The sequence below is a fragment of the Anditalea andensis genome (assembly GCF_000714815.1).
Lineage (GTDB): Bacteria > Bacteroidota > Bacteroidia > Cytophagales > Cyclobacteriaceae > Anditalea > Anditalea andensis.
The window spans coordinates 1-57,671 of the sequence record NZ_JMIH01000004.1 but is presented as its reverse complement, the minus strand read 5'-3'; the positions used below and the strand labels follow the sequence as shown (position 1 = coordinate 57,671).

46 protein-coding genes (1 of these 46 running past the window's edge) are annotated in these 57,671 nt (G+C 41.6%); 18 read left to right on the top strand and 28 right to left on the bottom strand.

The genetic code is table 11. The features are described 5' to 3' along the window. From EL17_RS00455 to EL17_RS00410, 10 genes are all read right to left on the bottom strand, one after another. A protein-coding gene (locus tag EL17_RS00455; protein ID WP_035068574.1) for a galactokinase crosses the window boundary here: on the bottom strand, window positions 1–1,073 show its 5' portion. The gene continues 88 nt to the left of window position 1, outside the view; 1,073 of the gene's 1,161 nt are visible here — the first part of the coding sequence; its start codon is at window positions 1,071–1,073; the stop codon falls past the left edge of the window. A 63-nt stretch (window positions 1,074–1,136) separates the two neighbouring features. After that, window positions 1,137–2,168, bottom strand: a complete 1,032-nt coding sequence (locus tag EL17_RS00450) for a LacI family DNA-binding transcriptional regulator (RefSeq protein ID WP_035068571.1) — start codon at window positions 2,166–2,168, stop codon at window positions 1,137–1,139. A gap of 606 nt (window positions 2,169–2,774) precedes the next feature. Further along, window positions 2,775–3,338 carry a LutC/YkgG family protein gene (locus EL17_RS00445; protein ID WP_035068569.1) on the bottom strand — a complete coding sequence of 188 codons (564 nt, stop codon included), beginning with the start codon at window positions 3,336–3,338 and terminating at the stop codon, window positions 2,775–2,777. Continuing rightward, window positions 3,335–4,696, bottom strand: coding sequence for a lactate utilization protein B (locus tag EL17_RS00440; RefSeq protein ID WP_035068566.1), 1,362 nt, complete (start codon window positions 4,694–4,696; stop codon window positions 3,335–3,337). The genes EL17_RS00445 and EL17_RS00440 overlap by 4 nt, the downstream gene beginning before the upstream one ends. Next, window positions 4,693–5,448 carry a (Fe-S)-binding protein gene (locus EL17_RS00435; protein ID WP_035068563.1) on the bottom strand — a complete coding sequence of 252 codons (756 nt, stop codon included), beginning with the start codon at window positions 5,446–5,448 and terminating at the stop codon, window positions 4,693–4,695. Before EL17_RS00435 ends, EL17_RS00440 begins: the two co-directional genes overlap by 4 nt. A 464-nt stretch (window positions 5,449–5,912) precedes the next feature. Continuing rightward, complete coding sequence (locus EL17_RS00430) at window positions 5,913–7,046, bottom strand: ATP-binding protein (protein ID WP_035068561.1); 1,134 nt, start codon at window positions 7,044–7,046, stop codon at window positions 5,913–5,915. A 188-nt stretch (window positions 7,047–7,234) separates the two neighbouring features. Then, complete coding sequence (locus EL17_RS00425; protein ID WP_035068559.1) at window positions 7,235–8,587, bottom strand: FGGY-family carbohydrate kinase; 1,353 nt, start codon at window positions 8,585–8,587, stop codon at window positions 7,235–7,237. Between the two features lies 1 nt (window position 8,588). Next, window positions 8,589–9,866 carry a TIM barrel protein gene (locus EL17_RS00420; protein WP_035068557.1) on the bottom strand — a complete coding sequence of 426 codons (1,278 nt, stop codon included), beginning with the start codon at window positions 9,864–9,866 and terminating at the stop codon, window positions 8,589–8,591. Window positions 9,867–10,123: 257 nt separating this feature from the next. Continuing rightward, a complete protein-coding gene (locus EL17_RS00415) occupies window positions 10,124–12,232 on the bottom strand; it encodes a bifunctional rhamnulose-1-phosphate aldolase/short-chain dehydrogenase (RefSeq protein ID WP_035068555.1) in 2,109 nt (702 codons plus the stop codon). 88 nt (window positions 12,233–12,320) lie between these two features. Beyond that, on the bottom strand, window positions 12,321–14,750 hold the full coding sequence (locus tag EL17_RS00410) for a glycoside hydrolase family 31 protein (protein ID WP_035068552.1): 2,430 nt from the start codon (window positions 14,748–14,750) through the stop codon (window positions 12,321–12,323). 313 nt (window positions 14,751–15,063) lie between these two features. Between EL17_RS00410 and EL17_RS00405 the strand changes: the two genes are divergently transcribed. From EL17_RS00405 to EL17_RS24300, 7 genes are all read left to right on the top strand, one after another. After that, entirely contained in the window at window positions 15,064–15,972 is a 909-nt protein-coding gene (locus EL17_RS00405) for an alpha/beta hydrolase (protein WP_240485908.1), read from the top strand. Between the two features lie 209 nt (window positions 15,973–16,181). After that, complete coding sequence (locus tag EL17_RS00400; RefSeq protein WP_035068547.1) at window positions 16,182–18,716, top strand: cellulase N-terminal Ig-like domain-containing protein; 2,535 nt, start codon at window positions 16,182–16,184, stop codon at window positions 18,714–18,716. Window positions 18,717–18,948: 232 nt separating this feature from the next. Continuing rightward, window positions 18,949–20,511 carry a carboxylesterase/lipase family protein gene (locus EL17_RS00395; RefSeq protein WP_035068544.1) on the top strand — a complete coding sequence of 521 codons (1,563 nt, stop codon included), beginning with the start codon at window positions 18,949–18,951 and terminating at the stop codon, window positions 20,509–20,511. Window positions 20,512–20,794: 283 nt separating this feature from the next. Next, window positions 20,795–21,013: a type II toxin-antitoxin system HicB family antitoxin gene (locus tag EL17_RS24305; protein ID WP_035068542.1), complete on the top strand. Its 219-nt coding sequence runs from the start codon at window positions 20,795–20,797 to the stop codon at window positions 21,011–21,013. Between the two features lie 106 nt (window positions 21,014–21,119). Next, window positions 21,120–21,347 (top strand): hypothetical protein, encoded by a 228-nt coding sequence (locus EL17_RS00385; protein ID WP_035068540.1) that lies wholly within the window; start codon window positions 21,120–21,122, stop codon window positions 21,345–21,347. Next, entirely contained in the window at window positions 21,340–21,567 is a 228-nt protein-coding gene (locus EL17_RS00380) for a type II toxin-antitoxin system PemK/MazF family toxin (RefSeq protein ID WP_262482631.1), read from the top strand. The genes EL17_RS00385 and EL17_RS00380 overlap by 8 nt, the downstream gene beginning before the upstream one ends. Further along, entirely contained in the window at window positions 21,564–21,671 is a 108-nt protein-coding gene (locus tag EL17_RS24300) for a hypothetical protein (RefSeq protein ID WP_394332152.1), read from the top strand. Before EL17_RS00380 ends, EL17_RS24300 begins: the two co-directional genes overlap by 4 nt. Before the next feature lie 87 nt (window positions 21,672–21,758). On the opposite strand, the gene EL17_RS00375 is transcribed toward EL17_RS24300, so the two are convergent. The 7 genes from EL17_RS00375 to EL17_RS00345 form a co-directional block, all read right to left on the bottom strand. After that, window positions 21,759–22,652 carry an alpha/beta hydrolase gene (locus EL17_RS00375; RefSeq protein ID WP_240485902.1) on the bottom strand — a complete coding sequence of 298 codons (894 nt, stop codon included), beginning with the start codon at window positions 22,650–22,652 and terminating at the stop codon, window positions 21,759–21,761. 1 nt (window position 22,653) lies between these two features. After that, entirely contained in the window at window positions 22,654–22,842 is a 189-nt protein-coding gene (locus tag EL17_RS00370) for a hypothetical protein (RefSeq protein WP_035068535.1), read from the bottom strand. Window positions 22,843–22,850: 8 nt separating this feature from the next. Further along, the gene (locus tag EL17_RS00365) at window positions 22,851–24,293 is read right to left on the bottom strand and encodes a purine-cytosine permease family protein (RefSeq protein ID WP_035068533.1); all 1,443 of its coding nucleotides are present in this window, start codon (window positions 24,291–24,293) and stop codon (window positions 22,851–22,853) included. Window positions 24,294–24,517: 224 nt separating this feature from the next. Further along, a complete protein-coding gene (locus EL17_RS00360) occupies window positions 24,518–25,567 on the bottom strand; it encodes a GntR family transcriptional regulator (protein WP_035068530.1) in 1,050 nt (349 codons plus the stop codon). Window positions 25,568–25,854: 287 nt separating this feature from the next. Beyond that, window positions 25,855–28,644, bottom strand: a complete 2,790-nt coding sequence (locus tag EL17_RS00355; RefSeq protein ID WP_035068528.1) for a glycosyl hydrolase — start codon at window positions 28,642–28,644, stop codon at window positions 25,855–25,857. A 38-nt stretch (window positions 28,645–28,682) separates the two neighbouring features. Continuing rightward, window positions 28,683–29,000 carry an L-rhamnose mutarotase gene (gene rhaM, locus EL17_RS00350; protein WP_035068525.1) on the bottom strand — a complete coding sequence of 106 codons (318 nt, stop codon included), beginning with the start codon at window positions 28,998–29,000 and terminating at the stop codon, window positions 28,683–28,685. A 284-nt stretch (window positions 29,001–29,284) separates the two neighbouring features. Further along, window positions 29,285–30,226, bottom strand: a complete 942-nt coding sequence (locus EL17_RS00345; RefSeq protein WP_035068522.1) for a glycoside hydrolase family 43 protein — start codon at window positions 30,224–30,226, stop codon at window positions 29,285–29,287. Between the two features lie 272 nt (window positions 30,227–30,498). On the opposite strand from EL17_RS00345, the gene EL17_RS00340 reads away from it, so the two are divergent. The 6 genes from EL17_RS00340 to EL17_RS00310 all read left to right on the top strand — a co-directional run bounded on the left by EL17_RS00340 (window position 30,499) and on the right by EL17_RS00310 (window position 39,484). Continuing rightward, window positions 30,499–31,746 carry a glycoside hydrolase family 88/105 protein gene (locus tag EL17_RS00340; protein ID WP_035068518.1) on the top strand — a complete coding sequence of 416 codons (1,248 nt, stop codon included), beginning with the start codon at window positions 30,499–30,501 and terminating at the stop codon, window positions 31,744–31,746. 332 nt (window positions 31,747–32,078) lie between these two features. Next, on the top strand, window positions 32,079–33,374 hold the full coding sequence (locus tag EL17_RS00335) for a DUF4861 domain-containing protein (RefSeq protein WP_035068515.1): 1,296 nt from the start codon (window positions 32,079–32,081) through the stop codon (window positions 33,372–33,374). Beyond that, window positions 33,374–35,536 (top strand): hypothetical protein, encoded by a 2,163-nt coding sequence (locus EL17_RS00330; protein WP_035068513.1) that lies wholly within the window; start codon window positions 33,374–33,376, stop codon window positions 35,534–35,536. Before EL17_RS00335 ends, EL17_RS00330 begins: the two co-directional genes overlap by 1 nt. Window positions 35,537–35,846: 310 nt before the next feature. Then, complete coding sequence (locus EL17_RS00325) at window positions 35,847–37,253, top strand: glycoside hydrolase family 28 protein (protein ID WP_035068511.1); 1,407 nt, start codon at window positions 35,847–35,849, stop codon at window positions 37,251–37,253. A gap of 24 nt (window positions 37,254–37,277) precedes the next feature. Then, the gene (locus EL17_RS00320; RefSeq protein ID WP_035068508.1) at window positions 37,278–38,600 is read left to right on the top strand and encodes a TolB-like translocation protein; all 1,323 of its coding nucleotides are present in this window, start codon (window positions 37,278–37,280) and stop codon (window positions 38,598–38,600) included. A 680-nt stretch (window positions 38,601–39,280) separates the two neighbouring features. Continuing rightward, a complete protein-coding gene (locus EL17_RS00310) occupies window positions 39,281–39,484 on the top strand; it encodes a hypothetical protein (RefSeq protein WP_051719676.1) in 204 nt (67 codons plus the stop codon). 156 nt (window positions 39,485–39,640) lie between these two features. On the opposite strand, the gene EL17_RS00305 is transcribed toward EL17_RS00310, so the two are convergent. Both EL17_RS00305 and EL17_RS00300 read right to left on the bottom strand, forming a co-directional pair. After that, window positions 39,641–42,061 carry an ABC transporter permease gene (locus EL17_RS00305; protein WP_035068500.1) on the bottom strand — a complete coding sequence of 807 codons (2,421 nt, stop codon included), beginning with the start codon at window positions 42,059–42,061 and terminating at the stop codon, window positions 39,641–39,643. Between the two features lie 355 nt (window positions 42,062–42,416). Continuing rightward, window positions 42,417–43,364, bottom strand: a complete 948-nt coding sequence (locus tag EL17_RS00300; protein WP_205623504.1) for an alpha/beta hydrolase family protein — start codon at window positions 43,362–43,364, stop codon at window positions 42,417–42,419. Window positions 43,365–43,455: 91 nt separating this feature from the next. On the opposite strand from EL17_RS00300, the gene EL17_RS00295 reads away from it, so the two are divergent. From EL17_RS00295 to EL17_RS00280, 4 genes are read left to right on the top strand one after another with little or no spacing between them, the layout of a single operon-like run. Continuing rightward, window positions 43,456–43,779 carry an ArsR/SmtB family transcription factor gene (locus EL17_RS00295; protein ID WP_035068498.1) on the top strand — a complete coding sequence of 108 codons (324 nt, stop codon included), beginning with the start codon at window positions 43,456–43,458 and terminating at the stop codon, window positions 43,777–43,779. Between the two features lie 4 nt (window positions 43,780–43,783). After that, window positions 43,784–44,251: an SRPBCC domain-containing protein gene (locus tag EL17_RS00290; RefSeq protein ID WP_035068496.1), complete on the top strand. Its 468-nt coding sequence runs from the start codon at window positions 43,784–43,786 to the stop codon at window positions 44,249–44,251. Between the two features lie 10 nt (window positions 44,252–44,261). Further along, window positions 44,262–44,651 carry a DoxX family protein gene (locus EL17_RS00285; protein ID WP_035068494.1) on the top strand — a complete coding sequence of 130 codons (390 nt, stop codon included), beginning with the start codon at window positions 44,262–44,264 and terminating at the stop codon, window positions 44,649–44,651. Then, entirely contained in the window at window positions 44,638–45,282 is a 645-nt protein-coding gene (locus EL17_RS00280) for a YdeI/OmpD-associated family protein (RefSeq protein WP_035068492.1), read from the top strand. Before EL17_RS00285 ends, EL17_RS00280 begins: the two co-directional genes overlap by 14 nt. A 148-nt stretch (window positions 45,283–45,430) precedes the next feature. Here the strand turns inward: EL17_RS00280 and EL17_RS00275 are convergent, their stop codons facing one another. The 8 genes from EL17_RS00275 to EL17_RS00240 all read right to left on the bottom strand — a co-directional run bounded on the left by EL17_RS00275 (window position 45,431) and on the right by EL17_RS00240 (window position 55,753). Beyond that, entirely contained in the window at window positions 45,431–46,357 is a 927-nt protein-coding gene (locus tag EL17_RS00275; RefSeq protein ID WP_164674881.1) for an alpha/beta hydrolase family protein, read from the bottom strand. A gap of 797 nt (window positions 46,358–47,154) precedes the next feature. Continuing rightward, entirely contained in the window at window positions 47,155–49,548 is a 2,394-nt protein-coding gene (locus tag EL17_RS00270) for an ABC transporter permease (protein ID WP_035068487.1), read from the bottom strand. A 367-nt stretch (window positions 49,549–49,915) separates the two neighbouring features. Then, entirely contained in the window at window positions 49,916–50,506 is a 591-nt protein-coding gene (locus EL17_RS00265) for a class I SAM-dependent methyltransferase (protein ID WP_051719699.1), read from the bottom strand. A 438-nt stretch (window positions 50,507–50,944) separates the two neighbouring features. Next, on the bottom strand, window positions 50,945–51,484 hold the full coding sequence (locus EL17_RS23775) for a hypothetical protein (RefSeq protein ID WP_035068485.1): 540 nt from the start codon (window positions 51,482–51,484) through the stop codon (window positions 50,945–50,947). Between the two features lie 210 nt (window positions 51,485–51,694). After that, window positions 51,695–52,402, bottom strand: coding sequence for a DNA alkylation repair protein (locus EL17_RS00255; protein WP_035068482.1), 708 nt, complete (start codon window positions 52,400–52,402; stop codon window positions 51,695–51,697). 223 nt (window positions 52,403–52,625) lie between these two features. Then, complete coding sequence (locus EL17_RS00250; protein WP_035068480.1) at window positions 52,626–53,183, bottom strand: AAA family ATPase; 558 nt, start codon at window positions 53,181–53,183, stop codon at window positions 52,626–52,628. A 160-nt stretch (window positions 53,184–53,343) separates the two neighbouring features. Beyond that, window positions 53,344–54,204, bottom strand: a complete 861-nt coding sequence (locus EL17_RS00245) for a penicillin-binding transpeptidase domain-containing protein (RefSeq protein WP_035068477.1) — start codon at window positions 54,202–54,204, stop codon at window positions 53,344–53,346. Window positions 54,205–55,396: 1,192 nt separating this feature from the next. Further along, complete coding sequence (locus tag EL17_RS00240) at window positions 55,397–55,753, bottom strand: winged helix-turn-helix transcriptional regulator (protein WP_051719675.1); 357 nt, start codon at window positions 55,751–55,753, stop codon at window positions 55,397–55,399. Window positions 55,754–55,880: 127 nt separating this feature from the next. Between EL17_RS00240 and EL17_RS00235 the strand changes: the two genes are divergently transcribed. Then, on the top strand, window positions 55,881–56,633 hold the full coding sequence (locus tag EL17_RS00235) for an SDR family NAD(P)-dependent oxidoreductase (protein ID WP_035068475.1): 753 nt from the start codon (window positions 55,881–55,883) through the stop codon (window positions 56,631–56,633). A gap of 112 nt (window positions 56,634–56,745) precedes the next feature. Here the strand turns inward: EL17_RS00235 and EL17_RS00230 are convergent, their stop codons facing one another. After that, the gene (locus EL17_RS00230) at window positions 56,746–57,072 is read right to left on the bottom strand and encodes a hypothetical protein (protein ID WP_035068472.1); all 327 of its coding nucleotides are present in this window, start codon (window positions 57,070–57,072) and stop codon (window positions 56,746–56,748) included. Between the last annotated feature and the right edge of the window lie 599 nt (window positions 57,073–57,671).

Below are 57,671 nucleotides of genomic sequence, written 5' to 3'. Positions count from 1 at the left end.
ATGATACTTTCAAATTTGTCCAGAAATGAATTTTCCACCAGGTTTATCGTACAGCCTCCAAAGCCGCCGCCCATCATTCTGCTACCAAGTACCTCTGGTATATCTCTGGTGGTTTCCACCAAAAAGTCAAGTTCCTCACAGCTTACCTCATAAAGTTTTGATAGTCCTTCATGTGATTGATACAATTTTTTCCCTACCGAAGGGAGGTCATGGTGATGCAGGTCATTTCCTGACTGTAGCACACGTTCGTTTTCTTCCAGTATGTACCTGCATCTATTGTACACGATCGGATCAACCTCAGGTTTAATTTTTTCCAATTGCGCTAATGAAGCATCCCTTAGACTCATTATGGATGGCCAGTGGCCCTGTAGCACCTTAACACCACTTTCGCATTCTTCTCTTCTCTTATTATATTCCGAATCCACCAGGGCATGTTTCACCATGGAGTTACATAGGACTATACTAAACTGGCTGTTCTTGAAAGGAAAGTATTCAAACTCGAGTGATTTACAGTCCAGTCTGATAAAATGGTCTTTTTTACCCTGAACTACGGCAAACTGATCCATTATTCCACACTGAACTCCCGCAAAATTATGCTCTGCTTTCTGTGCCATTTTGATCAGGTCCCATTGCTCTAGGTCCAGGCTGTAAAGCTGATCCAACGCAAAACCTATCCCGCACTCTAAGGCTGCAGAAGAGGAAAGGCCTGAACCAATGGGGATATCCCCACCAAAGGCACAGTCAAAACCTGAAAGTTTCTTACCTGCCTTCTGAAATTCATTCACTACACCCATTATATAATTGGCCCAGGGCTGTTCCTTGCTGGGTTCCATGGATTGCAGAGAAAAGCTAAAGGTTTCGCTGTAATCAGTAGAAAAGATATTACATGTTGAGCTTTGGTTAGGTGCAATCGCTAAAGAAATGCCTAAATTAATGGCAGCAGGCAATACAAAACCGTTATTATAGTCTGTATGTTCGCCTATCAGATTGATCCTTCCGGGAGATTGAATGATAAAAGAAGGTTTTTTTTCAAAGTGATGGAAGAAACTGATACTGACACTATCATTTACCATAATGTAAAAATTTTTTGAATGGCTTTAGCCATGTTGAAACATGATGAATTGATTAATTAGAAACTACGCCGGAATCTTAGATTTGGCTGTGCTATCTCTCAATATTAGATTGGTATGCAATGTGAAAGCTTCATTTGACGGCACATTCAGATCAAGTATCTTGTCTAAAAGATGGTTGGCCGCAATAAATCCCATATCATAGGAAGGCTGGTCCACTGTAGTCAGTGAAGGCTCCACTATTTTTGAAATAGGTGAATTCGAAAAACCGACAATCCCCATTTCTTCTGGAATATTCACAAGTTTTTTGAGGGTGACGATGGCATCTATTGCCACCACATCATTTACTGCCAAAATCGCATCAGGGCGTGGATTCATAGCCAGAATATTCTGAGCACATAAGATATTGGATGCTTCTGATAGATCACTTTGGTGGATGTTTGCTGGATTTACAGCTATACCGTTTGCTTTCAATGCCTGCTCATAGCCGATTCTTCTGTGTCGGCAGATGAATAGGTTTTCCGGTCCATTTATAAATGCTATGTTTTTATATCCCTGGTTTAGAAGGTGCTGTGTGGCTTCAAATGAACTTTTTTCATCATCTATGACTACCTTGGAGACGGAGATATCTTCTGAGACGCGGTCAAAAAGTACGAACGGAATCTTATTAGACTTCAGATATTCCAGATGTTCAAATGAGTTAGTTTCAGTAGACAGTGATATCAATAGACCATCTACCCGGCTAGATGCTAAAGTATTCACATTGATCTTTTCTTGTTCAAAAGATTCATTTGACTGACAGATGATAATGTTAAAACCTCTTTCAGAACAGGCATTTTGCATTCCACTGATGCAGGAGGAGAAGAAATGTAAAACCAATTCGGGCACGATAACACCTATGGTATTGGTTCTGTTCATTCTCAGGCTTTTAGCGATCAGATTGGGCTGATAGTTAAGTTCAGCAGCCATGTCTGCCACTTTTTTTCTTGTATTTATATTGATATCAGGATTCCCTGCTAGGGCCCTTGAAACAGTTGAAGGTGAAACCTTTAACTTGTCGGCTATATCTTTGATGGTAACGGCTGATTCTCTTTTCATTTCAGATGCTTTAGGTAAAAACGAAATCCTTTTTAATTCTGTGTAAGTAATGCGTATTAATTTCCAGAGATAGGGATTATAGGCTTTTACATGTTCTCATTTTTTTTGACGACAAATTAAGAACGGATGCTAAAGTTGCAAATATAGGTAATAGTTGAAGAATAAAATATATGATTGAATGGCTGTTGATGATTTAATAATGGTGCTTTAGAAAATAAATTTTCATTTTTTCCATATTTTCCGCTTCAAATACAAGGGAAGAACCCTTTAAAAATAAATATGTTTTGTAAAACAAAGCCAAAAATAAAACCTCGTAAAAATGATCCAGGATTTATGTATTGGATATATCATTGTAAATATTTAGACGCACACCTACACAACCCTATCTCCAAAACATGAGTATATCTGCACTATATCAATAGGCTACCAACCTAAATGTTTTAAACCGCTTAAAATTATATCAAAAAAGTACTGCTAATGGGTGTTTTTCCCAGCCATAGCCAGCCTTTATGATGTAATGTTAAAAAAATTGGACAAATGGGTTAACAATAGTCCCTGTTGACATTCATTAAATAATTAGTCTATATTTTACCTTCCATAAGACTACTATATCATTACTATTTTCAGGCTCTTGGCTCCGTGGGCGCCTATCACCAGTGACTGTTCTATGTCCGCCGTTTTTGATGGACCGGCAGTAAACAATCCGAATCCTGATTTAGTATTGCCGATTTTCGCATAGGCTTGATGCATGTTGCCCACCAATTTCTTTTTATCGAGCAAGATCACTAAGTGCTCTGTGATGAATGGCAAAATCCTAAATTCCAGGTTTTCTTCATCCAGCCAAATAGCCCCATTTTCGGCTACTCCAAACTGACCTTCCACCACAGCAAGGCTTAAATCTGAAAACTCATGGGGATCTTGGGGGACGGTGATGTTGGTATACGATTCAAAACCCTTTGCTGTTGAATAGATACGGGGGTATTGCCCGGATTCTAAAAGCGCCACAAAAGCTTCTCTGTCTATTACTTCACCTTTATTGGCAGCGCTTGAGATCTTAAAGGTGGATACCAGATCTTCAGCTACTTCAAATTCAGGAATGATAGGTGCCTCTACTACTTCTTGTCGGAGGGCGCGTATTTTATTGAGGATGTATTCTCTGGAAGGATTCATAATTTGTTCTTTTTATACCAGTCCTTGAAGGATTCTTTGGGCACTTCAGGTAGATCACGTTCTTTTCCCCAAGTATTGAGATTGCTATAAGTGATGCTGTGGGGCAATAGTTTTAAAGCACCCCGCATCATACTACCGCCCAACTTATAGGCAAAGGGAACAGAGAATATGCCATTGGCAAATTTCATGGCCAGGCTTTTGGCATTGATGGATGTCTGTGCTTTAGTGATTTCCTGTCTCCACTCATAGAGCTGTTCGTGGATATTGATCTTGACTGGGCATACATCAGAGCAGCTGCCACATAGGGTAGAGGCAAAGGGCAGGGAACTGTGTTTCTTCAGGTCAATCCCCGGAGAGAGAATTGAGCCTATCGGACCAGGCACTACGCTGCCATAACTGTAACCACCACTTCGGCGGTAGATAGGGCAGGTATTCATACAGGCACCACATCGGATGCATTTGAGGGAGTTTTTGAATTTTTCTCTTCCCAGCTGTTCGGTTCTGCCATTGTCCAACAATACGATATGGATTTCTTTGCCCTTGGCAGGACTTCTGAAATGGGAATTATAATTGGTTACACTCTGCCCCGTAGCGGATCTTGCCAGCAGTCTTAGAAATACACCAAGATGCTCCCGCTTAGGAATGATCTTCTCTATACCCATACAGGCTACATGAACGTCTGCAAGGTGAACGCCCATATCGGCATTGCCTTCATTGGTACAAACCACAAATTCACCTGTCTCTGCCACTCCGAAATTTACGCCGGTAAGGGCTACCTTTGCTGCCAAAAACTTTTCACGCAGGTGAAGTCTGGCTGCATTAGTGAGGTAAGAAGGATCATGATTCCCTTTTTCAGTATTTAATTTATCGTGAAAGATATCGGATACCTGGGCTTTCTTTAAATGTATGGCAGGGAGTACGATGTGGCTGGGGGGCTGGTTGAGGAACTGGACGATCCTTTCACCCAGATCTGTATCCACTACATCTACGCCGTTTTTTTCCAGGTATTGGTTGAGGTGGCACTCTTCGGTCAGGATGGATTTACTCTTGACGATAGCCTTGCAGTCATTTTGCTGCAGGATATTAAGCACTATTTTATTGTGCTCTTCGGCATCTTTGGCCCAGTGGACCTTAATACCGTTGGCCAAAGCATTCCTTTCAAATTCGACGAGATACTCATCCAGATTAGATAGCACATTGTCTTTGATCTGGGAGGCTGTTTCTCGTAGTTCTTCCCACTCCGGGATGGATTTGGAGACTACATCCCTTTTATCCCGGACGAACCATAGGGTCTCGTCATGCCATTTGGCATTTTCTTTATCTTCTAAAAATACGGCTGCTTTTTCGGGATGGTTCATCGGATCACTTCATTTAATATTTCTGCAATGTGTTTAAACTTGACACCATTATTATTTCGGGAGGAGATTCCCTGCATATGCATCAGGCAAGACATATCACCACCGGCCAGTATTTCTACATTGTTCTTCTGATGGTCAGCCAATCGGTCTTTTCCCATCTGGATAGATAGCGCTTCCTCGGTGACAGCAAATGTTCCCCCAAATCCACAGCACTCATCCTTACGGTCCAGCTCTACCCATTCCAGGCCTTCCAGACCTTCCAGCAGTTGTTTCGCTTTGTTGAACGGTGGTTCGTTCAGTTCTGAAGAAGCGCTTAACCTAAGCCCCCGCTGTCCATGGCAGCTGGAGTGAAAACCTACCTTATGAGGATAAGATCCTTTAATTGGCCCCACTCTCAATACATCAACCAGAAATTCGGTCAGCTCAAAGATTTTATGATGCATGGCTGCCTGTTCTGTTTCAAAACCCTGGATGGATGGGCTGTGTTCTTTTACATGAAGGACACAGCTGCCCGATGGAGCAACTATATAATCGAAATCCTTAAATGTCTTTATAAAATGCTTGGCAGTGCCGACTGTATCCCTTTCATATCCGGCATTGGCCATGGGCTGGCCACAGCAGGTCTGGTCCATTGGAAAACTTACCTTGCAACCCAATTTTTCCAATAGCTGAATGGTAGCGATGCCAACATTAGGATAAAACTGGTCTACATAGCAGGGGAGAAAAAGGGCAATGTTCTTATTTTGATGCATTCTTTGTTGATAGGAGCTTGATGTATAATCATGAAAATTAAATAATGTTTTTTAATTAGCTGATCATGAGAAAGTTTTGATTAACAAATCCATATTTTATGGATTTTAATAAAATCATATTTCTAAGATAGAATAATTCTTAACCAGAAATATCCTGTAGTGTCGGGTTTATTGGGAAAGGATAATATTTGTAAAGGATTGGGGGAATTTTGGATAGGCCAAAATAGTATAAGTATCATTACGTGATAGTAAATGATTTAAAATGATGTGAAGTATGTACTCCATACAAAGCTTTAAATATACATATGATTTACAACTTTTCCTTTGAAAAAGTGTGATCAATTACATTTTTTCAAAGGAATAAATGTTGAACAATACATTTTTTTAAAGAAAAGATAAAGTAATCCTAATAGACAAATTAAGAGGTGAATTAGTTGAAAAGCTTGGTACGAGGTAAATATCCTCTATGACCCAACAAATTCAGTAAATTTTTTTCTAGTAACTACAGTCGTATTATGATCTGGATAGGCTTGGAGAAAAGATGCCGGAAACTTGACCTTCTGTTCTTTCCATTTGAATTCAAAAGCATTGAGCATACCATCTGTCTCTTCAATGTAGTCTATTTCTGCTTTATCATGGGTGCGCCAAAAATAGGTGTTGACATAATTTCTATTGTATGCATTTAGCTTTAACCTTTCAGAAATAAGGAAATTTTCCCATAAAGCACCTTTATCCAGACGCATTTCGGGAAGTGAAAAATTACTAATGAGAACATTACGTATTCCGTTATCAAAAAAATAGTATTTCTTTCCCTTCTTAATTTCATTTCTAAGATTTCGGCTGAAAGCTGGCAGTTTAAATATAACAAATGCTTTTTCCAACAAATCAAGATATTTTTCAACAGTAGCTGTATCGATATTGCCTATAAGTTGGGCCAATTCATGATAACTGACTTCACTCCCAACCTGAAAAGCCAATGCCTTCAAAAGTTTTTCGATATGGCTTGGTTTTCTGATACTGTCCATTTGCAGTACATCTTTGTAAAGATAACTTTGGGCAATTTCCACCAATATTTCTTTTTCATTACCAGGGTTATTTACTATTTCGGGATAAAACCCATAAATCAATCTTGAGTCTAATAGTCTTTTGGCCTCTATCAAAGATGTATGGTTTACTGTTTCTTTAAAGCTGATAGGGAAAAGATAAAAGGTATTTTTTCTGCCGGTCAGCGGTTCAGCAGTTTGGTTCTGAAGATCAAAAGCGGATGATCCGGTAGCGATAATCTGTATGTCAGGCCTATTGTCGAAAATGAGCTTGAGCTTTCTCCCGATATCCGAGATTTGGTGTGCCTCATCTATAATTACTAATTTATTATTTGCTCCGATCAATTGAATTAACTGTGAACTGGTGACAGCAGAAGAAAACGCATCCAAAATATCTGCTTCATCAGCATTAAACCATACCGAAGACACGTTCAATTTTCTCACAATTTCTTTTAGAAGCGTAGTCTTCCCTACCTGTCTTGGACCCAACAAAATAATAATCTTACCATTAAAGCACGAAGAAATGATTTTATCCTCAAGTTCTCTTGTTATCATATTAGACGAATTGTAATCAAAAATACCGAATATTTAGATTGTATTCTAAAAATTATGCCTAATATTTAGATTACGTTCTAAAAATTAGGCCTAAAATTTAGATTATACTCTGATAAACTTGGAATCATCTTGGGATGGGAAGCATGATACATCAACATTTTGCAGACGAACTTAGCGTAAATATATTGTTATGATGCTGTCATCATCAAATCTTCTGTTGCTTTATTTACCAGAATAGCCGCGCCAAGCGCTGTCCCCAAAGCAAAATCACAGGTTTCCACTTTTATGGGAGCCAGCTTATCCCTTAGCATTTCCACAAACATATCATTGGCATTGAACCCTCCGTCGATGTAGATTTTTGAAACAGATGACCCTTCTAGTATTAAATTCAATGAAGCCACCTGCAGATCTGTCAATTCATGCAAAAAGCAATAATAGGCCTCATCGAAATCAGCAAAGCTGCTTAGATCTGTTTTCTCTGCTTGCTGTATTCCATAAGGTTCCGGCTTTAGGTATTCAAATTTAAATCTTTTACCACGGTATTGATTGGTATTTTGATAGAGGCCAGCATCAAATTTAAGCTCTTTGTAATAGCCCTTTTCCAAATTAAAGTGGTTATAAAGCTTCTCTATCTGCACCTTATGTTCTTCTCCGATAAAAAGCCTACTGATTTTAATAGGACTTCCATTGATCCCGATGAAGTGGAGGCTATCCAGTTCCAGTTCTTTGCTGGCCAGGGGACTGGAATTAAATGGATTGATGCTGATGGCCCAGGTGCCGGTGCTGAGCAGGACAAAAGGCTCTCTGTTGGTTTTTAGATAGGGGAGCAGTGCAGCGGAAGAATCATGGACACCGGTGCCCACTGACATGGCCTGTTTGCGATAGGTGATCGAAAAAGTTTCGGTAGTATCCTTCACCACGGGTAGCATGTGAAGAATCTCCTCTTCCTTTAACCAGCGGTGGTAAGCTTTCTCCTTAAAATCCCATAGTCCCGTATGGCAACCAATACTGGTATAATCAGAAACCATTTTGCCGGTAAATATAAAGCTGAGATACTGGGGCAGGTGGAGAGAAAAGGCTATCTTTTTGAATATCTCCGGCTTCGTATATTTCAGCCAATATAGCTGCAGACCGGAATTGATCATGCCCAGGGCAGGAGAGGAGGTTTCTTTGCAGAACTGTTCCCGTCCTCCATATTTGGCGTAGAATTCCTCCAATAAAGCTTCGGGATATTCTTTGGTATAATTGTATAGCGGGGTTACAGGTTCCCCATCTTTGTTTACATGGACAAGTGAGGCACCATAGGTGGTGAAGTTCAGCTTTTGGATTAGAAACTGTGGTAAAGCCAAAGCTTCATCCAGCGTCTTTTTGATCCAGCGGGTCAGTTCATCCAAAGATTCGCAGGGATCCCCGTCCTCATCCTGTACATAATCCAGCCGATGGTAGACTTTGTAAACCTCATTGAATTCCTCATCGAAAAGGAAGAACTTTTTGTTGGTTTTTCCGATATCAAATATGGCTGTAACTGAAACCTTCTGCATCTTATAATCCACTTGCTTTACTGCTTTTACCTCTTTCCTTAATCAACTGCTCTCTCACATTCAGATTTCTATAGGCGTCTATGGCAGAAATGGCGCCACCGGACTGCCTAATGGCTTCAGCCAATAGAGGCCTCACATCTGTCCTATAGGCATCCTGCAAGATATCCTGGGCTGCAGTCACATCATGGGATTCCTGTGCCGACTCCAGAGCTTTCTGGTCTACCAGCAGTGCCTGTGCATATGATATTTTGATCGCTTCCACAGACTGTAATAGGTCCTCCAATGGATCCTTTAAATTATGACTGGCATCGATCATCCAGGATAAGGGAGGGTTTTCTGTTTCGTCAAAACCACGGATCAATTCATGAAAGATCAGGAATAACTGATACGGCTTGATGCTGCCAACAGTAAGGTCATCATCTCCATATTTGGAGTCGTTAAAATGGAAGCCTCCCAATTTTTTTTCAGTCATCAGGGTGGCAACGATCTGCTCGATATTGGTATTGGGCAGATGATGGCCCAGATCCACGAGTGTAAAGGCTTTAGGCCCCAATTTATTGGCTAATAGGAATGAAGTGCCCCAATCCTGAATTACCGTGCTGTAGAAGTTAGGCTCATATGGCTTATATTCCACCAGCATCTTCCAGTCTTCCGGTAGGTCTTTATAGATCTCCTGCAGTGAGCTGTAGGTGTTTTGCAAAGCTTTTCTAAGGCTGTGCTGTCCAGGGAAACTTGCCCCATCTGCCAGCCACACCGTCAAAGCTTTTGATCCCAATTTCTTACCGATCTCAATTACCTCCTTGTTATGCTGGACTGCAAGATCTCTTACAGCCTGCTCTGAATTGGCAAGAGAACCATATTTATATGACTGTAGCTGTCCTGCCTGATCCTGAAAGGTATTGGAATTGACCGCGTCAAAACCTATCTGAACTTCATCAGCAATCTGTTTAATAGCCTCATAATCCTGAGGGGTGTCCCAGGGGATATGGAGAGATACGGCATTGTTTGATTTATTGAGTGCATGCAGGATGCCTACATCCTGTATCTTATGGATAAGGGTAGCGGGTTCTCCAGCACCCGAAAATCTGCCAAACCTGGTACCGCCTGCACCCAGTGCCCAACTTGGAATGGCTATCTGGAGATCTTTAATTTTTTGTATAAGTTCGGAAACATCCAGACCCCGCTGGTCTAAGGATTCCGCTAAAAAATCGAATTTACGTTGGTGCTCTTTTTTCAGTTTGGTATTAGATTGCTGGATATGATCTGTGGTTAATTTCATTTTGGGGTCGAAATAATGATAGAATTAAAATTCAGGATTGAGTAATGTATTATCCTCATTGACTTTTACATATCTCTTAAAATCATAAGCAAAATATAGAAAAAGCCGGTGATATAAAATAATTAACCTTCCAGGAAGCTTTATGAGGTTAGGGCAACACAAAGATCCTGAAAGGTCCAGGTAAAAAACCTTCCGGATTCTATTGCTGCATAGAATAAATTTCTGCAGAAATCCGGAAGATTTACTTGTAATTAAAATTACCTGACAAATGCTGCTGCCACGCCACCATCTACATTCAGAATGTTTCCTGTGCTTTTGGATAAGGATCCACCTACAAAGGCAAATACGCCATTGGCAATATCTTCCGTGCTGATGATCTCATTGAGAAGTGTCCTTTTGGCATAGTGGGCAGGAAGATCTTCTACCGAGATACCATATGCTTTAGCTCTGCCTTCAGCCCATTTGCCTTCCCAGATTTTGGATCCTTCGATCACTGCATCTGGATTTACCACATTTACTCTGATCTTATCAGGGCCAAGTTCTGCTGCCAGTAATCTGGACATATGTACCTGTGCGGCTTTTGCCGTCCCATATCCTACATTGTTTGGTCCGGATACCAATGCATTCTTACTGGCGATATTGATGATGTCTCCGCCGAGCGCTTGGGCCCTTAAGATTTTAACGCCTTCCTGAGAGACCATAAACTGTCCTTTTACAAGAACATCATTCAATAGATCCCAGTCTGCTTCAGAAGTATCTGTCAGGGGCTTGCTGATGGCCAGACCGGCACAGTTTACCACTATGTCCACTCCGCCAAAAGCCAGGCTTGCCGCTTTAAAAGCTTTTACAATAGATTCAGGCTCCAGCACATTTAATGGCACCTGTATTCCGGTATCTTTATTAAAATCTTTTATAGATTCTTTTAATCTCTCCGGATCAAGGTCAGTAAGCACTACACAGGCTCCTTCTTTGGCAAGTTTATCCGCTATAGCTTTACCGATACCACCTGCACTACCGGTGATAAGAGCCACTTTGCGGGAAAGTGGCTGCTCTTTAGGCATTCTTTGAAGCTTGGCTTCTTCAAGTAGCCAGTACTCGATATCAAAAGCTTCTTGCAGAGGCAATGATACATATTCTGATACCGCTTCTGCACCGCGCATTACATTGATGGCATTGATATAAAACTCACTTGCCACTCTGGAGGTCTGCTTGTTTTTGGCGTAGGAGAACATACCCACACCCGGCCAAAGGATGATCACTGGGTTTGGATCACGCATTCCCGGGCTGTTTGACCTTTTATGTGTTTCGTAATAGTCTTTATAAGAGTCTCTGTAGTCTGCAAACAGTTTAGAGATATGCTCCTTTAATTGGGCCAGGTCAGAAAGATCCTGATCCGCAGGGATGTCAAGTACCAGTGGCCGGATTTTGGTTCGGAGGAAGTGGTCAGGGCAGGAGGTTCCCAGCGGAGCCAACTTGTCAAGATCATTCGAATTAATAAACTGAAGTACGGCATCGGAATCATTGAAGGTACCTACCATACGATCATAGCTGGAAGCAAGGCCTCTCAATAGGGGAGCGATGATAGCTGCCTGGTCTTTTCTTTTTTCAGGAGCCAGAGACTGGATTTTGTCTCCACCGAATACAGGTCTGTTTTTGCCATAATTTTCTTCCAGATACTGGGATGCTTTTTCGATCACTTCCAGACTATTAATATAACAGTCATATGCAGTATCTCCCCAAGTGAATAGACCGTGGCCACCTAGCATGATGCCGCGGATTCCCGGATTATCTTCAAGTGCTTTCTTTAGCTGAAGGCCTAGATCGAAGCCAGGTCTCTGCCATGGCACCCAGGCTATCTGGCCTTCGAAGAGTTCTTGGGTGATCTTTTCCCCTTCTTTGGAAGCTGCTATGGCTATGGCCGCATCCGGGTGAAGGTGATCTATATGCTTAAAGGGTAGAAAAGCATGTAAAGGGGTATCTATAGAAGGCGCTTTAGAATCCAGGTCATAGATGCAGTGATTAAAAAGCTCCACCATTTCATCTTCAAACTCCAAACCTCTATAAACCGATTCCAAAGCTCTAAGCTTGTCCACATATAGTCCGGCAAGTCCGGCTTTGGTCAGCGTACCTATGTCTCCACCGGATCCTTTTACCCACATGATTTCTACCTGCTTACCTGATAGGGGGTCTTTTTCAAAAGTCTTGCAGGATGTATTGCCACCGCCGTAATTGGTGATCCTAAGATCAGCTCCCAGCATATTGGATCTGTATATTAAAAGTGCTACTTCATCGTCTCCAAACGAAGCTGCTTTTTGCTCGTCCCATAGGTTAGAAACGTGTTTGTATTGTTTTTCTAAAATTGCCATGGATTATTAAAGATTTGTTATGTAAAGTGAAATTATTTAAATCGAAAAGGATAACTGTCCTGTTGTGTACTGACTGCTTTATGGGGTATTAATTTACATGGATAATTATTTCCTGTTCTGCCTTTTTTTGTATGGCCACCCACAATATGCTTTCCTCAGCATCATAAAACCAGCCTTCGGTTCCATGAAGTATTTGGGATTTATTTTGAATTATTAAATTTTTGCTTCCCACATAAATGTCCTGGGGGAGTAGAGCTTTGCGGATTTTAAGGATGTAACTTCTTTCCGGTAACTGATACTGCCCATTACTCTTATTAATTTTAAATTTTGAAGTATTGTTTAACCATGATGATTCCACTTTTGTCAAGGCAAATTCCCCCTTAGTGTAATCTTCGGAAAGACCGTCATCCTCATATAAAGTAAACGTACCCTTTTCACACGGAAATATGTCCAAGGTAATATTGCCAAACGGCTGATTGTCATCTTTATATACATCATCCTGCATAGGGATAATGGCGCCCGCTTTGACATAGATGGGGAGTTTTTCCCTTGGCGTTTCCACATTATAATAGCGGCGGCCCTCATATTTTTGACCGTTCCAGTAGTCATACCATTCACCTTCGGGAAGATAGATTACACGCGTCTGGGCTCCTTTGGTAGTGACCGGAGCGATCATCATCTGATCCCCAAAGTAATACTGATCATCTACTGAATAGGTGTCAGGGTCATCCTGGTGGTGTATCACCAAAGCCCGCATGATAGGTATTCCTGTCTGGTGTTGCTGATAGGCATTGGCATAGATATAAGGGATGAGTCTATATCGTAACCTGTCATAATCGGTGAAGATTTTCAATGCCTCTTCCCCATAGTTCCATGGCTCTTTATATCCAGGATGGTCCATGCCGAACAGGTGCGCCACCGGGCTGAACATGCCGAACTGCACCCACCGCGCATAGAGCTCTGGATCAGCGTCATGTTCGAAGCCGCCCATATTATGTGACCAATATCCCACGCCTGATAGTCCGATGTTCAATCCGGCTTTGATCACCGGCGCAAAATACTGCCACTCGCTCGGCCAGTCACCTGCCCAGATGAAAGGGTAGCGCTGAATGCCGGCATAGCCTTCACGGGTATGGTTCATACCCCTCATGTTGTTGTATTCCTTAAATTTCTCGAATGGGGCTTTGGCATAAGCCACCGGAAAAATATTGTGAAGCTTCTCGGCAGTTTCTCCGGTCGGGCCGGTTTTGGTGCTTTCATTTGCCATTCTTCCAAAAGCACTTCCCTCATCTGTTTTCAGGAACATGGTCCCAAGCTCGGCTATGCGTTTCACACCGTTTTCCCACCACCAGTCTACCGCCTCTTCATTAAAGAAATTGACAAATTCTCCCTGGTTGTTTTCCTCGGGATATACGTGTCCTTTTTCCCTGGCCCGGTCAAGGAGATCCAAGTAAATACCATTGTCAAATCTGGGCCTTACATGAAGCCCCACCATATTGATGTCCATCGCATAGACGCTATCAAACATGCTCTTGGGATCCTGGAAGGTCTCCCTCCATTCAAATGTCGTGGCGCCGCTTCCTCCGCTTTTGCCAAACATCCTCCAGGTAGAATCCAGATGGAGTACATCTACCGGTATTTGCCTCTCTCTAAATTTCCTTATCAGATCCACTACATAGTGGGTGGAAGTTTTCTCCTCATGACCCCAGGTGCCCCCGCTGTAGGTACCTACGTGAAGTCCATGGGCAAATCGTGGCAGCAGGGGAGACTTTCCTGTAAGATCAGTATAGTGATCCAGTAACTGCGGAAAATCCGGGCCATACATAAAAAAGTAATCCATTCCTTCCCCTTTGGCCTGGAAGGTAAGCGCTGACCTGTCTTTTCTGCCTAAATCCCAGTCATTGACCTGGGGGGTATGAAAGAATATGCCATAGCCTTTGGTACTCATGAAAAAGGGGACTGGAGCATAGTTCGCTTCCAGTACATTATATGCCCCTATGATATGGGGTTTTAATAGGCCCCGGCCCACATTCAGTTGTAGGGCTTTTCCCCGCTGGTCTAGGAAGTCCATTCTTTCACCAAAGCCAAAGAAATGCTCATCAGCAGTAAGCTGCTTCCGTACCCCCTTAATATTTCCCTCGGAATAGATTCCGCCATTCTTAAGGTCTTCACTGGAAATGATTTTTCCGGCTTTATCTGTTACTGTTAGTTGAAATGATTTCTGATCTATGGTGACGGTCAGTTTATCTGTATTAAAGATAAAAGCCCCATTGTTCTCCTCTTTTTCGACAGGATATAAGTTCCATTCCCCGGCATCCAGCATGTACCAGTTTTCTTCTTTAAATTCTTGGCTGTCCGAAGTACGCACACGGAATAGATCTGGCTTATAAAATTCAAGAAGCAGGTTTTTATCTCCCGCATAGAGCAGGTGGGCATTTTCCTTTATAGATTGGGCATGAAGGCATCCGAAGGAGATCACAAATAAAAATATGCATAGGAAATTACGTTCTCTGCTCATTGGTTTGAATTGAATAATATGGTGGGAGCATTTAATTCAACAATATAGGTTTATCTTTTAGCTTGGGTGTCCTTTAGTTTCCTGTATGGGAGAAATATATTTATATACCTTAACATATTATATTTTTAAAATTATATATACTTTATAAATACCCAGAAATATCTTGCTAAATCGAATAATCTAGTAATATATTTTGATTATTAAAAAATAAGGATGTAGAAAATCTGTACAAAAGTCATAAACTCTATATATATTTAAGGTAAACCTATAAATAACCTAATTTATGCTTTTTAAAAAACAGAACCTTGCCAAAATGTTCTTTTTGGCTTTTATGTTATTGTATGCTGTACCGGGTATTGGTCAGGATGGTACAATTTATCCTCTCGTAGCTCCAGAAGAACCCAATGCGATACATCTAGGAACTGGCGGAGTAGATGATCAGCCCGCTCAAGAGACCTGGTTCCGCCAGTGGGGTGACCCTATGGCTAGGAACATTTCTAATGCCACCCTGACCCCTTTTCTTCCCGAACCGGGAAAAGCAAATGGTACGGCTGTGATCGTAGCACCCGGTGGCGGTTTTATGTGGCTTTCAATGGGTAATGAAGGCTGGGAAGTAGCTCAGGCACTGGCGGACCAGGGAATAGCAGCCTTTGTACTTAAATACCGACTCCACCAGACTCCCGAATCGCTCGATGATTTTAAGGAATTTATGGAGAGGCCGATGCCTACACCTGCTGCTCCCTCTGCTGCTTCCCAGAGTGAACCGACCCAGGGACCGCCACAACGGAACCTGACTAACCAACTGGAAGATGCAGAGGCTGCTTACGCCTTGATCCTCGACAGGGCAGCAGCATGGGGAGTGGATACCGACAGGATAGGCATGATGGGCTTCTCTGCAGGAGCAGGTCTTACGATGCATTCCACACTGAATTCCGATAAAATGAAACTTGCCTTTATTGCACCGATCTATGGTGGTATGGGTGCAGTGGAAGTACCGGAAAATGCTCCTCCAATGTTCAATGTCATCGCCACTGATGATTTTCTTTTTCACGGTCAGTCAGGTATAGTTGAATCCTGGTTTAAAGCAGGCATACCGGTAGAGTTCCACCTTTACCAAAACGGCGGCCACGGTTTTGGCCTTGGCAATCCAGACCGCACCAGCAATCGCTGGTTTGATGCCTTTATGTATTGGTTGGAAGTCAACAGTTTTCTAAAGCCCTAGGCTGAAAGCTGACAAAAAAGTACGCATACAAACCCCCGCAGCTACGAGTTAATAATGATTTGCATGGTCAATTACTGTGTAAGTGAAGATCTATATCTATTAGAATACCATCAGGCTTGAGAAAGTAAGTATTGACTTGATCAGTATTTCTAATTGAAAATAGACCTTAATATATTTCCAGAACCTCATATTCTTAACAATTATTCGTAATGCAAAAACTAACCTTTATATCACTTATTGCTTTAATAATTGGGTCATTCAATTATGCATCAGCGCAGGAGTTGAAGCTCAATGATCTCGAGTATTTTGAAAAGCAGGGCGTCAATATCCTGGTATACAATAACCTTTTTACAGGAGGTTTTAACGATGAAAAGACTGCCGGTATAGAAATGATCCACCATGGCGTCCGGACATCCCAAGGCGGTGCGGTGAGACTTTCCAATACCCCGGAGCAATGGGATCTAGTACCGGCCATACCCACCAGAACTGTAAATCAGGCCTCGAATAGCATCGAGTCTATATTAAAGTATGAATATTACGATTTCGAATCACGGGTGGTAGTCACTGCTAAGGGCAAAGGAGTAGAAATATCTGTGTACCTGGATAAACCCCTCCCCACAGCACTGGAGGGGAGTGCCGGGTTTAACCTGGAGTTTCTACCCTCCCAATATTGGCACAAGACCTATCTGATGGATGGACGCCTCAATCGCTTCCCACGCTATGTGGTAGGTAATACTGTGACCAGACCAAATGAGGAAAAATTGGAGCAGTTCAAAGGCTTTGTGACTTATGATGACAGGGGTACAGGCAAGTTTGTCGATCCGCTTCCTCTGGAAACAGGTCGGAGTATTTTAATGGCTCCTGAAGATCCCGAACGTTTGGTTAAAATCACTTCGCATGATGCCGATCTTATGCTTTTCGATGGGCGTATGATTGCACAAAACGGCTGGTATGTGGTACGTAGCTTACTTCCGGCTGGAAAAACAGGCAAGGTTCTGACATGGACGGTAGAACCCAATGCCATAGATGGCTGGGTACGAGAGCCCAATATCGGTTTCTCTCAAGTAGGCTATCTCCCTTCCCAACCAAAAGTTGCTGTCATAGAGCTCGACCAGAAAGACAAGCCGCAAGCAAAAGCATCAATATATAAAATGGACGAGAATGGCAAAACTACTGAAGTATATAGCGGTAATATAGAACCCTGGGGTGATTATTATAAATATCACTATGTGAAATTTGATTTCTCTTCAGTAAATATCCCCGGTATTTACCATATCCAGTATGGCGATATGAAAACCAATAATTTTATCATCGAAGATAACGTCTACGATAAGATTACAGACGCTACCAGTGATATATGGATTCCGATACATATGAACCACATGTTTGTAAGGGAAGCCTATAGGGTGTGGCACGGCGAACCTTTTAAGGAAGGCTATCTTCAGGCCCCGCCAAATTCGGATCATTTCGATCTCCACGCGCAGGGTCCCACCACTGATACGGAGTATGAAGCGCTGGAATTGATCCCTGGATTAAATATTGGCGGATTTTTTGACGCCGGGGATTTTGATATCGAAACCGGCTCAAACATCAGTGTGGTACAGAACTTTGTACAGACATGGGAAAATTTCAAACCCTTACGAGATCAGACTTTTGTGAGCCAGGAGCAGCGATATGTTGATCTTCACCGGCCGGACGGTACGCCCGACATACTGCAGTTTATCGAGCATGGTACATTGAATCTGGTAGCTCAGGCAGAGATCATCGGGCATATGGCACAAACGCTCTCTAACTCGGTGCTTTATAATTACCATCACCTGGGAGACGCAGCCTCACTGACCGATGGCCTTCCTTATAATCCGGATCTCGGGCCATATGAAGTAGCTGCTGATGGCAAGTCAAGCGGTGTAAAGGATGATATGTGGGCATTTACCAGCCGCAATCCCAGCCTTGATCTCAGAGCTGCCACCATGTTTGCCGCAGCTAGCCGCGCGCTGAAGGGATATAACGACGATCTATCTGAAAGATCGCTTTATCAATCTAAAAGACTGCTTAAAGAAGCGACAGCCTTGCTTGCCAGTCAGCCCCAAGATGAGTCAGGCAGAGAATGGGGCTCATTAGGGGACATTTCTACCAATCTTCAACTGTATATATCTACAGGAGAGCAACAATATGTCGATAAATTTCAGGAACTTTTATGGCCTGCCCTTGACCGGAATGTAAGTTTTGTAATCCTGACGGCATTGCACGGTATACCGCATATGGACGCCTCGTATAAGGAGCAGCTAAGGCCATATATGGTTAAATATAAGGAATATGTTGAAGGGCTGGAAAAGGATAATCCATATGGCGTGCCCATTGGCCTGGGCAACTGGGCAGGTAGTGGCGGAGTGATTAATTTTGGGACGACCATCAGCTTTGCCCATAAGCACTTCCCGGATATTATCGATGCTGATCATGCTTTTAAAACGACCAACTGGCTGTTCGGCTGTCATCCTTATCACAATTATTCCTTAGTGGCAACAGTGGGCGCCACCCGTCCAAAAGAAGTATTTTATGGCAACAATAGAGCTGATTTTTCTTTTATCCCCGGTAATGTAGCTCCGGGAATATTATTCAGACAGCCGGACCATTTCGAAAACTATGACGACTGGCCGTTCCTCTGGGGGCAAAACGAGGGCACGATCGGTGGAAATACCAGCTATTTGATCTTTGGTTCAGCTTTTAAGGATTTGATAAAATAAGGGAGGCGCTAATTAAGCTTGTATACGGTTAAAGAGTATTTTAATAGAAGGGGCGAAATATGAGTTTTAAAACATTTGTGTGATACTACTAAAGCCATTTTCTGAAAGGTAATGAGTCGAAAAACGAACATCCAGGTTTATGCGAACTAGACAAAACTCCTAATTCCTCAGCTGATGCCGTCTACCGGAAAAAATACGAATATACAATTTGAGCATATTAATAAAACAATTTATGATGCGATTAACAAACTTTCTCATATTGCTGGTTATGACAGCCGGCTTTTGCATATCTGGTTGTACCCAAGAGACCATCAACATTGAAGAACCTGTAATTGGAACTACCTCAGGAGATGTATCCGGTAGTTTTAATGATAGTGTATTCGCTTTTAAAGGGATTCCCTATGCCAAGGCTGAAAGATTTATGCCTCCACAAGATCCAGATGCCTGGGAGGGGGTTTTAGCATGTAAGGACTTTGGTCCAGTGGCCAGGCAGGTAGTACCTTGGTATCCAGATTCCATTCAAAATGAAAAAGAACTCTTTAGTCTAAATGTGTGGACCCAAGGAGTAAAAGATGATAAAAAACGGCCAGTAATGCTCTGGTTACATGGTGGGGGTTTTCATGTTGGCGCAAGCAATGACCCCATGACCTATGGTGAAGCATTGGCTAAAAAAGGTGATGTGGTGTTTGTATCAGTCAATCACCGGTTGAACATTCTGGGCTTTCTCGATTTGTCGGCAAGTAGTGAAAAATATGCTCAATCAGCCAATGCGGGTATGCTCGACATAGTAAAGGCCCTTGAGTGGATTCAAAATAATATTGAGGAATTTGGAGGCAATCCACTAGATGTAACCTTGGTGGGTGAGTCAGGTGGTGGCGGTAAGGTAGGAACGCTTATGAATATGCCGGCTGCGAAAGGTTTGTTTCACAAAGCTATTATTCAAAGTGGGACCTTGATTAATACTATGAATAAGGAGAAATCGCAGCATCTAGGTTTGGCCGTTCTTGAAAATTTGGGACTTACGCCCGACGAGGTTGAAAAATTGGATACAATTGCTTATGAGGTTTTAGTGAAAGCTGGAAAGGATGCCATAGCGAAAATCTCGGGTCCAAGGAACCTGGGATCCCCCACGATGTATGGATTTGCACCTTCTGTTGATGGAGTTGTATTGCTGCAGCAACCATTCAGCCCAGGTTTTGCAGACTTTTCCAATGAAATACCTCTAATGATAGGCTCTACGCTGAACGAAATGATGCCCACATTTTATGCTGAAAAAGACCTCACATTAGAGGAGGCAAAAGATCGCCTAACTGTAGAGTATGGTAACAATACTGACAGATATATAGATCTTTTTGCCAAGGCATATCCAGAGTACACCCCTCAGGATTTTCTTTCTATAGATAAAGTATTCAGGCCGTATACCATACGTACAGCAGATGCAAGGGCTTTGACGTCAGGTGCACCATTATATGTTTATTTTTTGGCATGGAAGAGCGGTGTGGACGATTCCTCCAAAGGTTCTTTCCATGGCCTGGATATTCCTTTAGCATTCAATACGGTTGATCTAAGACCAGATTGGACAGGTGATACTGAAGATGCATGGAAAATGGCAGACAAAATGAGTGCTGCCTGGATAAACTTTATAAAAACAGGTAACCCTAATGTAGGGGGTGTCCTCCCGGTATGGGAGCCATATACAGCTGAAAACGGTGCCACTATGTATTTTGATAATGAATCCAGAATGGTATATAATCACGACAGAGAATTGATGAATTTGATAAAGCCTATAGATTAGTCAATTTCATGAATAAAAAAATCCGTTTAATAATAAGGATTAAGTGGGAAGGAGGATATTTTAATAAAAATCATACTAGAATACTTTCTAAAGCAGTGCTTCAGCAACCTAAAGTAAAATAAGAATATATTTTACTTTAGGTTGCTTTGCATTCGTGGTATAAAGCTGCCTATTTCTAAGCCAATATGGCTTGTCATACAGGAGAGTACTATAAAATTATTTTAAGCGGATTTTAAAGATGATCCATAATAGAAATAAAAATACCAGTTAAAATTAGAAGAAGATTAAAAATAGTCATAAGTACGAAACTATTATTAATTGGAGTAAAGATGATGAATCCTTTATAGCTGAAGTTCCAGAATTGGCTGGTTGTGCAGCAGATGGTAAAATTCATCAGGATGCATTGGCAAATGTAGAAGTAATCATTGAGGAGTGGATTGAAACTGCTAAAATAAAAGGTAGGGCAATTCCAGAACATAAGGGTAGATTGCATTTTGCTTAGAAAAAATATTGTAACATGCATAAGCATGTAATAATCATTCTTTCGCTTTTGAAACAAAATTTATACATCAATAGTATATACTAAAAACACATACTAAATTGATCCTATGAAAAATTTATCATTAAAAGTTGAAGACAATATCTTCACAGAAACAGAAAATATCCTTGAGAAGATTAATAAAACAAGGAATAGATATATTAATGAAGCTTTGGACTATTACAATAAACTTCAGAAAAGAAAGTTGCTTTCAGAGCAATTAGAAAAAGAGTCAAAGCTTGTAGCATCCGACTCATTACAGGTTCTTCGAGAATTTGAGAAATTAGAAGATGAATAGTAAACAGTTTGAGATTTGGATAGCAGATCTGAATCCTCAGATTGGAACGGAAGCTGGAAAGGTAAGACCAGTACTTGTACTTCAAACTGACTTACTCAATAAAGTACATCCCTCTACTATCATTTGCCCACTTACTACAAAAGTAAAATCTGGAGCTACTATTTTAAGAGTGCATCTCAACAAAGGAGTGGCTAACTTAACAGAGGGCTGTGACAAATAAGGGCTGTTGACAATAAAAGATTAATAAAGAAAATAGGTCAATTGCCACAAAAACTGCAGACCGAAATCCAAAACAATTTGAAGATAGTTTTAGATTTAGACTAAAGAATTAAGATGGTATTGTTGTTGATTAAATTTTTTCAAAATATATGGGAGTAAGTTTATTAAACTGCTATATCTACCCAAATCCTCTCACAACTCCCTAATCCACCTCAAACTTAACCCCAACCACTCCGATACATTCCCATGCGTTTGTGCATTTCCCCTGCCATAACCGTGTCCGCCCCTTTCAAATAGGTGCATTTCAGTTTTAACTCCGTTTTGGGATAAGGCTTGGCCGTAGACAATTGAATTTTGTGCCGGTACAGCGGTATCATCCCATGAGTGGACCAAAAAAGCCGGTGGGCTATCAGCCCTGATCTGCTTTTCGGTGGAATAGAAAACTTCGTATTCTGTATCCAGTTTTTCGCCCAGCAGCGTAGTCCTTGAACCCTGGTGGGTAAAGACAGGATCCATACTGATCACAGGATATATCAAGATACTGAAATCAGGGCGGCTATTAAGGGAAGCATCCGGTGAAGGTTTGCCATGGACAGAGAGAGAAGCAGCCAGATGGCCTCCTGCAGAAAAACCCAGTACACCCACCTGTCCGGTATTTATATTCCATCGATCAGCATTGGCTCTGATTTTTTGGATAGCGGCCTTGGCATCATCCAATGGTACATCCCATGGATCAGTGACCAGATCAGGGTCTGGTAATCTGTATTTTAAAACCACTGTCAATATCCCATGCTCGCTGTACCATTGGGCTATCTCATGCCCTTCATGCTGGATGGCGATGATCCGGTATCCGCCGCCAGGGCAGATCAATATGGCTTTGCCTGTAGCTTTGTCTGGAGCCGGATGATAAACAGTGATCTGGGGTTTGGCGACTTTCTGCACCCTGCCACCATTGCCGAGTTCATCTTTATCTATCAGACTTTTTGTATTGGGAGCCTTTCCTTCATAAAGGTCCAGGGTTTCAGATTTCTGCGCATATACCAATGTGGTCATCATCAAAAATACAAATATTGGGAGTAACTTCATATTATTCATCCTTTGGCTCTTCCTGGAATTTATTCAGCCACTGCGGGGCGGTAGCAAACCAGATGATGGTTCCCACCAACATAAGCGTTTTGGATAAACCGGGCTCAATGAAACCCTGAAATACCAGAAAGGATGGAACCAAAGTTAATCCAAGTCCAACAAAAGAAAATATTTTTAGAAAGAATGTCATATTAGGTATCAGTTAGCATTAACAGTAGTGGGTATAGGAGTAGGGGTGGCCATTTTATGCGCAGTCGGCTTTTGGAATATCCTGCTGCAGACAATGTAGCCACCAACGGCTATAAACCAACCCGGTAAACCCAAGAAAAAGATTTCAATGCCTATGAAAAGGTTAAGTAATAGACAAACGGCCAAAGTTATAAACCATGTCCAAGCCACAGCAGGGTTAAAGCTGATGTTTTTTAATTCTGCATAGTTGCTTCTCAGTCCTATTCTAGGTAATACATAAATATCTACAAAGATGATGGCGCCTACAGGCATCAGTATCAATCCATAAAGTGCTACAAATTCAAGTAATCTCATCACCAATGCAGGGAAGCACGCTGCAATTGTAGTAAAAAGACCTACAAACAAGGTGACTTTCCAGGTTTTCCATTTTGGGTTTATGGACTGTATGGCAAGGCCTGCCCTGTATAAGGTAGGGTTGGCCGTGGTCCATCCCGCTATGACCACACAGATGGCACCAGCTATACCTGCAGCTTCATAAGCGATAGGCCCCGGCGCAAAAACAAGACTGTTATCACTTTCTAATAGGAATAGGGAATAAAGTATTCCGGAAGCTATCCATGCAATATAATGGCCCAAGAAAACACCGGAAGCGGAAGAAAAACCATATTGCCATTTTTTAGCGTATCTCAATAAGGACATATCCGCCATCCCAATATGCATGGCCATATTACAGAACCAGGCAAAAAACATGACATGCCAAAAGGTAAATTTGCTTTGTCCGATCAAAGGTTCGCCTGTCCATATGGTAGTTTCAGCCACAGGCCAAAAATCTGAAATAGAATTAATGCCCAATCGGGGCAGGACACCCACCGCAGCTGCTATGAAGATCATGATCATCCATGGGGCGGCTACATTGGCAAATTTTGATACCTGAGTAAAACCAAACATCGCCACGATGGTAGTGATGGTACCTACTACAAAAACTGTAGCTACCCAGCCAATGCTGTTGGGAAATACATCCGTAAGGGTAGGCATTTCCATATTAAATGGCAGGCCTACTGCAGTAGCAGATACGGCGATCATTGCTCCTGCCAAGAAACAAAACAGGCCTGCATTGACTAAATTATAAACCAGGGTGAATTTAGATCCTGCAATTTTTTTGATCTGATGGTAAAGTGTAAGCCTGGTTTTGACGGAGATTTTACCGGTAAAAAATGCCCAGCTCAGAACAGCTAAAATGTTTCCTACCAGAAGTCCGGTTACAAGGCTCATCGCGCTGGCTCCATGGGCCACGAAAAGCGGGCCCAACACAAATTCAGTTCCTGCCGTATGTTCACCGGCATAGGTGCCTACAAAACTTTTCCAGCTTTTAAGTTTGCTTTGGGGTATTGGCTCCTGCTCATATTCATTGATAGCATCTAACCTGTCCTTAAGACCTTGTTTCTTTTGCATTGGTGGTAAGTTTGGGTTTAGTGAAGGGACAAATTATATCTCTATTTTCCACAAAGTATCCTGTACTATACTGTGTGGGATGTTAGATCACCGATGTCGCATGTCGGAAGTTGTGACACTGATGTCCGAGATGTAAGAAACCGGATTCATATAAAGTGAAAAAGTGGGCGATACATCACCCACTCCTTATTTTTTTTTCAAACGGTCAGCTACTCTCATAAAGTCTAGATAGAACCGCGATCAATAAAATTGAAAACATTTTTGACCACTTCTGATTTTTTCTTTTTGATCATGTAAGCTGCTGTTTCCCCCATCACCCTAAAGTCGGTAGAAATGACCGTGATACCTAAGAGTTCTTTTAGTTTGGTGTCATTGTAAGAAATGATGCCGATATCCTTACCCGGTTTTAATTTTCTGTCTCTCATCTGTTTGATGAGGCATACCAAATCGTTTTCTTCAATGGTGATATAGGCATCTTGGGATTCTAGTTCCATCTCTGGAAATATTCTCGGTATCACTTCATAGTCAAACTCGTATTTTTGACAGAATTTCTGAAAGCCTGTCTTTATTTCTTCCGGATAAGGGTAGAGGGCACATTCCGGGTGGACCAGTATAAGCTTGTCGTATTTTCTCAACCTATCTGCCCCCTCTTTCAAAGCCCTATAGATATCCTCATGAAAATCCTGGTATATGGCAGCAACATCATGCCCCAGTGAAGGCATAAAGTTATCCATGATGACCAGTTTCTCGGAAGGTATTTTTTTCAGCATATCTATTATTTCTACATCCTCTGTGAGATGCAGATTGCTTTTGTCTTTAAAGTGGGGCATGACTACATAGTAATCATATGCTCCCAGGTTTTCTTGAAGGGTATTCAAAAACAGTTTCGAATCACAGTGATAGATTTTCAGATCTACCTTGGCATCATTCCCAAGGCTGTTTATGAAGGAGTTGTAAATTTTTAGCTTATAATTGCTTAGTTTATTGAGAAAAAAGAGAATTTTAACCTGTGATTGGGATACGGCCTGTGCTACATAGTAACCTTTGCCTTTTACCGGCACGATTACTTTTTTCTTTTTTAGCTGGTTATATGCCTTTTCCACTGTATCACGAGAAAGATAAAATTCTTCACTGATGTCATTAATAGAGGGGATTCTGTCACCTATGATCAGGATACCCTTATCAATATCTTCAATGATAGAATTGACGATCTGCTGATACTTAGGTATTCGAGAATTTGGATTTATTCGTACAATGGATTGTAATTCGATCATTTTTTGGGTTTATTTAATTTGTGCAATCGATTACAATATAATTTAATTTTTTTAATATTGAAAGGTTCTCTATTGATATTTAATAATTTAGAGTAGATAAAAGGATGAGATTCAAATTATATTAGAGGTTATAGTTAAATATGAAGCATATTTAATATATAATTTGGGTAATTTATAGAAATCTACCAATTGTTCTACGTTAGTTTTTTTTATAGATAAAAGGAGATAAGTGTATTTTATACAATAAATATAATCCCCTTCGAATGGTACAATCGATTGCGCATGATTTATTGCTTTATATAAGAGACCAAGTTAACCTTGCCCGCTATTCCTGAAGGCATGACATGCCATCCTGATGCATCAAAATTTTTATAATCGATGTTGACAAAGTTAATCTCATGATAGTTTCTCCATTCCTGACCTTTCTTATCCATATGGCGGATTCTGTTGGCCATCAGGTTGGCCACTTCTAGTCTGATGCTGTTTTGTCCTTGCTTTAGGTGATCACTGATATTGATTTGGAAAGGAATACTCCATACCTGCCCTACATACTGGTCATTGATCCATACCTTCACGCTTTCATGCAGGTTTTCAAATTCTAACAGATGCTTGGCATCTTTCAGATTTTGGATTTCAAACATTGTGCTGTAGGTAGCCTGCCCGGAAAAGTGGTCTTTCTCTTCATCTCCCTGGCCAGTCCAGACTCCAATCTGATCCATGGTTACAGGGCCTGGAAGGGTAGGGCCACCTGCCTCAAATGTTAATTTCCAAGGTCCTTCTATGGTTTGTGTCGAGGCAATATCACCTGAATAGTTCCATGGATTTTTTCCTGCCGAACCTGTTTTTATAGCATTTAAGATGATGGATTCTCCTGCTTTTAGCTGAACCCGGACCGTAGAGTTTTTACCTGTCTTAGCATTTTTTGCCTTTCCGGTTTTTCCACTTAGGGGGTCCATCAGGATAACAGACTCCGCGTTATAATTGATTTCTATTTCTTCATCTATGTCATCGGGCCCATGGTTTACCAAGTAATAGTATTTTTGGTTAGGCAGTGATCTGCGGATAAATTTGAGACCTGTATCAGTCAGTCTTTCTCTATAGATCTGCTCTGCTTCCAGAGCCTTTTGAAGTTGTCCTGATAAAATTATTTTACCTTTACCATGAGTTAACGGCCTGTTTGCGTTTCTTAGGTTTAGCTCATTCCACTTCCTGTCCATTATGACTTGGTCTTCTTTAAATGAGGCCAGTCCCGGTATGGTGTTTGGCTTTTCTTGAAATATCACTGTGGCACCGTTATGCGCCAACTTCAGGATATTCTCAAAAGTTTCCAGGGGCATAAATTTGGTTTCGGGTATGATCAGTACTTTTGCCCCTGTAGCTTTAGCACCAGTCAAAATTTGGCCATCACTGCTTTTGGCTCCAGAGATCATTTTATCAGAAATAAAATCAACACTGTACCCTTTTTCTATCAGATCAGTTGTCTGCTTATAAAACTGGGTAGGATGGAGCCAGTGGTCCACATGGTGGACAGAGATCATTTCCATCATACCTTCCGGATTGGCCCACACATCATATACCGGCCAGTACATGAGGATTTCATTATCAGCATTGCCGGACTGCAGGATAGACTGGCACCTGGCGATGTAGTCATTGAAGCTTCGGAAGTGGGGCCAGAGACTGTTTTGCTGAGTAAGGTTAAGGGAAGCATAGAATAGCCATCCCGGGAATGGCACATCCTCCGGACTATAAGTTACTCCATGGTAAAAGATATGGTTTACACCGGCCAAAAATGCCTGCTCTACCTCAGGCTTCATCTGGGCAAAAGAAGATTTGAAATGCTCACCCAGCCAGGTGAAAGTTTCACAGGATACTAAGTCCTTTCCACTTAGATGAGCTGCCGAAGAAGCAAACTTCAGCATAAGCGGATCCGGATCCACATTTCTGATATCGGCACTGTCTCTTCTCAATCCCGGGATAGGAAAGTAACTGGATCCGAAAGTCTCTACTTCCGGGATATCCACTGCAGCATATAAGTCCAAGAGATTGCCAGGAGAGCCGTGTGCCTGATTTTTTGTCTTTTTGCCCAGCTTATGGGCATGCTCTGTCCATTGGTTGGTGAAGTTTTCCAGCAGCAGCTCGTGAAGTGTTTCCCTGTAATCGGATTTTACCCTTACTACCTCCTCGGTAGAGTCATTTTGGGTAAGGAGATAGATTTTATCTTTCAGGTCATATCCTCTACGGTTTTTGAATTCATCAAAATATTTGGGAGTAAAGTCGGCACCATATACTTCAAAACTATCATTATAAAAAGCACGAATATTAGGGGGATTGCCTTGGAAGGCTTTTTCAAAGTACTGAAGGTAATTATGTACAGCCTGTTTACTATAATGGTCCAGCGTAAAACCCACACCTCCTGGGGCAGCCCTTTTTACCATCTGCCCCGTCTTCCCGAGGTAGATGGCTTTAATCTGCCAGTTGCCCTTTTCGGTCCAATTGAGATTGCCATTGGCATCAAGATGCTCGGTAATATTTTTGCTTTCGCCATCCGGACCAAAGGCCATAACGGCCAGTAGTGCTGCATCAGGATCCCTTTCCCTCTTTTTTTCAAATTTAACCTGGGTAGGTGACCCGATATTTAACTTTACTTCTTGAATGATAATCCGGCTCGCAGCATCTTCTACACTTACCTGGGGTCCGCCAAACGGCCAACCCGTTCCCTGCGTGAGGTCCACACCCATATTGAGGTCATTGGCCTTGCTGACTGTATAGTCTAGCATGCTTAACCATTCCGGTGACAGAAAGTCGAGATACCTGTCCTCATAGCCTTTTGCTCCATATATAGGAGCTATTTCTACACCGCCAAGCCCCACTTCATCATATTCTGCCAGAAGTTTGCCCAGGTTTTTTTCATCCACTGCATTGCCCATCCACCACCATCTGGTCCAGGGTTTGGCTTCCATAGTGATTTCCGGCCATTCTTCCAAGACCGTATCCTGCTGGGCAGAATGGATCTGACAGGAGATGGCCATAGGAATGATTAAACCCGAAAGTGCATATTTGGCTATTCGCTGGATCATGATGGTGGACTTTTACTGTGGGACGATAGCATGGGTAGCTACGGTAAGGTAAATACTTCTTTAAGGCTTAATGAAATGGGTTCATTATTGGGGTGCGTTTCCATGATATCTGCCATATAGGCCCACCACCTCTGTACGATAGGTGAGGTGCCCAGGTCCTGTGATCCGGACTCTCCCGTGATTTCCTGAAAAGCAAAGAGGCTTGATGTTTCACCATCAAGGTAAATAGAATAGTTTTCAACTCCGCTCTCCTTTAGAAGCGCTACCAGTTCCGGCCATATTTCACGGTGCCTTTTTTCATATTCTTCTTCATTTCCCGGAATCAGCTTCATCCGAAAGGCAAGTTTTTTGGTCATAGTTTTATGATTAGCTGGATTGATTTTTTATTAAACCGTAATGATGTCAGTATCTGCTATTTTTATAAATAATGGAACGGAAGCCTGCCTGCCGGCTTACTTCCCGTAAGGGAATACAAAGGTAAGACCGATGACTGAAGCAATCTCGCTATCATCCATTAAGTTACCTGTTAACATTAGTACTTATGATAAGTAGGATATTCATAAAAGACAATTACCCATAAATATTTCCAAAAGGTGTCCTGTAGTAGCAGGAATTTAAAATGACTCATAGGATTTGCCTACTATTTTGCCAAGAGAGGAGCCAGCTCATCTCGGCTGATCATGACCACGGACCCGTGTCTGGTTCCTTTAGGAAATGTGATTTTTTCTGATATATCTGTCCAGTTCTCAAGATCACTTGAAGCCACTGCGCCCATCTTCTTGTCGATGTACTTATCGAAATACACGACCCATTGTCCCTCTACTTTTGCGGCAGTAGGTCCTTCTGCCCAATAGTCACCGGTAATCGGTTCACTGGCGGGGCCGTATCCTCCCGTCAGTTGCTTGCTTCTGGTGATCCGTATATTCTTTTCCGCAGGTTCCCTGGTTTCATCTTTTACAAACATGATGTATTCACCCTCTTCCTTTATGATGGTGCCGTCTATGACATTGAAGCCCGGTTCGTAAAGGAGCTTGGTTTCAGAGAATTCTTTAAAGTCCTTTGTGGTTACGTAGTATTTACGGTGGTTATACCCATCATCTGCATCCAGCTGTGTCTCCGGAAACCGTCCCCTGATCGTAGTGGACCAATAGATCATATAGCTATCGTCATCCTTATCATAGAAGATCTCAGGCGCCCAGGTATTTCTGGCTTCCGGCTCATGGGCCATTACAGGGATAAACTGCTGCTCGGACCAGTTGATCAGATCATCCGAACAGGCATAACCCACGCCTTTATCCGTCCAGCTCACAGTCCACACCATGTGGAACTTTCCATCACCGCCCCTGACTATATTGGGATCGCGCATGAGTTTATCCTTTCCTACACCAGGAGCTAAGTAGGACCGGCCTCCTGCCAGGTGTTCAAAATTATATCCATCTTCACTGTAACTGAGGTGCAGTCCGTCTTCACCGTTTCCTATAAAATAGGAGAAAAGATAAATGTCCCTTTCCGGTTCATGTGGTGCATGACATCTGGACTGGAGAGATGTTAGGGCGGCTAGTATAATAAGAAGATGCTTCATGTGTTTAGTTAATGATAGGTATAGTGCTGATACAAATATATCAATGTATAGACAAATCCGGCACAGGATACTACGGGATGCTCAGATGTGGGATAAGATCGGAGTATAGACCTGGATTTTCTTTATTATAAGTCCCATATTTTGCGATTTTAACGGGATAGTACAGGACACCGTCTTTGGGTACAAAAACTACTTTAGTAAATGAATTAAGGAAAGGATTTTATTTCTTTCAATTTTATTAATTCATATATGATAACAATAAACAAACCAAAATGAACCTAAGATTTACCATTACCGCAATATTACTATGTCTAACCATATATCCGGTGCTGGCCCAGTCTTCCGATGATGATATGGCAGTGGTGAGAAAGGTAGCAGATTTTATCATCAGTGAAACCAAACTTGGATTTAAAGATGATAAAGGAAAACACTATGCCCGAGCCAAGGACATTCCTACCGCTCAGGAGGTGGATTTCGCTTCAAAATATGGAGAGTGGCACTATACCAATGGGGTGATCAATCTGGCCATGATGCATTTGGCAGACCATACCGGTGAACAAAAGTATTTTGATTATGCCAAAAACCATATAGCCCATGGATTTGAAAATTATGGGTTTTTCCAAAGTAGATTTAAGGGCGACCGACCTCATCACAGATACCCTCTCGGACAGCTTTGGACCATGATGGAGCTTGATGATTTTGGGGCCATCTCAGCCAGCATGCTGGAGGTAATGGAAAAAGACAATAAGGAAGAGTACGAAGATTATATAAAGAGGGGTGCCAAGCGAATGATGGAAGGTCAGGAAAGATTCGAAGACGGAACTTTGGCAAGGGTATTTCCACAAAACCTCACCTTATGGGCAGATGATCTTTATATGAGCGTGCCCTTCCTTTCCAGATTGGCGGTGCATACAGGAGATAACCAGTATTTTGATGATGCTGTGCTTCAGGTGATAAATTTTGATAAATACCTATGGCTGCCGGAGAAAGCGCTTTTCTACCATTGCTACTACAGTGATACAGAAAAGAACGGCGTGGCTCATTGGGGCAGAAGCAACGGATGGCTGGTGCTGTCGCAGCTCCATCTATTGGAAAGATTGCCTGAAGGATATGAGGGCAAAGAAGACATTAAACAAATATTAGAAAAGCAACTCATAGGGCTTTCCCGCTATCAGGATAAGGACGGTCTTTGGAGACAGCTCTTGGATAAAAATGATTCCTATCAGGAAACCTCTGCATCCGCCATGTTTGTACAGGGCTATGCTAAGGCCATCACAGAAGGCTGGCTGGACAAGAGGTTTGCCAGTGTTGCGCTTAGAGGTTGGGAAGGCTTAAAGAAAATTATGATCACTGAAGATGGTCAGGTGAAGGATATCTGTGTGGGAACAGGCATCAGCGATGATCTTGTGTTCTACTACAACCGACCCGCCAGACCAAACGAGAAACACGGTGTGGGTTCCATCATAGATGCAGGCATTGAGATCGTCAAATTGAAAGAATTTCTGGCCAAAGCAGGTTGATATTAGTATCCATCCATAATTGGTTTAACGGTTTATTACATAGGGTTTACAGTTGGTAAAGGCCAACCCTATTTGGGTTGGCTTTTTTTCCTTTTAATACGGGACACGGCAGGAGACTTTTGTACCTTCACTCTGGTAAATTCCCTGAATTAAGGTGCTTTGTGATGCATTCCGTTTATTGATTATAAACAAACAGAAAGCATCGGAATCCTTGTATTGAAGCAGATAGGATAAAATGATATAGTCCCAATAAAATCAAGGGAATGAAGATGTCATTGGGCCTATTTTAGACTTTTCTATAGGTAATTCATCATTTTAAAATAAAAATCATCATGAAATTTCACCATACCTTATTCCCCATCTGCCTGATCGCTTCTTTGATTTCCTGTCAAACAGGTACGCAGGAGGAAAATGCAGGTCAAACCATAACGCTTACCAATAATGCTGATATAAACCTCACTGACAAGGGTATAAGCGTACAGCGGGGGCAATTGAATATTGAAGAAAACAAGTACCCCTCCATCAGGGATGCCGCGGGAAATTTGGTACCTGCCCAGCTGGACGATGTGGATGGTGATGGAGATTGGGATGAGCTTTTTTTGGTCACTGATTTTTCAGCAGGGGAAAGTAAATCTGTGACCCTCGAATGGGTGGACAATCCTCACGAGTTTACTATCAGGACCAGTGTGAGGTTTGGAAAGCGGGAATCCGCTGACGAACCCGTGCAGCCCAGAACAGAAGACACCTTGCCAGCAGATGGTCTGCCGAGAAGTGTGGGGTACCAGCCATATCAGACTGATGGCCCTTCCTGGGAAAATGATAAGGTAGGTTTCCGTCATTACTTTGATGGTAGAAATTCCAAGGATGTATTTGGAAAGAAAACTGCAGAAATGAGCCCAGAAGATGTTGGCATCAGTGCCACCGGAGCGGTGGAAGATAATTACCATGTGATGGAAGACTGGGGTCGGGATATACTTGCAGTGGGCAATTCCATCGGACTGGGAGGTATAGCACTGCTGATCAATGATCAACCTGCCCGTATAGGGGTAACGGTAGAGGATGCCGTCAACAATGTAGAAAGCAGCACCTTCCGCATTCTTTCAGAAGGCCCGGTAAGGTCTATCATGACTTTTGCGTACAGCAACTGGGAAACCAATGGACGCAGCTATTCAAACATCGAAGAAAGGGTAAGCATCATGCCAGGAATGTATGCTTATAAGAATGAGGTGCGTGTTCAGGGAATGCAGGGTGATGAGCATCTGGCTATCGGTCTGGTCAATATCCATAATGATAATCCGCTAAGAGAAATCACCGAGTTCGATGACTGGATGGTCCTGATGACCCATGACGAGCAGACCTATGATAAGGAATGGTACCTGGGTATGGCCCTGATCCTTCCTAAAAGTGAATATATTGAATGGGTAGAAGCTCCCAAATCAGGAGTGCTGAGCAATACATACCTGGCCAAAATGAGAACCGCGAATGACAGACCGATTGCATACTACTCGGTGGCCGCATGGGAGCTGAGTGATGAGAAATTTAGGGACGCTGATAATTTTGAGCAGTACGTAATAGATCTGGTGGCCCATTTAGAAGCGGATGTAAGTATAGAGATAAATAAATATTGATGACAACCAAGCCCCATATTTCCTTTCTTCTGCTTTTGGCTATTTCCATTCTAACACTCGCGTGTATGTCTGGGGGAGAAGGAGTGGAAAAGATCGACCGTAAGGCTTTGGTCAGCCGGCACAATGTGGTGCTTACTGAAGTGGATACCCTTTCATCCCTGACAGTAGGCAATGGCGAGTTTGCCTATACGGTGGACGTAAGTGGATTGCAGAGTTTTTATGAGCACTACGAAAGAGGAGTATCTCTGGGCACCCAGACCCAATGGGGATGGCATGCCTTTCCCAATACCGAAGGCTATGAATGGGAAGAAATACTGCAATATGACACCTCTGCCACGGGGCAGGTGATCCCTCATCCAGTCCAGCATAAAGAAGGCAGGAAAAAAGAAGTAACGGATTACTTCAGGACCAGTCCACACCGGCTCCACCTGGGTATCATCGGTTTGGAATTGGTGAAGAAAAATGGTGACATCGTCCAAGTCCATGATCTCCAAAACATCCATCAGGAACTGGATCTGTGGAAGGGTAAAATTACTAGCACTTACGAAATAGAAGGAGAACCGGTAATGGTGGAACTGGTCAGCCATCAGGAAAAAGAAGGGATCGCCGTCAGGATCACTTCAGATTTGATGAAGGACGGAAGAATTAAGGTGAATTTTAAATTTCCTTATGGATCAGGTTGCCATGTCTGTCCGGGATATGACTGGACCCAGCCGGAGAGCCACAGTTCTATATTAACTGATATCAATGACCGCCAGGTGATGATAGAGCGCCAACTTGACAGCACCACGTACTATACGCAGGTGGCTTGGGGAGAGAGGGGGGAATTTAATGAAAGAACCAAGCACCATTTCGAATTGCTGCCAGATAGTAATGGAGATCAATTTGAATTTTCTGTGTTTTTTGAGCAGTCAAATACGGGAGTTGAAGATAATACCTACAAGTCAATTGAAACCAATTCTATCGTTCGATGGGAAGAGTTTTGGACGGCTGGAGGAGCGATAGATTTCTCCGAAGCTACAGATGATAGGGCGGCTGAACTGGAGAGAAGGGTTGTACTTTCTCAATACCTTACCAAAGTAAACTGTGCGGGATCTCTGCCCCCCCAGGAGACAGGGCTGACGATGAACAGTTGGTATGGCAAATTCCATATAGAAATGCACTGGTGGCATGGTGCCCACTTCCCGTTGTGGGGAAGGGCTCATCTATTGGAGAGGAGTCTGGGTTGGTATTTTGAAGTGCTGGATAAGGCACAGGTCACCGCCAGCAGACAGGGCTTCGAAGGTGCCCGCTGGCAAAAGATGACGGATCCCTATGGAGATGAAAGTCCTTCCAGCATAGCTGCCTATCTTATCTGGCAGCAGCCCCATGTCATCTACTTTGTAGAGCAACTATACCAGCTTCAGCCGGATAGGGAGCATCTGGAGAAATACAAAGAACTGGTTTATGAAACCGCTGACTTTATGGCATCTTTTGCCCAGAAAAGCGAGGATACCGGCCGATATCATTTGATAGCCCCATTGATCCCCGCTCAGGAATTATTTCCGGCTAATGCCACCGATGACCCTCCATTTGAATTGGCTTATTGGCACTATGGCTTATCTGTAGCCCTAGATTGGCAAAAGCGCCTGGGTGAGTCACCTGATCCTAAATGGCAGGAAGTTTTGGATAATCTGGCTCCATTGCCCGTGAAGGATGGGCTTTATCTTCCGAGTTCCACCCATCCAAATGCCTATGTGGATGAATTTTACCTGCATGATCATCCGGTGGTGCTGGGAGCCTATGGCATCTTGCCCAAAACAGAAATGATCGATCGCCAGATCATGAAAAATACGTTGGAGAAAATTCTAGAGATCTGGCAGTGGGAAAGCACCTGGGGCTGGGATTATCCCATGATCGCCATGAATGCCGCCAGAATGGAGATGCCGGATACAGCCATAGATGCCCTCTTTATGGGAAAACAAAAGAACATCTATTTGGCCAACGGACATAATTATCAGGATGAAAGATTAAGAATCTACCTCCCCGGAAACGGAGGTCTGCTCACTGCCGTAGCCATGATGGCGGCTGGCTGGGAAGGGGCACCTGAAAGGCCAAATCCAGGATTTCCCAATGATGGTCAGTGGAAGGTGAAGTGGGAAGGGTTGAATAGAATGCAGTAACTAGTATCATGTAGCAAGAAGCTGATGAAATGATGTCAGTAAACATTCGTGAAAGGAATCATGAAGGTAATAAGCTTAAATTAAGATAGGAAATCCATCCCACAAACGATGTCCTTTTGATCAGGCCTTTTTGGGATGAACGGAGACAACTCATACGGTGAATAAATTCGTAAGAGAGACTTTTCTCCATCCCAGTCGGGCTGTTTACTTCACAAAATTATTGTCAAGGTAACAGATTTTGAGTGAGGATTTTATATAACCAAACCATAACTCGTCTTAACGATACTTAATTAATATAGCATAATAACTGATGAAAAACTTATTCCTTTTAGGCCTACTGGTATTAATTGGGTGCAAGCCATCTATGACCACCGAAACTACCGATGGCTGGGATATGCTGGAGGAGATCCGTGCACAGATCATAGCACCCCAATTCCCTGACCATAACTTTCTGATCACTGACTATGGCGCCGTAGAGGGAGGGGAGACCAAAAGTACCCAGGCATTTACAGATGCCATAGCAGCCTGTCATGAGGCAGGTGGAGGCAGGGTGGTGGTGCCCGCCGGCGTATATCTTACAGGAGCCATTCACCTGCTGTCCAATGTAAACCTCCATCTGGAAGAAGGCGCCACTATACAGTTCAGCAGGGATCCCAAAGACTACCTGCCGCTGGTCTTTTCACGCTGGGAAGGCATGGAGCTGATGAATTATTCCCCTTTCGTATATGCCTATGAGCAGGAAAATATAGCCGTAACAGGATTGGGAACACTCGATGGCAATTCGGATATGGAGAACTGGTGGCCCTGGTGTGGAGCAAAGAAATTTGGTTGGGAAGAGGGGATGGGAAAGCAGACCCCTGCCAGGAATCAGCTCCATCAGATGGTGGCGGATGAAGTTCCTGCTACGGAGCGTTTATTCGGTGAAGGTCACTACCTCCGTCCGCAGTTTGTACAGTTTTACAAATGCAAAAACATCCTGATCGAAGGGATCACGCTGATCAATTCACCGATGTGGAACATCCACCCGGTGCTAAGCGAAAACATCACCGTGGATCGGGTTAGGATCATCACATTAGGCCCCAACAATGATGGCTGCAATCCCGAAGCCTGTAAAAATGTTCTCATAAAGGATTCCTATTTCGACACCGGTGATGACTGTATAGCCATCAAATCAGGCCGGAATGAAGACGGCAGGAATATCGGCAGGCCGTCTGAAAACATCATCATAGAAGGCTGTGAAATGAAAGAAGGACATGGAGGGGTGGTCATCGGCAGTGAAATCTCCGGTGGGGCCAGAAATATCTTTGCCCAGGACCTGATCATGAGCAGCCCAAACCTGGATCGCGTACTGCGAATAAAGACTTCCTCCAAAAGGGGAGGGGTAGTGGAAAATGTATATATGAGAAATGTCAGTGTGGGGACTTATAAAGAAGCTGCTGTGCGCTTTAATATGTTCTATGAAGAGGAAGGCGACCATATTCCCACTATCCGAAACATTTATGTAGACAACCTGCATGTCGAGGACGGCGGCAAATATGCAGTTATGATCAATGCTTATGAATCCTCACCGGTGGTGAATTTCCAGATGACCAACTCTTCTATCAATGGCGTGGAGATTCCTTTTAAAACCAACTATTTTACCAACTCCATATTCCAAAATGTACTGATCAATGGGCAAAAGGTGGATAGCTTACAGCAGACAGAAGATTTAAAATAATATTCCCAAATAACGAACGAGTTTATGCAATTCAATAAAGAAAAGATAGTAGCAACTATATTTCTATTGATTTTCAGTTTATCGGTTTGTCAGGCCCAGATAGGCAAGCGGTTTCCATCAGAGCGCAAGGTGGTCAAGGATCCGGTGACGGGAGTTGACCTGGTGTTCCTGACCAGTGCGCCCCACGGAGATTCCAAGATTTACCCTACCCATGCGCAGTGGACTTCAGACGGGGAGTGGCTGATCTTCAGATCCAACAGGGTCAAAGGAGAAGCCATGGCGGTAAATGAAAAAACAGGTGACATCGTTCAGGTCACGGAAGGAGGATTCACGGGAATGCTGACCATCGCTAAAAAGTCTATGAAGCTTTACTTCATGAGAAGGACTGATAACGGAGGTATTCAGGTAATGTCAACTGATCTGGAAAGACTGTTTAAAGACAGTGCTTCAGGTAAATTGAAAAAAGCACCCGATTACCAGAAAGTTCACGGTACGATACCATCCGAAATTGGGGCAGGTGTGGACATGGCGCTGGATGCTGACGAAAGGCAGATCTACTTCAGAGTTGGTAAGGAAGAGGCCGGCAGACATTTGCCTGAGGGGGTAGAGGTGCAGCCAAATTTCGGTCCCCGCAATATGGGGGCGGGCCCCGGGGGCATAGCTAAATTTGACCTAAACACGGGTAGTGTAGAACATGTAATTTCAGTACCCTTCCAGGTGGGCCATATCCAGTCCAATCCCTGGATGCCGGGGGAGATTGTCTTTTGTTGGGAAACAGGGGGGAAGTCACCGCAGCGTACCTGGACAGTGATGGCAGATGGTTCCGGACTTCGACCGCTCTATCCGGAAGCGGATTTTGAATGGGTGACCCACGAGGCGGTGATATCCAAAGATGAAGTGGCCATGGCAATTATGGGACATCGTGATATTGAATTTGCCGAAAATAAAGACGATTCACCAGACGCACAAAATCCGGGTCAAGAGAAGTCTTGGGGTCCATCCGGCACCCGAGAAAAACCCACGGGTCTGGCCATTGTCAACCTCCGCACCAGAGAGATGCGCATAGAAGGACAGACCGAAAGCGGCAGCGGCCTATGGCATGTCCATGGATCACCTGATGGCAAATGGGCAGTGGGGGATGATTTCTCCAGGAGCATCTATGTCATCAACAGGGACACCAAAAATATGAGAATGATCTCCACCGGCCACAAGACCACCGCTGCAGACCATCCGCACCCCACCTTTCACAAGGATGGTAAAAAATTCCAGATCCAATCCGCCATGCTTTCCGAAGATGACCGATCGATGAATATCTGTGTGATTACTATTCCAGAAAACTGGTATTGAGGATGTTTTATGTCCGATGTCGGATGAAAAAAAGAACGGGATTTGCTAGACGGAAGACAGAGAAGCCAATAACTGTGCCGTGGGTACGGAATATTAAAACGGTTCCACAAAAATACAACCTGACTGTATTTAGGGAAGACCGCAGCCTGCCTACCGTCAAAGGTAGGACAGAAAACCGAAACAAATACATTCTAACTTTTTAGTCATAAAGTAATAATATATCCTAACACTTTTGTATTTTGATTAAAATGGCCTCCCGTGCGGTCAAAATAGTCGAAATGCAATTTGACTAACCTCCGCGACTTCCTTTGCAGGTTGGCGACCCCGACTGGGGTCAAACTTCTTAATAGCCCCCGGTGAAACCGGGGGTTATGATTTTATATAATTTCAACAACCCCGAATGGGGGTTGAACTTAATCCGGTAAATGACATTACAATATTGAAGTAGATGCAATCTGCATATCTCATCTACCACGCCTACACTATGGAAAGAGGTAGCAAATAAAAAGTGCCACAAAGGCACCAAGGAACAAAGATAAAATCTTAGTGTCTTAGTAACTTTGTGGCTCAAAATCTTTTTAAGAGATTTAGCAATATAAATTACTATCATTTATGTGCATCCTTAACTTTGATATATAGCAAAGGTAGATATTATACGGAACAATCTGATTGATAAGATTATGTTAATCCGAAATGAGGATTTCCTCTTTGCTCTTGATAAGTTAATTTCAACAGGGCCTTTTGCAAAGGAACTGGTTGGTCTCATAGAAGAGCAGGAAATGATGTTACAGATGTCGGAAGATGATATTCTGCAAGACCGTACCATCCCCGAAAGTTCTCTAAAGGCAAAAACAGAAGAATGGCTAAAAAATCATAAAGGCTAATTCAATGGACCGAAACAGCTGAAAAGCAATTTAATTAGGTAAGTTACCTATGCACTAAATGCCACGAAATAGAAGCCGATAGACTACAAACAGGAGTATGTTGGAGTATTATTGCCGTCATTCAGAATTTCATGCTTATAAAGTTTTTAAAGCCTTTTACTCATCAGTCAAACTATCCACGGGATTAGCCATGGCGGCACGAATGGCCTTAGATCCCACCGTAAAAGCCGTAATGAGCAGAGACATCACCATGACCGATAGGAATAAGCCAATTGAAATCGGCGTTTTGTAAGCAAAAGATGCCAGCCATTCCTGCACCATAAAATATGCCAATGGGATGGCAATCAGGAATGCCAAAACTACCATCAGGATAAATTCTTTAGATAGCATCACTGTAATCTGGGTGATAGAAGCACCAAGCACTTTTCTGATACCGATTTCTTTGACTTTTTGGCCTACCATAAAAGAAACCAATCCATACAGACCAATGCAGGAAATCAGAATAGCTAAGACAGCAAAAATCTTGTAAACCAAAGCTAGCTTCTGCTCACTTTCGTAAAATGCGGCAATAGACTCATCCAAGAAACCTGCACTGTAAATCTGCTCAGGATATATTTTCGTAAATTTATCCTGGATGGCACTCATTGTAGATTTGTCTGATGTATTGTCCAGCCGAACAGCCACTTGGCTGTAATTTGATTTCTCTGTTGTAATCACCAACTGTTTGATTTCTTCCCGAAGAGAATTGACCGTAAAGTCTTTCACCACCCCGGTTATGGGTACCCAATTCCCGCTACCTCCCAGCCGGATGGTCTTTCCGATAGCTTCCTCGGGAGATGGTATTAATAGCTTCCTGGCCATCGCCTCATTGATCACCACATTCCTGATCGTATCACTTAGGGGGTAACCTTGGCCAGCCGAAAATTCCATTTCATACAAATCAAAATAAGCTGCATCTGCAAACTTCAGGAAAGCAGGAAAGGTGACATCTTCATTTTTGTTATCAAAATAAAAATTGGAGGCGGAGTTGTTTCCTGAAGAAGGTACATCAGATGCGAGACTAGCTCCTTTAATGCCGGAGATGGTCAATAATTCCTGCTTAAACCCTTCTATGCGTACATTATTGTGATTGTCTGAGGGCACTTCTATAAAATAAATAGCCTCTTTATTAAAGCCAAGATCGGTATCCTGAATCAGGTTCATCTGCCGGATGGCTATCACTGTTCCGATCATAAGTATCTGGGCAATGGCAAACTGGAGTACTACCAAGCTCCGGCGTATGGAGACTCCGCCGATCTCTGCTGCCAGAAACCTGGTCTTCAATGCCTTAACCGGCTGGAATTTTGATATGATCAGTGCAGGGTAAAATCCGGAAAGCAAGGTCAGAATCAACACTAAAGAAAACATAAATAATAGGATGTCTGGATTCAGAAAACTGATGGTGTCCGGCACATCTGCGATTTTGTCCAAAAATGGGAGCAAAATATGGGCTAAGCCAAAAGACATCAAAGAGGCTATTACTACAGTCAGGAAGGTTTCTCCAAAAGATAGCACGGCTATTTGAAATGTAGAACTACCCATGACTTTACGGACGCCGATTTCTTTGCTTCTTCCTATGGACTGAGAAGTACTGAGGTTGACAAAGTTGATTGAAGCCATGATTAGAATAAAAATACCAACAATAATCAAGGTCTGAATGGTGGATTTTCGGATCAGCTTTCCGCTGAGCGGTTCAAAGATCGGATCGAAATGGATGTCGCTCATAGCTTGCAAGTGATGGGTCCTGACAGATGTTCCCCTACCTTCAAAAAACTTTTTGGAAAAACCTTCCAATTGGGTTTGAGCTACATTAAGGTCTTCATCTTGATCCATCAACACATATACTTGGAAATTACTGCCGGTACTTCCCCATTCCTCTAGGTCATACCCAAATTCATCTTTATGAGAGCGGAGGGTTTCATAGGAAACCATTATGTCAAATTTGAAATTGCTGTTTTCCGGTATATCCGCCACCACTGCTCCCACCATCAAAGTCACTCCGTTGGTCAGTTGAAGCACTTTGCCCTGGGCAGTTTCCCAGCTTCCAAAAAATCGGTCAGCTTCTGATTGTGTAAGCAGAACATTGTCAGGCTGATCAAGTAAGTCTGCGCTTCCTGCTTTAAACTCCAGATCAAAAAGTAGGGGATATGCAGATGTGGAGAAAAACAGCTGCCCGGTTTTATATTTCTCTAAATGGTCTACACTGTTTTCTTTCAATATATTGACCTGCACATCATGGTGAGAAATCACGGGTACTACTTCTTTAAAATTGAGCTTGTCGGCCATCAAAGCATCTGGTACAGGGTAGGCCACTCCTGATGTGTAGTCAGTGATGTTTTCATAGTTATCATGGGTGACTATACGATAGATTTGTGAAAAATGAGTATGAAACTTGTCATAGCTTAGTTCATATCGCACCACCAAGAACAACATCAAAGCGGCCGTTATCCCTATGATGAGTCCAGATATATTGATCACTCCGATCCATTTGCTGCGGAAGAGGGAACGCCAGGCAATTTTAAAGTAGGTTTTGAGCATTTAGAAAATTAATTATTCCACCGCACATGAACCACATTAATGCCATCAAAAATGTAGCAAAAAACGAAGAATGGCAGGATTACATCTTTTGTGGAATATCCAAATCGGGCAATATCGTCCGCTTTCGGGCGAATTTGATTTTACCGAATTGTTTCTTCCCTTCATGTGTCATTACTTGAATAAGAATAGGTTCCGCTATTAGGGGGCAGTTCATTATTTTTTTGGAAACATGTCTGTACAAATTATTATATGTCACGCATAAATAATGAAATATAGGTTCATAGCCATGTTTTTAAACTTTATAGTAAAGTGTTATAAAGGGACTTTTGCAGGGTAAAATGAGAATGTTCTATCTTTAAAACATATTTTTCTTTTCCATCTTCCATTCTGAAGCCTGTGATAGCCCTGCATGAGTGCCCGTAAACAATTTACCGGCTTTCTCATCTTTCTTTAGTTGCCATAAATACCATGCAGTAGCTACCCGGGCAAATTCCCCTCCGTTTGGCTGCGCATAGGTTCCTCCATGGCCTACATCCATATTGGCTACCACTATGGGAACATGATCTATCCTGTTGAAATCATCCATTCCATTATTATAGGCAATATCAGATTCACCCCCTAATAAATACAGGGTAGGGGAATGCAGTTTTTTCAGATGGGCTTTATCAATATCTGGCATTCCTGTCCTCCCCTGACCTGTATCGGGAAGGACTCCACTGTTGCAGATGACTGTTGTAGTTACTCTGGGGTCAGGGGCGGCTTCCAAAGCTTGCAGTCCACCGCAGGACATGCCGCTTACAGATATATTGGAAGTATCTATCTTTCCAAAAAAAGGGCTTTCCGGATCTTCATTCTGCGCAATAGCCCAGTCGATGGCATCGATCAAAAGGGAACTTAGAGACTTTTCTTCTCTCTTGTCCCCTTCCCCGGGCATAGGGCCTATGGCCACCACCAGAAATCCATGAGAGGCTACCTCATTTAAGAAGTTGACATGTTCCCAAGGAGAGTTGGCACAGGCTCCATTTCCCCATGCTATGATCGGTAATTTATCCCTTTCGCCAAAAGGGTAGAGGTTCTGAGGTCTGAATAGAGTATGGGTGGGTAATGTGGGATCCATTTCCATGATGGCATGGAAGGGACCCGTCCCCCCATCTTCTATAACGCCCTGTTGTCTTTGCTGGCCAAAGGATGGTAGTGAAAATAATAAGCAGATCATAAACAAAGCTACAGGGGGCAACGCCAGTTTTATATTCCTTTGGCTATATAGGCTGATCAGCATGGGATATTCTTTTATATGGTTCACTTTAAAATGTTTAGCGGTGAAGATACAAAAGATTGATAAAATTTGCGTAGTTATATGACTTCATTTATATTTGTAGTCAAATGACTACGTGATGAAGTCCAGAAGAGATGTGTTTCAGGCCATATCAGATCCTACGAGGAGGGCCATTCTTATATTATTGGCTACCCAGTCACTGACAGCAGGGAGCATTGCATCAAATTTTGATACAGCCAGACCGACTGTTTCCAAACACCTTCAGATACTGACAGAATGCCGATTGGTAAACCAGGAGCAACAGGGGAGGGAGATCTTATATCATCTCAATGCTGATAAAATAAAAGAAATTGAAGATTTTATTGAGCCTTTCAGGAGGCTATGGGATGAAAGGTTTAATAAATTAGAACAGGTGATGAAATCTTATCCATCTAAAAAATAGACATATGGAAGGGAAAACCATTGTAAATGCACAAAAAGGGGTTCAGGAAATAATCATTACCCGAACTTTTGACCTTCCCGTCGAATTACTTTATATGGCCTATACTAAGGCCGATCTGATAGAACAATGGATGGGCAACAGGGTCCTTAATCTGGAAAACAAAACCCACGGATCTTACCGGTTTGAAACCAGGGATAAACATGGCCAAGTGCTGTTCAGAGCAAACGGGACCATCCATCAGGTCATAGAAAACCAAAACATCATCCGCACCTTTGAAATGGAAAATACAGGCTTTCCTGTTCAGTTGGAATTTCTGGATTTTGAACCTATTCATCCACGAGCCAGCAGACTGAATATGAAAATCATATTCAAGTCTATAGAAGATAGGGACAATATGCTCAAGCTTCCATTTGTCCAGGGCATTAATATGGCGCACTTAAGGTTACAAAATATAATCGAAAAAAAGTTGTAATTCCTTTGAAATGAAAAAGAAAGGCAAAATTATTTATTGGGTGTCCACCATTTGGTTATGTTTGGGAATGGCTTCTACCGGTATAGTTCAAGTGGTACACTTGGACGAGGAAATGGTCAAAATGAATATGCTGGGCTATCCATCCTATTTTGTGTCCATCATCGGCATATGGAAGCTTCTTGGTACAGTGGCGGTATTAGTTCCAGGTTTCCCAAGGCTCAAAGAGTGGGCCTATGCCGGGTTCTTCTTACTGATGTCCGGGGCGGTTTTTTCCCATCTGGCAGTAGGAGATGAAGCCTATGAATTTTTCGGCCCAGCTTTGATACTCCTCCTGATCTTTGTATCTTGGTATTTCAGACCCTTAACCAGAAAGTTAGCTTCCCCTGATGATGAAAATTGAGATGAACCCCCAGGTGGATAAATACCTCATTGATGGCTGCATGCGGTGCAAATATGGCGGCACATCCCTGTGCAAAGTCAATAGTTGGAGAACAGCTATAGAACTGCTCAGGCAGATAGTTTTGGAAACGGGGCTGAAAGAGGAAATAAAATGGGGCTCACCCGTATATACCCATCTTGGAAAAAATATTGTCTCGGTTGGAGTATTGAAGGACGGTGCCATCATGGGATTTTTTAAAGGGGCATTATTATCTGACACACATAAAATGCTCCAGCAGCAAGGAAATGTTCAGTCCGGCAGAATTATCAAATTCACCCGGGAAGAGGACATTGAAAGAGTCCAGGAGGTTTTGAAGGCTTACATCCATGAGGCTATAGGTATTGAAGAAAGCGGCATGAAGGTAGCAATTAAGGCTAGGCCAGAACCGATTCCTGATGAGCTCCAGCAGGCCTTCGAATCTGACCCGGTATTTAAAAAAGCCTTTTATAATTTAACTCCGGGACGGCAGAGGGGATACATCATCCATTTTTCCCAACCCAAACAGGCGCAGACAAGAAGGGGAAGAATAGAAAAATTAAAAAATCAAATTTTAAACGGTATAGGTCTACATGATCAATATAAAAGCAGATAACAGAGACCTGGTTATTGACTAAACATTAATACCTGTTTTAGACATTTTACAATTGCAAAATATAAAAAAAGCAGCCCAGCATCATAGCTGTAATGCGCGGGAGTTTCCGTTATATATCAATTTATTTGGAAATATATAGGGTTGGATTTTAGTCGAATAATCTTAAAGTCCATTGAATAAATTCAACCTCATCTACAATCGACCATGAATGGGGATGTCTGAGTCCACTGCTTCTGTAGCCAGGAACTTTAGCGGTCTTAAATTCTGCTTTGTCATTACCATTTAATAGTAATCGATTGATTAGTTCGGAAGCTGTTAATTGGTTTGTGTCGTACAAACTTCTTCTCCTTTCTTTCAATTGCCATTCAACATCTATGTCCTTATAGAGTCTTACAGGAACATCCAATAAAAATTTTTCATTGCCGAGACTTTTAAGATTTGAATTAAATGGAGTCAGTCGGTCATATCTTTCTGCATTCGTTTCAGGGGTGCCTATTTCCCTTTTCATAATTTCTATCACCTGGTTTGCCTCAAATACCCCGGCAGAAGAATAGTTTTTTTCAATCTCTCTATGGAAGTAATTCCAAATATCAAAAAGATCAATGGGTGAGTCAACGGTAAACACCCCTTTGGGAACAATTGGAAATCGGGAAGGATTTTCTTTGCAAAACTCCACATACCTTAAAGAAATAGTACCGCCTGCCGAAAACCCGCCTATTAGAAATTTGGTTTTGTCCAGTGATGGGTTTTTTTCTAAAAGGTCATATAAACCACGGTTTATTTTATCCACTACGGATTCATCCGCGTAAATTTTTTGGCCCCCTGCTATTGCCATAGTCAGTATGCCATTTCCGTAAGCAACATTAAATAATTTTGATTCAGGAAAAATGTTTTCAGGCATTTCTCCATATCCGGGTAAGAGGACTAACACACCTTTTATCTCTTTATCTGAAGGTTTAAGTAAGATGTAGTAATCCTCAGGATCTTTGTCATTAAACGAGACTTTCTCAAACGTCTGTCCATAGGTGTTTTGGAAAATAATATGTAATAGTATCAATAGATATATGCGTTTCATATTGCCCATTTAATCATTCAATGCCTGGATGTCTTTATAATACTTAAATTACCCCCTATATCTAATATGTTTCCCTTTATTTCTTCAGCTCTTTGGAATTTCTGTTTGGTCATGCACCGTGTCTGAAGCTATCATAAAACGGCTTGTGGGGCTGCTATGGTATATAAGAGTGAGGCAGTATAAAAATACTTATTTTTTTCTATGCTTAGCCATAAATATCCCGATTTTAAATATAGGATACGCCGACTTTCTGACCGAATGGACGGTCGCATTTTAAGACTTCCTTGCTACCAGCTATAAGTAGAAACTTTAACAACGCCATGTTAATCCGTATAAGAGATTTCTCCACTCCGGTAGCTGGGATGTTCAATGGGTGTACATATAGGATTCCGCTACACTAAGTTTCGGTCAAAGGGATGTACTGTGGTAGGAGGTCTTTGGCCTGGTGTAAGGGATCGGTAGAGGGTACATTCAGAAGTATCCCCTATAAGCCGCCCTTACCATCCCATATTTTTAAGAAACACATAGAATGCTATGACGATATTTATGCTTTCAAAGTCCTACCCCTTAAGGGGACCATTGTTTTTGGCAAGCCTGAACGGGGTTGAAATTTTTGGTATACGTTTTAGGCCGTATCAGCCAGTACCACCAAACGGTATCTATATTCATTTTAGTACCTGGAGGAGGAAGCGCAGAAATCTCAGCTCAGTGTTCAAAATCCTTCGCAGAGACATTTACTAGGTACCGCCTCGATGTGACTAGGGTAGATGGGAGGTCATGAAGACCTCGTAAGTATACTATTCAGTTTTTAAGTTACGTACCGGATTGGCTACCGCTGCACGAAAAGCTTGACCACTTACGGTCAATAAAGCTATGAATAAAGCTACTATACCCGCAGCTAAGTACATCCACCAATGCACCTCAATTTTGTAGGCAAAATTTTGCAGCCAGCTGTTCATTGCCATTATAGATAACGGTGTGGCTACTACTATGGCTACAAGGACTAGTTTAATGAAATCTTTAGAAAGCAAACCCAGTAAACTGAGCACGGAAGCACCTAGGACTTTTCTAATTCCTATTTCCTTTGTCCGCTGTTCAGAAGTATAGGATGACAGTCCAAATAGCCCCAAACAAGCCAAGAGTATGGTGATAAAGGACAATATCTTAAGAATTTTGTTGACCCTAACTTCATTTGCATACAGACTGGCATAGGTTTCATCCATAAATTGATACGAAAAAGGTCTATGAGGGGCTACTTCCTTCCATTTATCCTCCAGAAAAGTGAGGGTCTCCGGAAGATTATAACCCAATGTCTTTACGATAATGATGTTAGACCAGCCTTCCGGAAATAGAACCAATGGGGCAATAGGATTATGAAGGGAGGCAAAATGAAAATCTCTGACCACTCCTTTTACCTTTCCTGGGCGGGACTCATCCAAAAAAAGGCTTTGGCCTATAGCCTCCTCAGCTGTCCAACCTAATATGTTTGCTGCGGATTCATTGATGATAAATCCGAAGGTGTTTTTGGTAGGGTCTTCATGCGATACATTTTCAATATCCTGGATAGATAGGTCTTCTCCAGCTATGAGTTCTAATCCACAAGCGCTGATGTATGCTTCATCGATGGGATTGGCAGTTACACTTAGTGATTGCGCAGCTTCCATGCTATTGCTATACATGGAATAGCCCCCTCTGATGTTTACAGGTGTTTCATAGGCAAAGGAAACTGCTTTGATGTTGGGATGTTTCTTTAATTCAGCTTTGACGAAGGCTTGCTTTTCACGGATTTTTTGATCAGCGTTTAAGATAATTGAATGATCCCTGTCATATCCTAAATTTTTGTTTTGGATATAATTCATCTGCCTTTGCATGATAAATGTGGCAATGATCAAAAAAACAGTGACCATAAACTGAAATACAAACAGGGATTTTTTAAGCCATATACCCGATGGAGAACCTTTAAAATTTCCCTTTAGGACTTTTACCGGGATGAATTTTGACAGGATCATGGCAGGATAGCTTCCCGCTAGCAGGGAAATGCAAGTCATCAACACCAACATGCTCAATAATACGGCAGGATGGAAAAGCCTTACAAATGGAAGTTCCCTGTCGATCAAATGATTAAATGATGGCAGCAGTAGCCATACCAAACCAATGCTTGAAAGCAGAGCGATTAGCGTAAGGAAGGTGGATTCTCCTATAAACTGCCAAAAAACATGGCTTTTACCTGCTCCTGTTGCTTTACGTATGCCCACCTCCTTTGCTCTTTCCAGTGTCCGGGCCGTCCCTAGATTGATATAGGTAAAACATGCTATTAAAAGTGTAAGCAATGCTATACCTCCTATAATATATAGATAGGTAATGTTGCCATTTGGCTCAAAGCCCTCATGTGGGGAATAGAGGTGAATCTTTGTAAACGGCTCCAATTCATAATTTAAATAAACACCTGCTTGGTCAGCCATTTCTTTTTCCATGAAGGGCCCTATTTTTTTTTGAAGACTGGAAATAGAGTTTTCATCTTGGAGTAAGAGATAAGTGGTGTAATTGGCATTCCAGTAGGTTCGCTCATGTTCAGGTCCCAGATTAGAAAATGCTGCAATAAAATCAAATTTTATTTGGGAATTGGAGGGATTGTCTTCTACAATCCCCGTGATCAGGTAATCTGTCTGATTGGCCCCGATTTCGAGTATTTTGCCTATAGGATCCTCATTTCCAAAATACCTTTTGGCAGTGGAGGCGGAAATTACCAGTTTTTTCGGAGCATCCAACACCTCCTTTTCAGCACCGGACAATAATTTAAAAGATGGAAAAACCTCGAAAAAAGTAGCATCGGCAAAGATAAATTTTTGATTCAGGGATATGTCATCGCCAAACTTAACTAAAGCATTGGACTTCATCATTCGTACGCCATTTTCTACCTCAGGGAAATTTTCCTTGAATGCAGGCAAAACCTTTGCACTAGTATAGTTTCCTTTTTGTGGTTCGGTGTCCCCAATGCTGTATTCCATGATCACCCTTACTATTCTACCCGAATTGGAATGGAATTTATCGAAACTTAATTCATATTGAAGATATAAAACCATCAAGAGGCAACAGGTCATTCCTGTTATCAAGCCTAAAAGATTAATTGCTGAGGCGGTTTTGTTTTTAAACAAATTTCTCCAAGCGATCTTGATGTAATTTTCTAACATAGATGGATGGTTTTGCGGAATTATATTCCGAACATGGATGATTGGTACATGGCATATTCAACCTATATGCCAAATTAAAAAAATACTTCTAATCCTTATATAATGCGTTTAATGGAGATAGTAGGGCCACAAATCCGAACAATAAAGACCGTAGACGGACAAATTTAAATTTGTACAGGACAAAAGCCATGACCTGTGACCGGAGGGAGCGGAAAAATCTCAGCTACATGCTATTCTTCCTTAATAAAGACCTCTGCCGCCACAGCGGATCTAGGGGACCTACTGCCAGGCAAATGAGGAAACGGAAGGACATTGAAAATTTTGCCTGCACAGCTGATTTACTTTGGCAGTGTCTGGTGTATGACATTCAATTTTTTCTAACTATCATAAATACATGTTTTTCTGGGTATTGATCAAGCTCTAAGTGTCTGCATTCACAGTTGCAATCCATGATAATACTTAAATTTCCATTAATACCGATTGTACTATAGGGGAACTTGTCGTTTTGCCAGTCACTTTCATGTGCTCCATATCCATCTCCAAAGGTATAAGCCAGGACACCATTTTTTTGGAGCATACCGCAGAGTTTAGTGAGCACAGGATAATGCATCGATAAGGGTAAATGAAATATACTGTCCCATGCTATAATAAGGTTGTACTTTTTATCAGTATCCCATTTACATATGTCAGCAACATGAAATTGGGCAGATGGATGATTGGCCTTTGCTAGGGCTATCATTTTTGCTGAAGGGTCAATTCCAGTTACCCTAAACCCATTGTGCTCTATACTATTTATTATTCTACCCCCACTACCACATCCCACGTCCAGTGCTGAACCGCCGGATCCACAGTAAGCCATCGCCTTCTCAATCTGGCTTAACCCATAAGTGGATTCACGATGATAATCATGCCACCATTGAGCTATTTTATCATATTTATCTCCGATGTTATCATTCATATTTATGGACCATTTTATTGAACAGGATTGATATTGCCATTTTTTTGATTGAAAATTGTCATGTTCATTTAATTTTATATTATATAGGCTAGGATATCTATTGGTACACCGGTAAGGTCCTGATTGCCGCTTCAAAACTTTTTACTTGTCAACCAATTCAGTAAGGTTTCCCTTAGACCTAGCTTTTGTGCACTTATTCTGTCCTATCCTTACACGTATAAAATGAGCCAGCCTCTCTTTGTCTAATTAATATTATTACCCCTTTCCCAACTAATTTGCTAAATCAGTACTTACGGTATTTATAGAACAATGATTATTTTTGTAATATTCACGATTTGTGATTTTTCCATTGTCAGTATAAAGAAGCACAGTTTTAATCTGTATGTCATCAAGTCTGAGAGCATTTTGTTGAATAGGGTTTTGATCCTCCATTCTGAACTAAGTGAACAAATCTCTTGGAGGTATTTTTAAGTTGTCACTATAAGTGCTCATTGTCCAATAGACAATAATGGAGTGGGTCATATGGAAAATAGAGAAAAGTAAGCTAGGGATTAATAAGTGCCAATAGGAGAATTTAAAGTTAAAATAATAAGTGTGTCCCATCAAACTTATTCCCAACAGCCAAATGATAGGTGTATATGCTGGAGCTGTAAATCCAAATATACTTAAGCTCCACCAACTATTGGGTGCGTAAATCAAGACAAGCCATGAAATAAAATATAAAGCGCATCCAATTAGATACACTTTTAATCCCAGCCTACCATTCTTTGAATTAATGTCAAATTGTATTGCTATCGCCAGAATAAATATAGAGATTCTAAATAGGTTTTCTCCTATGAAAACAAATGACGGTACATGACTATTAAAATTAATAGGTTGATATGCTATAGGTAATTTAGGTGTCAGTAAAATATTCCATATCAAAATCGGTATGGTTAAAATAAAAGCATTGGAGGTTAATTTTTTAGCGACATTCATGAATAGACATTAGGTGCTTATTATTGCCAATTTAATACATCTGATCATTATTCCTTTTCAAATTTGAATAGGCATGTGTTCCTTTTCTTCTAAATGAGGGGAAGGACTAAGATGTTATTTTAGTCTGACTTTCTGCATTGCTGTTAAGCCTACTGGAGTAATTCCGAAGTTTGTATTGAGCTGTATGTATATAGTGTTATCTTATCGATATTATTTTTTCATTGCTTCAGCTTTCATGTTTTTCGGCATTTTTTCAATAGCATATCTCAATGCTGTACGAGGCATAATAGATTTATTTTTTATTACAAAATCAAATATTTCCCGCTGGTTTGCTTCACTGGCAGCTTTTAACATCCATCCATACCCTTTTTGTACCAGATCATCTTTATCCACTAGTAGAATAGCCGCTATTTCCAGTACATCGTTTAGAAATTCACCTTTTCTGGCCGGTATAATCAATGAAACAGATGAGGCCCGCCGCAGCCACCTGTTATCCGATTTAGCAAATATTTTTAACCTATGCATGTACGCTGGGTATAACTCTATAAACTTACCCATGGTATGATTGCAGAATGTGTCACAGGATGCCCAATTATTGACATATTTATTTATCCATTTTTCAAATAGTTGAAAATCATCAGGTTGGAATTTTTCATGTAGATAGTATGACCAGTTGCAGGCAATAATAGATTCTTCAAAAAAACCTGATTGCCATAAAATTTCACAGAGGTCAAATATGTCTGATTTTGGTAGAAATTTTATTTGGTTAAAATATTGCTTACTGATCTTATTTACAACGGGCATCTTGACGCCATGAAACTTTATGGTTTCCTTGAAAAAACGCTGACTTGTCACCTGAGTTTTTTCATCCATACTTTGCCTCAAATCTTTTCGGATTTCATCCAGGATATCTATCATTTTGAACACAATTTCTATCTATAGTTACGGCTTCATCGGCATCCGGCCATCACAAATTTTAACCCTAATTTAGGTATAAATAATCAATATTATCATATACCTTCCATGAACGTATCCGTAGTTTGAGGTCTTTCTAACTTATTGATAGGTATTATATGGGGCTTTTAAAATGTACAGTAACATAGGCAGATTTGGTCATCAAAGCTACCTAGTAGATCGGGTTTTAAAATTTTATAATATTCCTATGTTTCAGTTCGGAAAGTATTAGATTTAGTTTCTCATTTAAAGTTTTGTTTCCAATTATTTTCAAAACGGGATTTTTGGTCTGGGCTAACCATATATTATGAGCAGCTAAAGTCCTATTGGCAAGTCCGGTGGCGTAGTCATAATCGGCTGCCCAAGCGATAAAATCATTAAATTGGCGTGCTTTATTGGGGTCTGCATATAGTGAATCACCATATCTTTCTAATTCCCGCTTTTTTAGCCTTTCCATTCTTATTTCATGTGGTAGGTAGAGAAATATGATCAGGTCAAAATTAGGGAATATATTGTCTCCCCAATTTATAATTGAACCTCCTAATATCCAATTTTCTAATTTACTGATGTCATGGCCAATAAGTTGGTTTCTTTCGTTTGGCGTTCTTTTATGAGTGAAAGGGGGCTCTGTTTTTATCCAAAAATAGTCATCACTATCAAAATAAATGACTCCTAATTTTTTACCTAATAATTGTCCCAATGTGGTAACCCCACTCCCTGATGCTCCTAAAATATGTAGTTTCATTTTTTGTTTAGTTGGTTACATTACCTGGAAGCAGTTTGTTGTTTTTCGGAGAAACGGATGTAAGAGCATCCGCCATCTGGGATCAATACATTATTCGGATTGATACAAAGTAGGACGCCCAATTAAATTTCTGGCCATAGCGCTGATATAGGCTGGACTGCTATCTGATTATACGCAAGTCTTTAAATATTTTTTTTGTAATTTCTTTTCTGCAACTACCAAAATCAGACCTGTTCCTATTTCTATCTTGAAGAAGTCTTGTAGCAAAAATATAAGTGCCTCTTTTGGTTTCAATGTACCCTGCCCACCACCCTAAATTGATATCGTTTTCACGTGTCCAACCAGTTTTAGCACTAATGGTATAGTATTCTGTTTGTTCGACAATCATGACCTTTTTCACGATGTCCATGTGACGCTTAGAAAAAGGAAGCCTGTCTTCGTATAGAGCATGTAGAAATGCTACCATATTTTTTGGTGAAATAGCAAATGCTCCAAAATTCCAAAAGTCCTCATCTGTATGAGATAAATTATTGTTCCCATACTGTGACTTTGTGAGGTATTCTTTATAAGTGTCTTTTCCTATTCTTTTCGCAAGCTCAATAAATACCCAACCTGCAGATAGTTCAAAGGCTTCTTTTACTGGCATATCGTGATATATGTCAGGTCTGTATCCATATTTAACCGTATCTATACTGCCCATCCAGTTTACTATTTCGTTTTCATTCTTGATGGTATTAGTTTCTAGTGCAATTAATAAATTAATGATCTTAAAGGTAGATGCAGGAAGCGTTTCAAATTCTACCCCTACTGTATCTGATACCACCCACTTTTTACTTTCTATACCGTAAATCACTATTGAACCTTCTACTTCACAACTGTCGAAGTAACTTTTGAAGTTATCATGTATTTCCATATCGTTTATAACAGAAATATTGGATTGTTTTTCACCCTGTTTAGGTGGAGTACATCCATAAATAAACGATAGTATTGCAATAATAAAGGCTAGTGTTTTTGGTTTCATGTTTTTTTTTATCCTGACTAACGTTAAGAAAACCGAAGATTAACTCAGTTGATTTCGAGGCCAAGGTCATCGTTAGTGAAACCGAATTTATCAATTTGCTTCTTAATCCTTTTAACTAAACCCAATATTCTTTTTTGATACAGGAAGAGATATCCTTCGGGATGGATATAGGGAACACCCTTTAGTACCATATTCCAGATACTAACAGCCACTTTCCTAGCAGTAGCTCTGATAGCCAAAACCCTGTTTTTTCTTCTGCCTGGGGCGCTTTGGTCTGGACGCTTTCACAGCTGAATAAAGATCGAGGAAATCGGCATCCGCAAAGTACCGGGATCCAGTGTGGAAAATCATCCAAATGCTCTCTATTGAGTCTGCCAAAATGATATTCTAGGCCATTATCACCGCACTACCCGTAATCTAAGACCAGATTTCCAATTGGCTTGATAATTTTGTTTATAAAATTGACCTGAATTGGTGGTATTTTGTTGGGGTCGGGGTACTGACCATGCTGATAGCAATGTTGACTGTGAGTTACCAATGGTTTAGTGCTCAGCTTAACCAAAATACGGGTTATTTCTTTAAAATGACGAGCAGATTATTTTGAGTTAATTGAGCCTGTATAAAAATGGTGAGCTTGAAACGAGACCTGCATATACATGTTCTGTATAGGGCGATCAAGTTGTAAGAGAATATTTTTTAATCTTTTGAACTTTGGAGGGAGTACCGCTATTTGAATCCTCGTTTTGGAGCAGTGGGGGCATAGAAAGTAATGTACCTGCATCTTTTTACTTTGCAGCGGTTGAAAGCTGATTGGAGTCTGGCAGGAATGGGTATACAACTACTGCCTTACCAGTATCTCTGCAAAGCAGAAATCTCTCGACCAATAGGGAAGAAATGAAAAATGAATTCGGTAAAGAAATTCAATCGATAATAATTAGTGAATAATCCCTCTCAGGTAAAGTATCTATCGCTGAGTATGGTCCGTGAGTCATAGCAGGAACATGAACTTTTTATGACGCCCATTACTTGTCTCGCATGAATCTATATTGACTTAAAACGCAACCAGTAATCCAGTGAACCGCTCCCCATGAAAAACCGATAGACCCGTACCCTGAAAGCTATCTTGGTGATATGAATGGTGCAGCTTGAGCTTACGGCTATGATCCTCTAATCTACTGTTTCTCTGTACTGTTCAACTTTTGTTTTTTAATAATTCTATTTCCAGCTGTTTTTTGCCCCAATTGTGTAGATACTCGATAAACGGAATTAATTCCCGCCCTTTTTCACTCAATGAATATTCTACTTTTGGTGGTACTTCGTGAAACATTTTTCGGTTTATCAATTGATCTTCTTCCAACTCCCTTAAAGTCTGTGTCAGCATTTTTGTAGTGATATTAGGCACTGTCCTGCTTAATTCGCCATAACGCAATACGGTTTTGGAGTGCAAATACCATAAAATCATTCCCTTATATTTTCCTCCTATGCGCTTGAAGGCATAGTCAACTGCACACATCTGTGTTGTTTCGGATTTTTTTGATTTAATAGCCATTTTAATTAAATAGAAATAGTTGATAATCAATATTACATTCTTTTTGGTGTGTAAGATACAAATAAGTACATACTTGTAGCTAAGATATCTAATATTTAGGTTTGTTGTTCACTAATATAAATAAAAAATGGACTTAAAATTAAAAGACAAAACAGCTGTAGTCACAGGGGCATCCAAAGGAATTGGAGCAGGTATTGCAAAAGCATTTGCAAAGGCTGGTGCCAAGGTTGTAGTGAATTATGCTTCGGCAAAAGAAGATGCTAATAAAGTGGTTAATGAAATTAAGGAAAACGGTGGTACTGCCATAGCTGTTCAATGCGATGTTAAAAATTCGGCGGACGTACAAAGATTATTTCAGGAAACAAAAGATGCTTTTGGCGGATTGGATATTTTGGTAAACAACGCAGGTGTTTTCAAATATGAACTACTAGAAGAAGTTACTGAAGAGAGCTTTCATCTTCAATACAATACCCATGTTTTGGGTAATTTATTGTGTACCCAAAATGCAGTGAAAATGTTTGGTAATAATGGGGGAAGCATCATAAACCTTAGCTCTACGGTAAGTCTAAATCCTTTTCCAGGTCTTATAGTATATAGTGCGGTAAAAGCAGCAATAGACAATATGACCAAAACACTATCGAAAGAATTAGGGCCTAGAAAAATCAGGATAAATACTATTGCACCGGGGGTTACACAGACAGAGGGAAATTTAAGAATGGGTATAACGGGTGGTGATATGGAAAAACAAATGGTTTCAATGACGCCAATGGGGCGTGCTGGGCAGGTGCAGGATATTGCAAAGGTAGCCGTTTTTTTGGCTTCTGATGATGCGGGTTGGGTTACGGGCGAAAGGATTACTGTAGCTGGAGGCCTGTTGTAAACTTTCTTATTTTATAAAAAATGCTATCGGTTACGGGTAGCATTTTTTATCTATATTTTTTTTGTAAACTTGAAGACCGCGGTCCATTAGAGCCGCTCACTTCCAGCCACTCCTAAGTTATTATAGATACGGGTTCTATGCTATGAGTTTCAAAACGGAATAGCCTTTCTATTGGGCATATTTGATGAGGACCTATCTCTGGGTATAGCCGAAGGTAATCTTTTTCTTTTCTAGTATAAACAGCAGCTTGGTCTTTCCTTTGCCTGACATACCCTAGTCTTTTTTCCTTAACCGGGCCTGCCACATACTGGGCCTGCCAATGAAAAAGCTGTATGGTGATCGCATGATCAGGATACATCATGGTGGGAGGGAAGTGCTCCTCGGATTCGATCAGATCGATAAAGAGGAGTGCCAGATTTAGGTGGATGGCTACCACCACGTCCCGGTGGTAGGTTTTGGTGTCAATAATGTTCAGTCCTCAGGAGGCCATTATCTGGTCCCTGTAATAGCGCGAATGGACTAAACCGCCTTGTTAAAGATATATCTGGAGATACGGCCTTTGAAAAATCCTGTGTGATTGCTTTTGCTGTTAACTTGTTCTTTTCAAGCATTACCTAGGAAGGGTTCTCAAACTTGCTTATCTTCGCATTTTACTGTCCTTCAGTCAATTAAGGTGTCAAAATTCACATAAGTGGATGTATCAACAACTCCAGTCTGGGTGCGTTTCTGTATGTTTTCTTTTAGCATCTGCTAAATGAAAACATCACCTTAAAACGCTTTCAGAACCTGATTCCCATTTTTGAGTAAAGATTAATTTTAGATGGAAAGGATAGTATTATAATTCAGGCCGAAAACGATGCAAATGCAGTGTTACATTACTAAAATTTAGTAATCCATTTATTTGATTTTTCCACCTTACCGATTTGGCCACAGCAATAAAATCCACATATGATAGTTCATAAAACTCTAATGATAAAAGTTTGAATTCATGTATGCCCAGGATTTATTATCTAGGGCCATCAATTATACTTCAGCCCC

Excerpts from the sequence above, each read along its gene's own strand:
- EL17_RS00265 (WP_051719699.1), bottom strand. The coding sequence starts at position 50,506 with ATGAATGATAACATCGGAGATAAATATGATAAAATAGCTCAATGGTGG.
- EL17_RS00335 (WP_035068515.1), top strand. The coding sequence starts at position 32,079 with ATGAAATTTCACCATACCTTATTCCCCATCTGCCTGATCGCTTCTTTG.
- EL17_RS00380 (WP_262482631.1), top strand. The coding sequence starts at position 21,340 with ATGAATAGTAAACAGTTTGAGATTTGGATAGCAGATCTGAATCCTCAG.
- EL17_RS00280 (WP_035068492.1), top strand. The coding sequence starts at position 44,638 with ATGATGAAAATTGAGATGAACCCCCAGGTGGATAAATACCTCATTGAT.
- EL17_RS00375 (WP_240485902.1), bottom strand. The coding sequence starts at position 22,652 with ATGAAGTTACTCCCAATATTTGTATTTTTGATGATGACCACATTGGTA.
- EL17_RS00305 (WP_035068500.1), bottom strand. The coding sequence starts at position 42,061 with ATGCTCAAAACCTACTTTAAAATTGCCTGGCGTTCCCTCTTCCGCAGC.
- EL17_RS00435 (WP_035068563.1), bottom strand. The coding sequence starts at position 5,448 with ATGCATCAAAATAAGAACATTGCCCTTTTTCTCCCCTGCTATGTAGAC.
- EL17_RS00400 (WP_035068547.1), top strand. The coding sequence starts at position 16,182 with ATGCAAAAACTAACCTTTATATCACTTATTGCTTTAATAATTGGGTCA.
- EL17_RS00285 (WP_035068494.1), top strand. The coding sequence starts at position 44,262 with ATGAAAAAGAAAGGCAAAATTATTTATTGGGTGTCCACCATTTGGTTA.
- EL17_RS00430 (WP_035068561.1), bottom strand. The coding sequence starts at position 7,046 with ATGATAACAAGAGAACTTGAGGATAAAATCATTTCTTCGTGCTTTAAT.
- EL17_RS00425 (WP_035068559.1), bottom strand. The coding sequence starts at position 8,587 with ATGCAGAAGGTTTCAGTTACAGCCATATTTGATATCGGAAAAACCAAC.
- EL17_RS00290 (WP_035068496.1), top strand. The coding sequence starts at position 43,784 with ATGGAAGGGAAAACCATTGTAAATGCACAAAAAGGGGTTCAGGAAATA.
- EL17_RS00235 (WP_035068475.1), top strand. The coding sequence starts at position 55,881 with ATGGACTTAAAATTAAAAGACAAAACAGCTGTAGTCACAGGGGCATCC.
- EL17_RS00355 (WP_035068528.1), bottom strand. The coding sequence starts at position 28,644 with ATGATCCAGCGAATAGCCAAATATGCACTTTCGGGTTTAATCATTCCT.
- EL17_RS00270 (WP_035068487.1), bottom strand. The coding sequence starts at position 49,548 with ATGTTAGAAAATTACATCAAGATCGCTTGGAGAAATTTGTTTAAAAAC.
- EL17_RS00440 (WP_035068566.1), bottom strand. The coding sequence starts at position 4,696 with ATGAACCATCCCGAAAAAGCAGCCGTATTTTTAGAAGATAAAGAAAAT.
- EL17_RS00395 (WP_035068544.1), top strand. The coding sequence starts at position 18,949 with ATGATGCGATTAACAAACTTTCTCATATTGCTGGTTATGACAGCCGGC.
- EL17_RS00310 (WP_051719676.1), top strand. The coding sequence starts at position 39,281 with ATGTTAATCCGAAATGAGGATTTCCTCTTTGCTCTTGATAAGTTAATT.
- EL17_RS00330 (WP_035068513.1), top strand. The coding sequence starts at position 33,374 with ATGACAACCAAGCCCCATATTTCCTTTCTTCTGCTTTTGGCTATTTCC.
- EL17_RS00420 (WP_035068557.1), bottom strand. The coding sequence starts at position 9,866 with ATGAAATTAACCACAGATCATATCCAGCAATCTAATACCAAACTGAAA.
- EL17_RS00295 (WP_035068498.1), top strand. The coding sequence starts at position 43,456 with ATGAAGTCCAGAAGAGATGTGTTTCAGGCCATATCAGATCCTACGAGG.
- EL17_RS00405 (WP_240485908.1), top strand. The coding sequence starts at position 15,064 with ATGTTCTTTTTGGCTTTTATGTTATTGTATGCTGTACCGGGTATTGGT.
- EL17_RS00250 (WP_035068480.1), bottom strand. The coding sequence starts at position 53,183 with ATGAAACTACATATTTTAGGAGCATCAGGGAGTGGGGTTACCACATTG.
- EL17_RS00450 (WP_035068571.1), bottom strand. The coding sequence starts at position 2,168 with ATGAAAAGAGAATCAGCCGTTACCATCAAAGATATAGCCGACAAGTTA.
- EL17_RS00365 (WP_035068533.1), bottom strand. The coding sequence starts at position 24,293 with ATGCAAAAGAAACAAGGTCTTAAGGACAGGTTAGATGCTATCAATGAA.
- EL17_RS00410 (WP_035068552.1), bottom strand. The coding sequence starts at position 14,750 with ATGAGCAGAGAACGTAATTTCCTATGCATATTTTTATTTGTGATCTCC.
- EL17_RS00415 (WP_035068555.1), bottom strand. The coding sequence starts at position 12,232 with ATGGCAATTTTAGAAAAACAATACAAACACGTTTCTAACCTATGGGAC.
- EL17_RS00320 (WP_035068508.1), top strand. The coding sequence starts at position 37,278 with ATGCAATTCAATAAAGAAAAGATAGTAGCAACTATATTTCTATTGATT.
- EL17_RS00370 (WP_035068535.1), bottom strand. The coding sequence starts at position 22,842 with ATGACATTCTTTCTAAAAATATTTTCTTTTGTTGGACTTGGATTAACT.
- EL17_RS00340 (WP_035068518.1), top strand. The coding sequence starts at position 30,499 with ATGAACCTAAGATTTACCATTACCGCAATATTACTATGTCTAACCATA.
- EL17_RS00245 (WP_035068477.1), bottom strand. The coding sequence starts at position 54,204 with ATGAAACCAAAAACACTAGCCTTTATTATTGCAATACTATCGTTTATT.
- EL17_RS23775 (WP_035068485.1), bottom strand. The coding sequence starts at position 51,484 with ATGAATGTCGCTAAAAAATTAACCTCCAATGCTTTTATTTTAACCATA.
- EL17_RS00275 (WP_164674881.1), bottom strand. The coding sequence starts at position 46,357 with ATGAAACGCATATATCTATTGATACTATTACATATTATTTTCCAAAAC.
- EL17_RS00255 (WP_035068482.1), bottom strand. The coding sequence starts at position 52,402 with ATGATAGATATCCTGGATGAAATCCGAAAAGATTTGAGGCAAAGTATG.
- EL17_RS00445 (WP_035068569.1), bottom strand. The coding sequence starts at position 3,338 with ATGAATCCTTCCAGAGAATACATCCTCAATAAAATACGCGCCCTCCGA.
- EL17_RS00325 (WP_035068511.1), top strand. The coding sequence starts at position 35,847 with ATGAAAAACTTATTCCTTTTAGGCCTACTGGTATTAATTGGGTGCAAG.
- rhaM (WP_035068525.1), bottom strand. The coding sequence starts at position 29,000 with ATGACCAAAAAACTTGCCTTTCGGATGAAGCTGATTCCGGGAAATGAA.
- EL17_RS00385 (WP_035068540.1), top strand. The coding sequence starts at position 21,120 with ATGAAAAATTTATCATTAAAAGTTGAAGACAATATCTTCACAGAAACA.
- EL17_RS00345 (WP_035068522.1), bottom strand. The coding sequence starts at position 30,226 with ATGAAGCATCTTCTTATTATACTAGCCGCCCTAACATCTCTCCAGTCC.
- EL17_RS00360 (WP_035068530.1), bottom strand. The coding sequence starts at position 25,567 with ATGATCGAATTACAATCCATTGTACGAATAAATCCAAATTCTCGAATA.
- EL17_RS00240 (WP_051719675.1), bottom strand. The coding sequence starts at position 55,753 with ATGGCTATTAAATCAAAAAAATCCGAAACAACACAGATGTGTGCAGTT.